Below are 56,551 nucleotides of genomic sequence, written 5' to 3'. Positions count from 1 at the left end.
GTTGACCTCGACCTTGATCGTCGAGGCCTTGTCGTCCTCGTTGGGGACCTTGAACGCGACCGTGCTGTAGCCGCCCTTGGCGGCGTTGCCGGGCTGGACGCTCACGTGCGCGAAGGCGGGGACGGCGGTGGCGAGCACGGCCGCCCCGGTGACGGCGGCGAGGGCGGTGGCGCGGCGCATGACGGTGTTCATGATGCGGAGACTCCACGGTGACGGAGGGAAGGTGACGGATGGCACGCGTGCGGCGCGCGCGACTCCGCCCTCGTACGTCGGTGGAGCGGGTCGCGTTCAGGCCGCGGGGGCGTACGCCGGCGGACCACGCCGGGCCAGGCTGTGCCGCAGCAGCGCCGTGCGCGGCACGCGGGTGGAGCCGCCGGCGCGGCTCGGGACGAGGACGGCGCGGGGCGCGGCCGGGCTGCCCGACAGCAGGAGGCGTACGAGCGCGACAGCGTGGCGCAGGGCGCCGCCCGACAGTTCGGCCAGCCCGCGGGCCGACAGGGCGACCAGCCGCCACAGCGCGGCCTCGCCGCGGCGCAGCAGCCAGCCGGCGGTCACCGCGGCGACGACGTGCCCGAGCAGCATGGGGAGGCTGTAGGAGAGCATCGTGCTCTCGGCGGCCGCGGAGGGCATGCCGGGCATCGCGGGCATGCCCACCATGTGGTCCGTCCCGGCCGCGGAGTGCGCGTGGGAGCGCAGCGCCGCCGCCCGCTCGTCGCAGAGCAGTCGCCCGGCGATCTCGGCTATCCCACCGGCACCGCAGACCCCGCCCACGTTGAACAGCACGTGCAGCACGAGTTGTCCGCCCGCGAGCCCGGTCGCGATGGCGGGCATCGAGCGCTCCCGCCCGGCGAGCGGCGCGACGACCGCGAAGACGACCAGCCAGCCCACCGCCAGCGTCCAGCCGGGCACCCCGTGCCCCGACGCCAGCATGTGCGCGCCCGCGGACAACACGACGCAGACCGCGGTGAACACTGCGGCCCGCAGCAGTCGCAGATCGGCGCCGGCGCGCACGGGGGTAGACATGACGGGCGTCATCTTCTCACCGCGCGCCCGCCTTGCGAACGGCGGGTCCCGGAACACGCCGGTCTGTGCTACGGCGTCCGGCGGCGTTCCTACACCCGCCTGAGGAGCGGCGGCATCCGCCGTATGGCTGGCATCACGTCAACGCCACGCTTACCGACCGTGTTTCGGGGCAATACGTATCGGTATGTCGAGCCGCAGCCAGGAGGCTGAGCATGAGCATCTGGTGGTCCCTCCATTTGCGGCGCGAGGCTGCGAGCGTTCCGCTCGCCCGCCGGCTCCTGCTGGGGACGATGGAGACCGCCGGGGTGGACCCCGACATCTCCTACGACCTGTCGGTCGCCCTCACCGAGGCCTGTGCCAACGCCGTTGAGCACGCCGCCCACGGCGAGTACCGGGTGACGGCCCGCATCGAGGGCGACCGCTGCCGCATCGAGGTGGCGGACTCCGGCCCGGGCTTCGCCCCGGACCTGCGCCGTACGCACCACTCCGTACGTCCGCTGGCGAAGAAGGACCAGCACGCCGAGCACGGGCGCGGGCTGTTCCTGATCGAGGCGCTGGTGGACCACGTCCATTTCCACAACCGTCCCGGGCACGGGGCGGTGGTCAGTTTCGACAAGATCCTCAAGTGGCGGGACGACTCGCTGCTCAAGGTCTCCTGACGCACGGAGGCCGGGGCCCCACGGAGGTCCGTGGGGCCCCGGCCGTCGGTCCGGGCGGCGGGGGTCAGCCCTTGAGGGCGGCCATCCAGCGCTCGACCTCGTCGGAGCGGCGCGGCAGGCCGTCGCTGAGGTTCCGGTTGCCGTCCTCGGTGACGAGGATGTCGTCCTCGATGCGGACGCCGATGCCCCGGTACTCCTCCGGCACGGTGAGGTCGTCGGCCTGGAAGTACAGGCCGGGCTCGACAGTGAGGACCACGCCCGGCTCCAGCGTTCCGTTGACGTAGGTCTCCGTGCGGGCGGCGGCGCAGTCGTGGACGTCCAGGCCCAGCATGTGGCCGGTGCCGTGGAGGGTCCAGCGGCGCTGCAGGCCGAGTTCGAGGACGCGCTCGACCGGGCCCTCGACCAGGCCCCACTCGACGAGCTTCTCGGTGAGCACGCGCTGGGCGGCGTCGTGGAAGTCGCGGTAGGCGGCGCCCGGGCGGACGGCGGCGATGCCGGCCTCCTGCGCGTCGTACACGGCGTCGTAGATCTTCCGCTGGATGTCGCTGTACGTGCCGTTCACCGGCAGCGTGCGCGTGACGTCGGCGGTGTAGAGGCTGTGGGTCTCCACGCCGGCGTCGAGCAGCAGCAGGTCGCCGGAGCGGACCGGGCCGTCGTTGCGGACCCAGTGCAGGGTGGTGGCGTGCGGGCCGGACGCGCAGATGGAGCCGTAGCCGACGTCGTTGCCCTCGACACGGGCGCGCAGGAAGAACGTTCCCTCGATGTAGCGCTCGGAGGTCGCCTCGGCCTTGTCCAGGACCCGGACGACGTCCTCGAAACCGCGCGCGGTGGAGTCGCAGGCCTTCTGCAGCTCGCCGATCTCCCACTCGTCCTTGACCAGCCGCAGCTCGGACAGGAACTCCTTCAGCTCGGCGTCGCGCTCGGCGGTGACCTTGTCGGTCAGCGCGGCCTCGATGCCGGCGTCGTAGCCGCGGACGACCCGCACCGGGCCGCCGGCCTCGCGCAGCACGTCGGCGACCTTGCGGACGTCGGCGCACGGCAGGCCCAGCAGGACCTCGCCCTCGGCCAGGCTGTGGCGGCGGCCGGTCCACAGCTCGCCCTGGCCGTCCAGCCAGAACTCGCCGTTCTCCCGGGAGGAGCGGGGGAGCAGGTAGGCGGTCGCGTCGTGAGATCCGTCACCGTTGGGCTCCAGGACCAGGACGGCGTCCTGGGTCTGGTCGCCGGTGAGGTGCACGTACTCGCTCGCGGCACGGAAGGGGTAGTCCGTGTCGTTGGCGCGGGTGCGCAGGTTGCCGGCCGGGACCACCAGCCGCTCGCCGGGGAAGCGCGCGGACAGCGCCGCGCGCCGCTTGGCGGCGTACGGTGCCTGCTCGATCGGCTGCAGGTCGCGCAGTTCGGTGTCGGCCCAGCCGGACTTCATCACCTCGGTGAGCTCGTCGGAGACGGCCGGGTACAGGCCGTTCTTCCGCTGCTTGATGGGCTCGTCGCCTTCCGGGGTCTCCGGAGCGCGGTCCTCGGCCACGTCATGCCTCCTCGCAGTAGACCACCCCATCGTAAGTGGGCGCGCGGGGAGGACCGGCGGCGGTCCCCGCCGGTGGTCAGTCGAAGCGGGCGGCGAGCAGGACGACGTCCTCGGTCGGGTGGGGGTCCTCACGGTCGCCGGGGAGCATGGCGTGCAGGACGTGCTCCACCAGCTGCGCCGGGTCGTCCCGGGCGGTCCGCGGGGCGGACGCCGCGGCCGCGTGCAGGCGGGCGAAGGCACGGTCGACGGGATCGCCGGTGCGGTGCAGCAGGCCGTCGGTGTAGAGCAGCAGGGTCTCCCCGGCCAGCGCCCGGAACTCGACGCTGGGCGCCTCCCAGCAGCTGAGCATGCCCAGCGGCGCGGACAGCGAGGTCTCCACGTACTCGACCCGGTGCCCGCCGACGATCAGCGGGGGACAGTGCCCGGCCCCGGCGACCACGACCTTCCGGGAGGCCGGCTCGGCGTAGGCGAACAGGGCCGTCGCCGACCGGGCGGGCTCGGTCAGCCGCAGCAGCAGCTCGAGGTCGGACAGGACGGCGACCGGGTCCTCGCCCTCCATCACCGCGTACGCCCGCAGGGAGGCCCGCAGCCGCCCCATCGCGGCGACCGCGCTCATGCCGCCGCCGCTCACGCCGCCGACCGACAGCCCCAGCGCGCCCTCGGGCAGCGGGAGGGCGTCGTACCAGTCGCCGCCGCCCCCCGCGGCCGGGCGGTGCCGCACCGCCAGACGGACCCCGGGGACCCGGGGCAGCCGGGTCGGCAGCAGCTCCTGGCGGAGCGTGGCGACGGTGGCGCGGCTGCGGTCGAGCTCGAGCAGCCGGGCGAGGTGCTCGGTGGCGTGGCGGCAGTACAGGCCGATGAGGTGGCGCTGGCGTTCGCCGGGTTCGGCCGGCTCGTCGTAGAACCACAGGGCCGAGCCCAGCCGGCCTGCGGAGTCCGCGGACAGCCGGAGGGCGTAACTGGCGCCGAAGCCGAGCCGCAGGGCGACCTCGCGGTGGCGCGGGCCGAGTCCGGGCTCGCGGCACAGATCGGTGTGGATCTCCTCCGCCGGCACCGCCTCGGGTGCGGCCGGCAGCGGGACGGTCTCCAGCGCGCCGAGCTCGGCCGGGCCGAGACCGAGGCCCACGACGGTGGCCGGACCGAGCCGGTCGACGGGGGAGACGGCGGCCAGTCCGCGTCGCGCACCGACCAAGGTGCCGCCGGCGCGCAGCAGTTCACGCAGCGCATCCTGCAGGGTCGCGGTCCTGGCCAGCCGCTCGGTGAGCTCGTGCAGGGTGGTCAGGTCGGAGATCCAGGAGGTCATCCGGTCCTGGGCCGCGGCGAGTTGGCCGACCGGATCCGGCGTCCCGGACTGTGCGTCCGGGTCGGCCGGATGGGATTGTTGTTCGACCGCGGGGGAGGAAGTGTGCGCCGGTGTCGGAATGGGTGGGTCGATTCCGGCCACTTTCGGTAGGCGCGCGGCGCTCATGGCCGCCGGCTTTCACGCTCTTCGTCGTGACGCGGCGACGGCTCCGCAGAGCAGCGCATTTCCGTCAATAGCATCGCAAACCCCCAAGCTCGTGCTGCGCCGCTATCAATGGATTACCTTCTACCGCCTACTCGTGGGTGTGTCCAGGATTGCGCAGGTGGAAGGGCTGGTGTCGGCGCGTCCGAGGAGATGCAGGACTATGGCCGAAAAAGGGCACCGCGTGCCACAATTAGTTGTCGACTGAAGGGGTTCGACAGCGCGTCATATCCATCGCAGCGGGTACGTAAGGGATGGGAGTTGGCGGCCGCAGGAACCCGGCGCCCTGCCAGGGCGTCATAGACGGAGACGGCCGACCCTCCCCCCATGGCGGGGTGTTGCACAGCCAGCGGGACCGCACGCAGCAGCAAACGCAAGCACACGCAGCAGTTCCCAGCACTCCGCAGGACGAACAAGCGCCAGTGTGCGCCACCCCCCGCCACGTTCCACGCTCGGCTCGAGACGTGATGCGCTGCCTCGTAAGCGGTGTGTTCCAGATTACGTTGTGTCATGGGCAGATCCCTGAGCGCCAACGGAAAGGAACGAGCGCAGATGCGCGAGATCCTCGGAAAGCGACGCAAGAGCAGTCCTGAGCTGCTGCGTGCGGCGCTCACCTGCGCCGAGCGGTGGCAATGGCCCGTGGTGCCCGGAGCCGGTACGGACGCGCGGGGCGGATGCGCCTGTCTGCGGCCCGACTGTCCGGTGCCGGGCGCCCATCCGCACGATCCGGGCCTCCTCGCGGCGACCCGCGATCCACGGATGGTCCGCTGGTGGTGGACGCGGCGGCCGGACCAGCCGCTCGTGCTCGCCACGGGCGACCGGGTCTCGGCGGTGAGCCTGCCGGCCGTCGCGGGAGCGCGGGCGCTGGGCGTCTTCGACAAGCTGGGGGTGCGCACCGGCCCGGTCGTGGCCACCCCCACGCGCTTCGCGGTCCTGGTGGAGCCGTACTCCCTGGAGGAACTGGGCGAGTTGCTCGACCGCCACGAATGGGTGCCGACCTCGCTGCGGTACCACGGTGAGGGCGGCTACCTCGTCCTGCCGCCCTCGCCGGTCGGATCCGACGGTTCCGACGGCACCGCGGGGGCGCGCTGGGTCCGGCGGCCGGTGGTGGACCCGGGCGACCGGGCGCCGTGGCTGCCCAGCGTCCGGGTGATCGTCGACACCCTGGTGCAGGCCGGCCGCACGGCGCCGGACGGCAGCCGGCTCTCGTACTGAGCGGGTCCCGGTGACGGGTCCCGCGGGAAGTGCGTGACGGTCGCCGTCCCCGTCGGTCGTCACTCGTTCGGTTAGGAGCGGGGGCCGTTGCCCTGCGAACGGGCAACGGCCCCCGCTCCATGTCCGTTTCTCCCGCTATGTTCTGTGCATGATGTGTGCGCCGAACCTGCGGATGGCCGCCCTCGCCACGGTCGTGGCGGTCGCCGCGATGCTGCCACTGACCGGCGCCAACGCCGGGCCCGTCCTCCCCGCGGTGCCCGTGGACGTCACGACGGCGCTCACGGACGACAAGCCCTTGTCAAGCGGTCCCGGTGTCTTCGACGCCCTGCCGAAGCTGGCCGGATCCGAACGCCAGACCGCATCCTGCGGTCCCCAACTCACCACCGCGGAAGGCCTGCGGGCGCAGACCTGCACCATCGACGAGGACGGCGACACCTGGGCGCGCACGTACTACAGCAACTCCACGGGCCGGCCCCTGGACGGGGTGCTGAGCCTCATGCGGCCCGACGGCGGGACGGTACAGGCGCGGTGCGTCATCACCGCGGACGCGGGGAGCGGGAGCTGCGAGACGCCGCGCGAGCCGACGGTGGCGGGGGTGGCGGAGCCGTACACGGCGATGGCGGAGATCGCCGAGCGGGGCGGGGAACGCCCGTTGCTGCGCAGCGGATCCGTGTACTGACCCGCGCATGGAAACGTCCGGTCGCTGGCGACGGGGGATGCACCAGCGACCGGACTGTTTAAACGGTAACAAGACTTCGCCCGTACGCAAATCCGGGGTACGGGTTCCGGCCCGGGTTCCGGGCCCGGCCGGCAGCGGCTGTGACCAGGATCACCCGGACGCGATCACGGCCTGAACTGCGGCTACCGGCGCGGGAGACCGGTCAGCTCAGGGTGATCTGCCGGTTGGTGAAGCCGCTGCGCGCCCGCCGCTCCTCCGCCGTCAGCGGGGTCGTCCGCTCCAGCACCTCGGCCAGCCGCTCGCCGAAGGCCGCCGCCGGCTTCTCGACCTCGTCCGCGGAGACGCCCGTCGGCAGGTCCCACACCGGGACGACCAGCCCGTGCGCCCGGAACGAGCCCACCAGCCGCGTGCCCTCGCCCAGCGACGAGGCGCCCGCGGCGTGCAGCCGGGCCAGCGCGTCCAGCAACTGCTCCTCCGGGTGCGGCATGACCCAGCGCAGGTGGTTCTTCTCCGGGGTCTCGCACCAGTACGCCGCGTCGACACCGGTCAGCCGCACGGTCGGGATCACGGCCGCGTTCGCCCGCTCCAGCGAGGCGGCGACCTCGCCGGTGGCGGACTCCGCGTCCTCCAGCCAGAACTCGAAACCGGTGTGCACCACGGGCTCGAACGCGGCGTCCAGGTCCAGCAGGTCCTGCAGCCGGGGACCCTCGGGCGCCGGGCGCTCCCCGCCCACCGGGTTGCCCGGCTCCGCCTGCAGCGCGCGCAGCAGGGTGTCGGCCAGGTCCCGGCTGATGTCCCCGGAAGCCGTGTCGTTCTGCAGGCCCAGCAGCACCGTGCCGGTGTCACGGCGCAGCCCCGGCCACGCCATCGGCAGCACGGTCGCCAGCGTGACGGACGGCACACCGTCGGGCAGCGGGTCCTTGAGCGTCAACGCGGCCGTGGCGGCGGGCACCAGCTCGCGCAGCGCCACCCAGTCGCACTCGGCCGGCAGGCCCTCGAACGGCCGTCGCACCAACTCCGTCACCGCGTGCGCCGCCTCACGGCCGTGGCACGCCTTGTAACGCCGTCCCGAGCCGCACGGGCAGGGTTCCCGGGCCCCGACGACGGGGATCTCCCCGTCGGTGATCTGCGGGCGGGCAGGGGCCTTCGTCTTCGTCGGGCGCTTCTTCGCCATGGCTCGATCTCTCCCGGTAACGGCGGTGTTCCGGCCGTGAGCCTAGCGCCACGCCGTCCGCCCTCATCGGAGGTCGCGCCCGTGGAGGCCGGGCAACTCCCCTGCGGGGGCTACGGGAGGTCGTCGAAGGGGTCCGCGAAGTCGATCGGGATGTCGAGCTGGGGCACGAGGTCGTCGCGCCGCGCGTGCCGGCTGCGCACCGCGAGCATCGCCCACACCGTGACCTCCCCGGGGGCGTCGCGCACGCCCCAGCGCAGCGACAGGTTCCGCACGATGCCGAGCCCGCGGCCGCCGCGGGCGGTGAGCGAGGGACTGGCCGGAAGCGGGCGGGTGGGCCCGCCGCCGTCGGTGACCTCCACCGTCAGCAACCCGTCCTCGTCGATCCCCCAGGCGGCCCTGATGCCGCTGCCGGCCGAGGACGGCGCGTCCTCGCCCAGCGGCCGGGCGTGCCGGCAGGAGTTGCTGAGCAGTTCCGACAGGATGAGCACCGCGTCGTCCACGACCGGCTCCGCGACCCCGTACGCGCACAGTTCCTTGCGCAGCCTGCGCCGCGCCTCGGCCACGCCCGCCGGACCATGAGGCAGGGCCATGGTCGAGGACGTCGGCACCTCCTGGGCCACCACCAACGCCACCCCCGAGACCTCCTTCACCCCACGCCACGGGATGGATGCCCTCTCGTTCTGGGCCGGAAACCGGCCAACTGCGATCTCTTGGGGCACACACAACGATCGAACAGGTTCGGAACGCGCCGGTGCACACCACCCGGGGAGGGAGGGAGTCCGTATTCCCTTCAGCAGCGCCCGAGTTGGGCCAGAACCTGTCGCGGGCGGTTGGTGATGACGGCGTCGACGCCCAGTCGCACGCAGAGTTCGACGTCCTCGGGTTCGTTCACCGTCCACACGTGGACCCGGTGCCCCGCCTCGTGCAGCCGCTCCACGTACCCCGGGTTGGAGCGCAGGATGCGGATGCCCGGCCCGGCGATCCCCACCCCGGCCGGCAGCCGGCCGTCGCGGTGCCGGGGCAGTACGTACTGCATCAGGAAGACGGTCGGCAGGTCGCGCGAGGCCATCCGTATCCGGCGCAGGGAACGGGAGGAGAAGCTCATGACACGGACCCGGGACGGCTCGCCCGGCTCGGGCCACAGCATCCCGAACCGGTCCAGCAGCTCCACCAGTCGTTCCTCGACCTGCCCCGCCCAGCGCGTGGGGTGCTTGGTCTCGATCGCCAGCTCCACCCGGCGGCCGGTGTCCGCGACCAGTTCCAGCAGCTGCTCCAGGGTCAGGACGCGGCTGAGTTCGTCCGGGTCGCCGTCGGTGCGGTCGGGGGCCTCGGCGTCGGCGTCGAGGAGGGAACGCAGCTCCGCGGACGGGCGCCGCCGTGTCCCGCCGGCCCTGCCGGCCCCTCCGGCGCCCGGCTGCGCCTTCCAGCTGCCGAAGTCCAGGGTCCTCAGGTCCGCCAGCTCCAGCGCGGAGACCGCGCCCCGCCCGTTGGAGGTGCGGTTCACCCGGCGGTCGTGCACACAGACCAGCGTGCCGTCCGCGGTGAGGCGTACGTCGCACTCCAGGGCGTCCGCGCCGTCCTCGATCGCCTTCCGGTAGGCGGCGAGCGTGTGCTCCGGGGCGTCCTCGGACGCTCCCCGGTGAGCCACGACCTGGATCGCGCGGAGATCAGTCACCGGGCTATCGTGCCATCCGCCGGGCCGGGAACGGCCGCTGCTTACGGCGGCCTGACACCCGGTGGGAAAAGCTGTGTCCATCACGACGGTCGTCGTACGTACCGTAGCCGTAACCGTACGCACGGCATACAACGCATATCCGAGGAGAACAGCCGTGAGCACCGAGAACGAGGCCGGCCCGGTCCCGGCGGCGCTGCCGACGCAGCCGCCCGCTGACGCTGGGTCCGCCGCTCCCGCTGCACCTCCCGTGCCCCCCGCCGCCCCGCCCGCCGCTCCCCCGGCCCAGGCGCAGGCGTCGGCGCCGGGCCCGGCCGCCCCCGCGGCCCCGGCGGCCCCGGCGGCCGCGGAGCCCACCGCGGTGGCGCCTCCGGCCGGTCCCCCTGCCGGACCTCCTGCCGCGCCCCAGGCCGCTCCCCCGGCCGCCCCCGCGGCACCGCCCGCCGAGGTGCACACCGCGCCCCTGCCGCCGGTCGCCCCGCCGCCCACCCAGCCGTACGGCGGTCCCGTCGGGCCCTCCGGCCCCATGGGCCCGTCCGGTCCCGTGGGCCCGGTGTGGGGCACGCCGGTGCCGGCCGCCCCCGCGCCCAAGAAGCGCGGCAACGGCGGCCTGGTCGCCGCCGTCCTGGTCGCCGCGCTCGTCGCGGGCGGCATCGGCGGCGGGGTCGGCTTCTGGGCCGCGGACCGCAACGACAGCTCCTCCTCGACCACCGTCTCCTCGGTCGGCAACCCCAAGGACCTCAGCCGCGCCGCCGACTCGGTCGCGGGCATCGCCAAGCAGGCCCTCCCCAGCGTCGTCACGATCGAGGCCACCGGCCGCCAGGAGAGCGGCACCGGCACCGGCTTCGTCTACGACAAGGAAGGCCACATCCTCACCAACAACCACGTCGTGGCCCCCGCCGCCGACGGCGGCAAGCTCACCGCCACGTTCTCCGACGGCAAGAAGTACGAGGCCGAGGTCGTCGGCCGCGCCCAGGGCTACGACGTCGCCGTCGTCAAGCTCAAGGGGGTCACCCCCGACAAGCTCACCCCGCTCGCCGTCGGCGACTCCGACAAGGTGGCCGTCGGCGACTCCACCATCGCCATCGGCGCCCCCTTCGGGCTCTCCGGCACCGTCACCACCGGCATCGTCAGCGCCCTGCACCGCCCCATCGCCTCCAGCGACGGGGAGGGGTCCAACGCCTCCTACATGAGCGCCATACAGACCGACGCCTCGATCAACCCCGGCAACTCCGGCGGCCCCCTCCTCAACTCCGAGGGCGCGGTCATCGGCATCAACTCCGCGATCCAGTCCACCGGCAGCGACGGCACCTCCCAGTCCGGCAGCGTGGGCCTGGGCTTCGCCATCCCGATCGACCAGGCCCGCCGCGTCGCCGAGGACCTGATCAAGGACGGCGAGCCCGTCTACGCCGTCATCGGCGTCCACGTCGACTCCAGCTACAGCGGCGAGGGCGCCAAGATCGCCACCGGCGCCGACGCCGTCACCTCCGGCGGCCCCGCCGACCAGGCGGGCCTGCGCTCCGGCGACGTCATCACCAAGTTCGACGACACCGTGGTCGACTCCAGCCCCACCCTCATCGGCGAGATCTGGCAGCACGAGCCCGGCGAGAAGGTCAACCTCACGTACACCCGTGACGGCCAGACCCGCACCGCCACCCTCACTCTCGGCGAACGCAAGGGCGACAGCAGCAGCTGAGCCGACCCGTTAGGCTGTCCCCGCGCCGCCCGGCCCACCAGCCGGACCCCGCGGCGCGGGGAGAGTTGCCCGAGCGGCCTAAGGGAACGGTCTTGAAAACCGTCGTGGCAGCGATGTCACCGTGGGTTCAAATCCCACACTCTCCGCACAGGTCAGCGAAGGCGCTGGTCAGAAGGGGTACCCCAAGACACGGGGGTACCCCTTCTTCCTTTCCCTGTCTCACCTCGGATCGGCCGTATCCCGGTTTTGACCAGGGCGTGTGGCCAACTTGCGGCCAAGAACCACAGCCTCAGCGGGTGAGGGCTCAGCACCTTGCCGCCGACCGCCCGACGTCCGCGGGTCAGGCTTGGGCCAGGATTTCGGCCCGCCGGCGGTCGTACTCTGCAACCGCCTGCGGTACGTCGTTAAAGTAGTCATCCCAGAACCCGGCGCGTTGCCACTCGGGGGGTGCGAGCGTGAGCCTCCCGTCATCGAGCCCGGCGACCCAGCAGGTCGGAAGGCATTCGTCGACGACGGTGAACATGGACGCGTCCCAAAGCCCGGGAGTCTCACGCCAGTCTCCGTTGTAGCCCTGCTCCGGAAGACGCAGGAGGTCCTGGTACGCAGTACTGACGACCTCCAGGACCGGATACTCCATTCCAAGTCGAATACCAGGATGATCCTGGACGATCACGCGACTACCTGGGCGGATGATCTGATGGCAGCGAACTATCACACCGGGGAGCCTAGGGGTGAGTGCCTCCAAGCTCTCAGTCCTTATGGTCGTCGCGGGTTTGCTCCGCAAACCCCTTGTCGATGAGCTCGTTCATGCGCTCTTCCTCGCCGTCCAGCACCTTCGCGTAGTAGCGCTGGAGTACAGCGATGCTCTGCCCGGCCCGCCGTGCCGTCTCGGCAAGGCTCACGCCGGAGCGCAGCCAGAAAGACACGCACGCATGCCGCAGGTCGTACGGGATGAGTGCGAGCGGCGAGGCCACCTGCGCGGGTGTGAGGGCGCACGTGCGTGCCTCTTTCCACACGGCGCCGTATTCCTGTGACCGGACGGGCCCGCCTCGGACGGCGCGGAACAGCCGGCCATCGTTGCACGTGCCGAACTGCTCGATATGCCGGCGCAGCAGAGTGACCAGGACGGGTGGGATCGGCACGCGGCGCACGGTTCGCCGGGAGCGGTGCTTGAGTCCACGTTCCTCGTACGGCTTCCCGTCGTCGGTCCAGCCAGAGCCGACCTGTGGGCGGGCGCCAGCCAGGTCCAGCCGCCCCCATCCCTGCTGGGGGAGCGTGCACTGTTCAACGCTGAGCACGGACACTTCCTCGGGCCGCATGGCGGCGTAGTACATGCATCCGAAGAATGCGGCCAGGTGCTCACCGCGGTGCCCCTGCGCGCGGACGGCGGCGAGCAGTGCGCTCGCTTGGGAGGGTGTGGCCACGCTTCGTTCGTCCAGTTCCTCTACGGGCTTTGGGAGCTCCCAGTGCACGCGGCTGAGGGGGTTACTCGGCAGCAGTTCCTTCTCAACGGCCAGTCGCAGGCAGTTGCTCAAAACGGCGCGGCGCCGGCGAATCGTGTTCGGTGCGGCTGGCGTACCGTCCTTCTTCTTGGCCAGTTCATCGAGGACCAGGCGCATGCGCTTAGCGCTGTCGAGATCGACCACGGCGGGCGTGTACTTCTCCACCCATGCCAGAGCCTGTGCCTCCGTCTCTGGGGGCGTTTCATCTCGCCGGCCCGCGTTGAACGCCCACTGGTAGAGCGCACGTCGCAGCAGTTCCGTATCCGGACGGCCCTTTCTGTCCGGGCACAGAGCGAGGGTGGCGACGGTGAGGCTTTCAGCGATGCTTGCGCGGTGCTTGGCCGCTGCCTTGGGCCACTTCATCGCGGCGTGGTCCCGGGCGTGTGTGAACCAGGAGACGCGGTTGCGCTGCCGGATCTCGGAGACCGGAAGCCCGGTCTCAGTGTCAAAGCCCTCCCCGCTCCGGGCCGCCGTCATCAGTTCCGCGCGTCGCGCGTCGGCGAGCGTCTTCGTTAGGAACGGCTCTTGGTGAACCTTGCCGTCCACGGTCCAGCGGAGCTGGAAGGGCGCGCTCTTACTGGCCCGTCGGCGGATGTTCCACACGCGAACGTCGTAGCTGTGCATTGCTTTCCTCCATGACAGAGGGGGCCCGCCGTGCGGTGGGCCCCCTCAAGGCAGGTGCGTTTCCTCAGGCGGCGTACTGCTCGCAGGACTCCAGCCAGGAGTCGAGGTCCTGGCGGCGCACGCGAAGTTGTCCGTTGGGGAGCTTGATGAGGCGGGGGCCCTGGCCGCGGGCCCGCATCCGGTAGAAGGCGGCTCGGCTCATGCCGACCTCGGTCAGCACTTCGGGGAGTTTGAGCATCTGTGGGCGCGCCATCCTGCGACTCCTGTCGAAGTTGGGGTTCGGCCTTGCTCTCAGGAATCCGCCACGTCCGCCACGCCGCCACATCGCAGGTCAGAGCCTTGATCATGTGGCGGATAGCGGTTTTGTGGCGGATAGGTGCCGCCACATCGGGCGGGTGTGGCGGCACCTGCGGGGCCGGGTCGGTCAGCTGGCGAGGGTGGGCTGTGTGGCGGTTTCCGCGGGCGTGTGGCGGATGCCGGAGGCGGTATCCGCCACGGATTCACCCCTCATGACCTGCGATGTGGCGGCGTGGCGGACGTGGCGGATTCTCCAGGGGTGGGAGGGCAGTACCGCGTCCAGGCGTCTGTGAGGTCTTCCGCGTAGTAGCCCTTGGGGAAGCCGGACGGGGTGCGGATGCCGCGCGGCTTGATGGGCTTGTTGGCGGGGGTGACGTACTGACCGAGCAGCCGGGCCAGGGTGCGGGCGTTGATCGGCTTGTCGTCCAGGTCACCCCACGGTGCGTCGTCCATGCGGAGCAGGCATTCGATGACGGCCGCGGTGGGCATGCGGTCGATGCCGCAGAACACCTTGTCGCGCAGGTCGATGAGCAGTCGGACACCGAGAGAGGCTTCGTCGTTGTCGTGGGCGGCGCTGATCAGTTCCAGGCAGGCTTCCCGGGCCCGCTTCGGCCAGGGTCCGCCGACCGCGTCGGCGACGGCGAGCAGGGGTTCCCACACGTCGGCGGGCCGGTCGGTGACGCCGTCGGGCATGTCGGGCCAGGCTCCGGCAACCTGGTCGCGGACGGTGTCGGCCCACTTGGCGAGGCGGTCACGCAGAGCATGGCCCTGCTTCTCATGGACCCGCTGGCGGTAGGACTCGACTCCCTCGTTCGGGGCGCGCTTGCGCATGCGGATGATGACGGAGCGGGTCAGCACGGTGTCGGGGAGCGAGCCAAGTCCGGCCATGGCGACCGCGCAGAACGAGTTGAAGACCTGCGCGTTCTGGTTGGAGCCCTCTCCGACGCACCGCAGCGCGCCACCGATACGGCGGTATCCGGCGTTGAGGAAGCCTCGCAGGGCCTCGTCGGCACCCGCTTTGGGGCCGAAGATGGTGTCCACTTCATCGAACAGCACGGTCGGCAGACCCTCAGCGGAGTCGACCAGCCGGTACAGGGCGTTCGCGGACGCGGACACCGTGGCGACCGGGCGGGGCGTGAGGAGTTCCACGATCTCCAGCGCCCGCGACTTTCCCGACCCCGGCTCGGGCGACAGGAACGCGATTCGAGGCGTGGTCTCGAAACAGTCGATCAGGTGTGCGTGTGCGTCCCACAGGCTGACCGCGACGTATGCGGACTCGGTGGGGAAGACGTTGAAGCGGCGGTGGAAGGCTTCCACCTCGTTCAGCAGTGCTGCGCCGTCGGTCATCGGGACTGTCCTCCGGTCGTTTTGCTGCGGGTCAGGGAGAAGAGCTGACAGGACGCCCTCACGGGCGACGACTTTCGGCGCACCACCCACCATCGGGGCGCGGCCCGTCATGGCGGGGCCGGGGCCGTCGGGGGCGGGGATGCTCTTCAGTGGAGAGCGGGTGGGGGTGGTCATGCCGTGTCCCGGCGTCGCGGGTTGTGGGCGATGGACCAGTTCAGGGCGCTGCGCAGGGTGGATCGGCACTGGGACGCCGGCAGTCCGGCTGCCTCGCCCGCTTCCTGAAGAGCCTGCTCGACCACACTTCTTGGGAGGTCGCCCCACGCGACGAACCGCCCCACGGCGCGGGCCGCCCGGAACAACGCCGCCTCACGCGAGCCCTGTTGGGACCCTGCGACGTTCCGCGTCTCGTTGGCGAGCGCAATGTCAGCGTATCGACGTGATTGCCCCGCTACGGCCACTGAGGGGGCCTGTGCGGGCTTGGGGGCCGGTTCCAGGATGCTTTGCAGCCATCGGGGCAGTGGGACGGCCACAGGGCCGCCTACGGCCTCGTAGCGCCCCGAGGGTGTTTCGGAGCCGGCGGCGACGACGTACCCGCCCCATGCGCGGGTGTCGACCAACGGCCCAACGGTGCCGGCGGTATTGGTCAGGCGGATGCCGGGCGGGGTGGTGAAGTACAGGTGCTCTCCGCCGCTTGCAGTCCGCGTCCGGTAGGTGGTGGGGACGGCCTTGCCGGCGCGCGCGCAGAGCGCTCGAAAGGTCGCCGCGCCGCTAGGCGCGTCTGCACTGCTGTTGTGCTTGGGCATGTCCAGGTCGACCACCAGCAGCCGTGAGGGGCCGGTGGCGATGCCGACGTTGAACGGGCCCTGTGACCAGGTGGCGCGGATGCGCTCGGGATCGGTGGTGGCGCGCTGCTCCCACTTCCGGTGCCCCGCCGCACAGGACCCCGTGCCGGGGCAGGTTGTTTCCCCGTGAAGGGCCGGCCGCTTGCTGCCGGGGCGGAGCGGGAACACCGCCCATCCGCGTTCGGCGGCGAATAACGCTGCGGACAGCAGCGCTGGTCGTGCGTCGTGCGTCATGCTGGGTGTCCTCCAGTTCTCTTGCTGGGTTCTGGAATTGGGGCGGGCCGCGGTCTTTGGCGAGAGGGCGGCCCGCTTCTGCACGGTGGGGTGGTTAGCGGACAGGGAGACGTAGCGCCCCTGGCCGGCGGGGGTGAAGGGGAATCGGGGGGAATCGGCGTGGGCCGGAAGCTGCTCAGGGGCGTCATGGAGGGTTTGGCCGCTGCTGTAATCGGTGGTGTTGGGGTGATGCTCATCTCCGACGCACCGTTCGCGGTTGTCCTGCCGGCCTGCGCGAAGCTAGGCGCCACTGTCGCCGTTTTCGGGGTCGGTCGAGAGTGGCTCCTCTCCTGGTTCGATCGTCGCTTTGGCCATAGGGAGCGCTCGTAGGCAGGACCGAGAGCGTTGCCCTCCACCCGTCTCAGCCGTGGAAGTGGTTGCGCTTGAACACGGCCTTGCGGATGTTCACCGTGGTCCCGCGGTCGCCCTTGTCACTGCGCAGGACTTGCGCGGCGATCCATCCGCCGAAGATGACCGCGGCCAGGATGATGAGCTGATGGACCAGGGCCGCGAGTGCGGCGATGAACGTCGTCAGCAGCACCAGCCCGCCGCACACGGCGGCGAAGCCGACACCGCCCAACGCGATGTTCACCGCGGTACGCGAGACGGCCGGCCGCGCCTCGGTGGACGCCGGTACCGGTGCGGGGGTGAGGGTGTAGCCGGTGACGACGCGGCCGTCCGGGAGGACGACGCTCGCCACGGTGGTGTCCGGCTGTATGGGCACGAGCGGGGCCGTGTACGCCTGCATCGGTACGGGCTGGTGGATGGTCACGGCCTGCTCGGTGGCCGCGGCGGGGGTGCTTTCGGGGAACATGCGGAATCCCTTCTCGGCATGGCGCAGGGAGGCGGAGGCACCCCCTGGTGGGGTGCCTCAGGAGGAGGTTTCAGGGGTGCTGACCTGCGGTCCTCCCTGACTCCCTGATGGATCATTCGTCCTGGTCAGGGGCAGGGAGGCGGGTCAGGGAGGGGTTCAGGGAGTTCTCCCTGCCTCCCTGACCCGCCCGGGGTGCGGCTCCCTCTACTCGCCCGCGGAAGCGGAACCATCCGTGTCGCGGTTGGCGAGCGCGCGGGCGAGGCGGTCGCGGCCGATGACCATGCGGCCGTCGGACTTGTAGGGCTCGGCCCCGGTCCCGTCCAGGACGCGCTTGAGGTCGATGAACGACCAGCCGCCGTAAGCGTCCGCGTTCAGCGCCGTCAGCCGCTTGAGCACGTCCTGCGTCAGCACCCGCGACGCGTCCCCGACGACGCCGGCGATGTCCACCAGCGGGTCACGGTCCTCGCCCGGCTCGATGACCCGCAGCGTGGTCACCCCGTCCCGCATCGCCTTGGCCCGGTCGGCGATCTCGGCCGCGGTGTCCGTGTCGATGTAGTGCGTGCGGACCGTGATGGACGCCTGACCTGCCGGGATGGCGATGCCATCGGAGGCGACGACGACCGTGCCCTTGTCCAGCCCCGGACGGAGCAGGTTCGGGGCGGCGCCGCCGTCGACGGCCTTGTCCCCCAGCGCCATACGGGCCTGCGACTCCGTACCGAGCGCGAGCGAGGCACGCGTGTGGGCGCCCTCCCGGACGAGCTTGGGGAGGTTCTGGTCGGTGGGGTCCTGCGTGCCCTGCCACAGCAGCACGTTCACCGCACGGCCCTGGTTGTGGATCTTCCGGGCGGCCATGAAGTACCGCGAGGTTGCCTTGGACCCGCCGTAGGGCCGCTTGTCCTCGTCCTTGAGCGGGCACATGAACGCGACCTGCGCCTCATCGACCAGCACGATGAGCGGCGGGAAGACACTGCCCGGCGGGGCGGTCAGGCGCCGCTCCATCTCGGTCACGCCGCTCTCGACCATCTCGGTCGCCTGGATCACGTGGTCATCGGTCGGGCCCTGGATCAGCACCGTGGCCAGGCCGTCGAACATGGCCCAGTCGCCCGCGCCCTTGAGGTCCGCGACCCGGAACTCAACCGACCGATCGAGTGCCAGCCACAGCGCGAGCGCCCGCAGGGCGGCTGTCTTGCCCTGGTTGGACAGGCCCGTGATGAGCAGGTGCCGCTGATACACGCTCAGGGCTGCGGCGTCGCCGCGCAGGTCTTGGCCCCACGGGGCCCGGCCCTTGGCGTAGTCGGCCCGGAGTGTCTCGTCTGTGGTGAGGGGCGACGGGCCGATCGGCTCGTCCAGCGCACCGCTGTCGGCGATCCACAGCCGGACCGTGCGCGCGGCGGTCGGGATGGTGATGAACACCTCGTGCTCGTGCCTCGTGAGGTTCTCGGCGAGCTTGCGGCGCCGGTTCTGCACCTCGATCGTGGACACCCCCGACGGGAGGGTGACGTCGACCTCCACGCCACATCCGGCGATCCGGATTGGCCCGAGCATGGAGGCGCCGGCGTCGCCCATCTCCTTGATGGCGTTCCGCAGCGCGGGCACCCCGAGGTCGCGCAGTGCCTTGACCACGATGGACGGGGTGATCGGCTCCCCCTCGCCCGACCGTACGTTGGCGGGCATCGTCCACTGCGGGGCGGCCTGCTGGTGCCGCCCGACCGCCCACAGGGCGAGCAGGGCGAGGAACGGGCCGATGTGGACCATCGGGCCCCACACCACCTGGACGATGGTGATCATCAGGTTGATGAACTTGATCACGGCCATGATCGGGGTGACGACGTCGGTGACGTCCTTGGTCGCGATGGCCATGACGATGCCGAGGGCGACCAGGCCACCGATACCGACCCCGGTCCCGACCAGGACGCCCTTGGCAGCGGCCACCGGGGAGTAGAGCAGGTCCATGCGGCGGCGGTGCCGGGCGGCGCGGAAGCGCTGACCGCGCTCCTCCCACTGCATCGCCTCATCGAACTGCCCCGCGGCCTCCGCCGCGCGCAGCATCCGCTCGTAGCGGGCCGCGGTGCGGCCCTCCCACGTACGGCGGACCACGATCCGCGTGCCCCCGAGGACGTACATGCCGTGCCGGATCACCGCACGCGCCACGGTCTTCGTGCGCTCGTGCATCGCCGCCGTCTTCACCGCGCGCCCGGACCGGACCCAACGCCGCGTGGGCCGCGGGTGTTCAGGGGCCGCTATGGGCTTGAGGTCGACCGCGGGCGCGGTGTCGGGGTCGGGGTGCTTGAACAGTCGAACGACGTTGTCACTCATGCTTCGGGGTCTCCAGACTGCCCCGCTCCCGGGGCACGCAAAGGGAAGCCCGGGACGGGGTCCCGGGCGGTGGCTTCCGGTGTTGCGGGTCAGGCAGCAGTGCCGATGAGCTGGGCGGCGCGACGTGTCCGGCGGCGTACGCCTCGATCGGGGGTTCGATAGAGTCCCGATCATGGAAGGGGCCTACCTGCGGGATGACGGCAGCTATCACGGCGAACTGCCTTGCCGGTGGTGCAAGACACGCATCAACCAGGGGGGACGCCGGAAGCCGCGTCTCTACTGCCGAACGTCACATCGCTGGAAGACCTACGGCGCATGGGTTGGCGCCGTGGTCGCTGGCCTGTTCTGACCTGAACTACTCAGTGCGCGGTTCGTCGGGGTAGGCGCAGGGCACGCACATGCCGAGCGACGTCGGGATGCAGTAACCGGCATCGGTGCGGCAGGCGGGGCAGGTACGGCGGGCGGTCATCGCTGCGGCGAGCGCGGCCCGCTTCCCGGGGGTCATCGGCCGTACGGGCTTCGCGCGGTCGACCCGGTAGAGGTAGGCGACCAGGACCCCGGTCTTCCGCCGGCGGGCTTGACGCATGAGCTGAGCGGCGACCGGCTGACCACCGGGCCGTAAGCCGCGGGCGCGTAGTTGCCGGCGGGTGGCGTAGCCGTCGGGGGCGAGGCGCCACGGGAAGGTGGGTATCCCCCACGTGGCGCCGGACGGGTCGTAGCACTTCCCGAACGCCGGCGACATCAGGCAACGACCTCAACGTCGCTGCTGTCGGTGCGCTCTGCCCGCAGGGTCTCGCGCAGCACGCGCGCCTTCGCCGGCGAGGTACGCACCGCGCGACGGATGCCCTCCGCCGTCAGGTCCTCGATCGCCCAACTTGCGGTTGCCTTACGGGCCTCGATCAGCAGTTCATCGGCCGTGCGGACCGGTCGGGGCGTACGGGCCACCTCGGGGACCCGACCGGTCGCCCCACGGGGGCGGGTCGGCTCCGCAGCCGCCACCGCGACGGGAGCCGACTCGATCGACCGGACCGGCTCGACTTCCACGGGCGGGGCCGGGGCGGGAAGCGCGACCGGAGCAGGCTCCGGCGGGGTCGACTCTTCCAGGTCAGCCGTAGACCGATTCCTGTTAGTCTCGGTCGATTCCTCCGCATTCGCGTGCGGGGTCGACTGGTGGTGCAGCACCTTGGCGACCAGGTCGGAGCCGAAGTAGATCGACCCGACCGGAAGCGAGGTCGCCAGCAGCACCAGGGCCCAGTTCGCCGGGTCCCAGTCGGCCAGCCGCCCCCAGTCGACCGACCCGCCGTGCAGCTCCGGCACCAGCCCGTGCACGTAGTTCAACAGCAGCGAAGCGACCGTGTACGTGGCCAGGACCCGCAGCGCGAAGCGGCGGTCCCGATCGGTCAGGACCAGGGTGGCGATCAGGGCCAGGGCCATCAGGCCGTCGACCACGAACGGATACAACGTCGCCGCGGTGGCGTCGGCGCCGATGGTCTCGGCGACGTCGCGCAGGGCATTCCAGGAGACCCGGAAGGCCATGCCGACGACGCCGACCAGAGCCAGCACCAGGGCGGCCCGCCCCTTGCGCTTGAGGTTCACGCGGCACCGCCCGACTGCCCGGCGGGGCTGTTGGCCAGCGCCCGCCGTGCGGCGAGCACACGCCGGCGGGCCCGACGCAGACGCCGGGCATCCACCTCGGACGGGGTGCGGTCAAGCGTCATGATCTGCGCGTCCAGCAACTCGACTTCCGCCAGGACGACGGGCATCTCACGCTCGATCGCGAACAGCTCAGCGTCCGACGGTTCACCATCGGACAGGTCGCCGGTAACAACCGGCTGACGTGCAGCGATGTACGCCATGGGTCACAGTTCCTTTCACGGAGGAACGGCCCGAACAGCACCCCCGGAGTTGGCCCTCCGGGGGTGCGCGCCGTTGAAGTCGGAAACTCCGGCTCCCCGCCACCCCGCCCGTACAGCGCAAAGCACCGGACGGGCGGAGGAGGCAACCGGCCGCAGCAGTAGAGCCGCGGAATGATCTAGACGCGCTGTACTCGCACGCAGGGAGAGCCCACGCGCGCCGCCCACTTGTTTGCAGAGGCAGGGCGGTTTTTCCTCAGCACACTGTTGAGTTCTCAAGGAGCGGACGCTTCCTTCGGATCCCTGTCACCGAACCCTCCGGGCGCTATGCAGCGGCGACACACCTTGCGTGGTGTGTATCACCTACCACTCACGCTGCCAGAAGAGTTCCGCGCCGTCAACCCGTGGATTTCGACGCAGAGCCGTGGGCCGGCCGCGCGTGGTGGTGGTTCAACTCTGCTCAGTCCATGCGGAATTCGGGAGCGTGTACTTGGGGGTGCACTCGTGCACTCCCACGTGCAAACCCTCTGCACCGTGGCCCTGACCTGCGTAGAGTGACGATGGGTCAAGCTGGGACTACGGCCGCTCTCCGGGGGTTCGATGGCAGATCAGAACGCCAGACTGGCCGCGCTCATGCAGGAAGCCGCCTTCTCCCACAAGTCCCTTGCACGCGCAGTGGTCACTGCCGCCGCACTGTCAGGCGAGGACGTCACCTGTGACCACACGTACGTGACCAGGTGGCTCAAGGGCTCCATCCCGCGCGGCAACATGCCTCAGTTCATCGCCGACGCGATCGGGCGCAAGGTGGGACGTCGTCTCACGATCGATGACGTCGGGATGGGCGACGCGGCCGTGTCCGCCGTGCAGCCGGAGTTGGGGCTTGACTTCGCGGACAGGCCGGAAAGCACGGCCAGGACCGTGGCCGACCTCTGGCGTGCCGACCTTGCCGACGCTGAGACGCTGGTTCGGGCACTGCCGGATTCTGCGGCTTGGAACACGGCGTCCCTCCGCTGGATCGTGGCTCCTCCGGACGGAGACCTGACGCGGGCGGGCAACCGGGCGGTTGGCGCGGTGGACGTGGACATGGTGCGCTCGACGGCCGATGCGTTCAGCATGCTCGATGGCAAGTTCGGCGGTGGCCATGCCCGGCGCGCGCTGATTCAGTACCTGCACACGGATGTCCGGCCGATGCTTGATGGGAAGTACTCCGACGACGTGGGCAGGCAACTGCACTCAGCCGTGGCGGAAGCGCTCCTACTCGCCGGCTGGATGTCGTACGACAGTGGACTTCACGGCATCGCTCAGCGCTACCTCATTCAGGCGCTACGCATGACGCAAGCGGCCGGTGACAGGCTTCTCGGCGGGAGCATCCTGTCCGCCATGAGCCATCAGGCGACGTTCCTGGGGCGGTACCAGGACGCTGCAACACTCGCGCGTGCCGCATATGCCGGTCCGGGTCCCGCGCTAGGGCCGACCATGGCCGCACAGTTCCGCGCGATGGAGGCGCGGGCACTGGCTCGCCTCGGGGATGAGCGGGGCTGTGACCTCGCGCTTGTGGAGGCGGAACGCAAGCTCAGCCAGCGCACGGCTAACAGTGACCCGCCGTATATCGCGTACTTCGACGAAGTGGAGCTTGCGGCCGAGATAGGCCACTGCTTCCGCGACCTGGGGCGCTCCGTCGAAGCTGCGCAGCGGGGTGGGGGCTCCATCTTCGGAGACGGCCTGAACAACCGAAGCGACTTCTTCGCGACGATGGTTCAGGCCGAGACATACATCAATCAAGGCGAGATCGGCCGTGGGTTTGATATCGCGTTGAATGCGCTGCAACTCGGCGAGGGGTTGAAGTCTGCGCGCTGTGTTCAATACGTACGGGAATTCGAGGGACGCATCACGGACGGAATGAGGCGGGCTGCGGAGTTCCGTGTATTCGAGGAACAGGCCCGCAGCTTCCGCCTCTGGCAACAGACGTGACGTTTCTAGAACGGCGCCCAGTCCCGGCGAGACCCACCCGAGCGTAGGCTTCGCACCCGCTTCTCGACTTCCTCAGCCGCACGTGGATTAGTGCTGGCATTCTGGGAAAGCCATGTGACCATCAGAAGTTCCCGGATGCTTCGCAGAACTGTGTACCCGGACCATTCCCGCACGTCGAACCCGTACCCGGCGACGAAATCGGCGTACTCGGCTTCTGTGTGCCAACCAAAGCTGTCGTAGTACATGGCAGTCTGCATGAGGTCCCATTCTCGGGGGCCTGTAACGAACCCGTCCAAGTCGATGACCTTCGGACGACCAACCGTGTCACGCAGGACGTTTCCCACGTTGAAGTCGCCATGCAGATGACCCGCTGGAAGCTCGAAGCAGAGGCGGCCGTACTCGGCCGCCAAATCGTGGGCCATGGACTGGAGGAAATTCCGGGTAGTGTCCGCAATGGCGGCACTCTTCAAACGCACCGCAACCTTTTCGAAAGGTTTAAGGAGTGGGATCGAAAAAGGCGGCGACTCCAGTTCGTGCAGCCGCCGCAGCAATACGCCCATTTCTCCCGTACTCGCGTACGTATCTCCGTCTGAAAGACCTTCCCAGAACGTAACCGGGTGGCCCTGAATGACGACCGGCTGTTCGGCCGTCGTGACAAGTCGAGCCGCCGGATATCCTTCCGCCGCGAGCCATTCCGCCACGGCCACTTCCCTCCGTACAGAAGGAAGCCGATCTGGACTCCGGCCGACCCGGGAGATGATACGGCCGCCGTCTACGCGGAACACCGCATGGTCGCCGAACCGAAGCATCTCGATTCCGTCCGGTTCCACGTTTGCGACCTCGCATGCCTTGCGCAAGATGGCGCCCGCCGCGTCGGCGTCGAACTCAGTTCGTTGGGTCGCCGTCATGCCGTCTGAGTCCCCTGCCCGACCGGCAACGCACGCACTTCCCGCCCTCGCGCCGCGCCCTTGCCGATGAGCCCTTGACCCTCCATCAGCGCGATAGCAGAGCGGACGGCAGTTCGCGACGCTCCGAACCTCTCGCACAGCTCCTTTTCCGTCGGGAAGCGGTCGCCAACCCTGACCCCGTCGACCCGCAAGAGGTCAGTCACCTTCTCGGCCAACGGCCGGCGGTCACCGCTCCCAGTAACGAACCACCCAGCGCCCTGTACCGACTCAATGACACCTTCAGCTTTGAGCGCGGCAAGCGCCCGTTCGATGGTGCTGCGGCTCACCTTGTACGCGCTCACGAGCGCAGCCTGAGACGGCAGCGCGTCTTCGATCTCACCCGTCTCGATCTTCTGGCGCAGTGACTCAGAGACTTGCAAGTACGTACCTCGCGGACTGGCCTGCGGCACGTTCTGCCTCCTTCCCGGGCTTTCCCCGCCATGATCCTCGTTTCCCTCGATGTTAGCCGCGAGGGGAGGGAAAAATGCCGGTCTCGCATTACATCTGTACTTGCGAAAGCTCCGCGTTAAGCCTCTCTACTACCTCTCCAATATGCCGAACGGTGTCCCCATCGATCGTCTCCGTCACGGAAAGACCGTGAACGATTTCAGCCCTAACGCTTTGAAGTTCTCGGATCTCACGATAGGCGCCTTCTGATAGGAGTCCTTCGGAAACCATCTTCTCAACCATCTGGCGCACACCCAAAGGTCGACTTTGTGGGACATCTTGAAAGTGCCGCGCCAAAGTCCATTCTAGGACAGAAAAGGCTAGGACGAACGCAGCTCTCAGGAGTTCTTGGTTCCCTGTGGACTCGCCGGATTCCACCAGCTCAGAGACGGTTTGCAGCCTGTCCTCAATTTCGCCCCCTTGGGCCAAGCGTGACATATGTGGGAGGATGAGGACTTCAATATCCCATCCATTAAAACCGTGAAGACGCTGGCGAATTTGCTCAATTTGGGCAATTTTGGATTGTGAACCAGCAGACCGCTGCTGAACAACCTCAAAGATGATGCCGCCGTTGGGCCCGACAGCGATGGCATCAAACTCTTCGCCCGGATTGACGATGAAACCCTCTGGCAGATGCTCGCCGCTGGTTACATTGGTGTACATTGCCCAATCGGGCGGGAGTTTCTTCGCCCGCTCACGCAGCGCCCTCACCGTTGCATCTTGCCAATCCATGGCAACTCCTCCTGCACCATAGCTGAATATACGGTCACGTAAACGAACGGATCACCATTGAGTAGGTGAGGAAGGATGATTGATGGTGGATTCTTAAATGATCCATCCAGCATGTCCCTCCTGGATGCCGAAACATCTTGGATCTGTGCGTCATCTACCAACACTTCGGGATATGTGCCGTCAATGATCCGCTTCAAGATGTTGTCGATATCCACATCTGTCGGCCCCACATGGAAATACGTTACCGATACGGACACGTCGTCCACGAGCGGAAACCCGTCCTCGGGTAGCTTCTCGGTGGCGCAAGTGCGGACATGTTCAATCCATCGCTGCTTCTTCTTTGCGTCTTTGGAGTTAACTGAGAGCGGGATGCCGGGAACCACAAATTCCCATATCATCCAATCTTTTCCCCTCCCTGGACTGCACGTCCACCGTCTGGCGTCAGCCTACGGGTTGATTCTCCCCGCCGGCAGCCGTGACCAGGGCTCAATGCAGATGGGCACGCCAGCATGGTGGAACCTGCCATCGATTCACCCGGCTCCGGCCACGCCGCACTGTGTACTTCATCGGCGTCGTCCCTCGGGTCTGAGCTGGCACTCAACATGCCGCTCGTTGTCCTGGTCTTGTCCAGTACACCGAGGGCCGTCTGCCACAGTACGTGCGCCCCGCCTGAAGTCGGTCCCCCGGAGTGCTGCGGCCAACCTGCGGCCAGGTGGCCACGGCCAGAGTCCTGTTGGCTGCCGTCGCCGCAGGTCAGGCGGCGGTTCGGTCTTGAAAGCGTGCGGTCTTGAAAACCGTCGTGGCAGCGATGTCACCGTGGGTTCAAATCCCACACTCTCCGCACTAGGCCTGCGAAGGCGCTGGACAGAAGGGGTGCCCCAAGACACGGGGGCGCCCCTTCTTCGTGCGCGATGGCCGCTGTGGATCCGGAAAACCGGATGCCGCACGCCGGACCTGGTGCGGCACCACGGCTCGGCCCTACAGTCCTTGATCATGACCTCGACAGACACCGTGTTCGAACTCGCGCTCCGCCGACGCGGTGGAGGGTTCCACTTCTACTACGGCACCCCCGGATTGGGGCTGGCGCTGCTGTGCCTGATCACTGTCGTGGCGGTCGTGATCTGGTGGCAGGTCACCAAGCGACGTGATGGTCGGTGATCGGACCGCGCTGAACTCAGGGGGTTGGCGGAACGGCTTCGGGCCCGAGTTTTGCTGCGAGCGCGAGGCCGAGCAGAACCAGGCGAGTGCGCCGGCGGGCCGGCCGGATCATCGGAGGCCGAACCTCGGTCCCGAGCAGCGGCTTTATCGGTCGCCTACGCGCTGGGGGGAAGGTCTTGAGGAACGTCCTGGCGGTGATGTCACCGTGGGCTCACGTCCCACACTCTCCGCGCCGGGCCGGCGAAGGCGCTGGACGGAAGGGGTGCCCCAAGACACGGGGGCACCCCTTCTTCATGCGGCGGGGACGGGTGAAAGCCTCGACGCCGCCGTACGCCGGGCCTGTCGGGGCCGACCGTCCGGCGAACCGCCGGTGTCGGTGACCGGGCGGCGGGGGCGGGGGTGAGAGAATACGCTTAACGGTCAAACCGGGCATGGGATCTGCTCGCGTGCCGCGGGCGGTCACCGCGCCGGTCCAGGCCGCCGTCCCGAACGGCAAGGGCTGATCACCATGACGGGTGTCGCGCTCCTGGGTCTGCTGCTGGCCTCGGCCGGTGGCCTGGCCTATGCCCGTCGACGGTTCCCGGTGGCGTTCTGGCTGTTGTTCGGGCTGCCGCTGGCCTGGGGGCGGTTCCTGTCGACCTACGGTTCCACGATGACGGCGTGCGGGCTGGCCGTACCGCCGTCGTGGGCGCGGGCGTTGGCGGGGCGGGCGGCGGGGCGCAGGGAGGTGCGGCCGGTGCCGCCGAGGATCCGGCGGGTGGGCGGCTCGCTGACCGGCATGCGGGTCCGGCTGCGGCTGCCGGGCGGGCTGGAGCCGGCCGATGTGGCCGCGGCGTCCAACCGGTTGCGCCATGCGTGGGGCGTGCACGCGGTGCACGTGGTCGAGCTCGGCCCCGGGGTGGTCGAGTTGCGGATGACCGGCTACGACGTGCTCCGCGACGTACGGATGCCGCGCCGCCTGCCGTCCGGCCCGATGGTGGTGCCGGTGGCGCTGCGGGACGACGGGACCGCCTTCGTGCGGAACTACCGGGAGATCCCGCACGCGCTCACCCTCGGGGCGAACCAGTCGGGCAAGTCGGTGTACCAGCGCAACCTGATCATGAACCTGGCCCGGTTGCCCGTGGCCCTGGTGGGGATCGACTGCAAGGGCGGGGTGGAGCAGATCCCGTACGCGTCCCGGCTGTCGGCCCTGGCGACCGACCGGGAGCAGGCGGCGGAGCTGCTGGACGCGCTGGTGGGGGAGATGGAGCACCGGTTCGCGGTGCTCAAGGAGTGCCAGCGCACGGCGCTGGACGCCCCGGACGAGGAGGTGGCCTCCGACATCTGGGGGCTGCCCGCGTACGTGCGGCCGGTGCCCGTCGTGGTGCTGGTCGACGAGGTCGCCGAACTGTTCCTCAGCACGACGAAGAAGGACGAGGAACGACGGGACCGCATGGTGGCGGACCTGATCCGGCTGGCGCAGCGGGCCCGCGCGGTCGGCATCTACCTGGAGATCTGCGGGCAGCGCTTCGGGGCGGAGCTCGGCAAGGGCGCCGCGACGCTGCGGTCCCAGCTCTCCGGTCGCGTCGTGCACCGCGTCAACAAGCAGACCGCCGAGGTGGGCCTGGGCGACATCTCGTCCGAGGCGATGGCCGCCGCGACCGCCATCGCCCCGGACCGGGTGGGGGTCGCGGTGGCGGGCGACGTCTCAGGGGGCTGGTCCCACATCCGCACCCCGCTGGTGTCGATCGCCGAGACCGCGGCCGTGTGCCGGGCCCACGCCCATCTGGTGCCCGACCTGCCGGCCCTGGACCGGTACCGCCCCTCCGCCGAGGGCGAGGAGGACGGACCGGCGGAGCCCGGGCCCTTCCCCCGGCCCCGCTCGGGCCCCGAGTGAGGACCGGTAGCCTCGCGGGGTCGTTCACCGGTGCGGAGGAGGGGATCGTGATGGCAGCAGCGGGATTTCCGCTGATCGAGCCGTACGCGACGGGGCTGCTCGACGTCGGGGACGGGCAGCGCGTCTACTGGGAGACCAGCGGCAATCCGGACGGCAAGCCGGTCCTGTGCGTGCACGGGGGTCCGGGCTCCGGGGGGAAGCGGGGCAGCAAGAAGACCTTCGATCCCGAGGCGTACCGGATCGTGCTGTTCGACCAGCGGGGGTGCGGGCAGAGCCTGCCGCACGCCTCGGACCCGGCGGTGTCGCTCGAGCACAACACGACCGAGCACCTGATCGCCGACATGGAGCGGCTGCGCGAGCACCTGGGCGTCGAGCGGTGGATGCTGTACGGCGGTTCGTGGGGCTCGACGCTGATCCTGGCGTACGCGCAGCGGTACCCGGCGCGGGTGTCGGAGATCGTGATCGTCGGGGTCACCACGACCCGGCGGGAGGAGATCGACTGGCTCTACCGCGGCGTGGCCCGGCTGGTGCCGGGGCCGTGGGAGGCGTTCCGGGACGGGGTGCCGCCCGGTGAACGGGACGGGAACCTGCCGGCCGCGTACGACCGGCTGCTGAACGGCCCGGACGCCGCGGCGCGGGAGAAGGCCGTACGCGACTGGGTCACCTGGGAGGACGCGGTCATCGCCCACGAGACCAACGGCAAGCCGGGGGCCTATGGTGACCGGCCGGACGACGACCTGGTCGCCTTCGTGCGGATCTGCGCGCACTACTTCGCCAACGGCGCCTGGCTGGAGGACGGGCAGCTGCTGCGGGACGCGCACCGGCTCGCCGGGATCCCGGGGGTGCTGATCCACGGGCGTCTTGACCTGGGCAGTCCGCTGACGACCGCGTGGGAGCTGGCGAAGGCGTGGCCCGACGCCGAGCTCCAGGTGATCGACGACTCCGGTCACACGGGCAGCCCCACCATGGGGGAGGCGGTCGTTGCGGCGGCGCGGCGCTTCGGCACGCGCTGACGCGGACGGTCACTCGCCGCGGGGCCGGTCACTTGCCGCGGGGACGGGGCGGGACGATGTCGAGCACGGCCATCATGCCCATGTCCTCGTGGTTGAGGATGTGGCAGTGCAGCACCGTCCGGCCGGTGAAGTCCGTGAAGGGGATGCGGATGACGACCCTGCCGCGGGCGGGCACGTTGACCGTGTCGAACCAGCGGTGGTCCGGGTCGCCGGCCTTCCCGTTGGTGCTCATCAGCTGGAACTGGTTGGTGTGGACGTGGAAGGAGTGCTCCTCGTCGCTGTCGTTGCGGACGGTCCACTCCTCGACGGTGCCGAGGACGGAGGTGAAGTCCACCCGGTCCGGCGCGTACGTGCGGCCGTTGACGTAGAACACGTCGCCCGCCGCGTTCTCGGTGAACACCACCGTCTTGCGGTCCGCGACCGTGGCGTGCGCCAAGTCCTCGTTGGGCGCGAAGTCCGTCGGGATCCGCGAAGGGGTCATGGGGGCGCCGCCGGTCACGACGGTGGCCAGGTCGGTGCGGGGGAACCGGTTGCCGGCCTTGCCGGTGTCGTAGGCGAGGGTCTCCAGCGTCGTGGTGCCGGGCCGGCTGCCGCCCTGCACCAGGACGTCGAACCGGGCGCCGGCGGCGACGACCAGCGTGTCCGCCGCGTAGACCCGGCGGACCGGGTAGCCGTCCTGCGCGATCACGTGGAAGCGGCTGCCCTTCAGGTGCAGGCGGTAGTAGATGTTGGCGCCGATGTTGGCCAGCCGCCACAGCTGGGTCTCGCCGGGGCGGAGGACGATCACCGGGTTCTGCTGCCCGTTGACGGTGCGGTTGGTGCGCGTCCCGATCTTCAGTTTGTGGGTCCTGATCGCGTCCCCGTGGATCTGGAAGTCCTTGAGCGCGACGACGTGCTCGGTGATCCCCCGCAGGGACGGGGGCAGGTACCGCCGCAGGCCGTCCACGAGGATGACGCCCGACTCCCCGCCCGCGACCTGGGCGGCGGACATCATGTCGGCGTGCGAGTGGTACCAGTAGGTGCCGGGCGTGATGGTGCGCGGCAGGCGGTAGGTGTAGTGGTGGCTCCGGCCGTACGTGATGGCGATGAAGATGTCGTCGGCGGGGCTGCGCGGTGAGACGTGGAGCCCGTGCACGTGGACGTTGGTGTCCTCGCGCACCCGGTTGGTCATGGTGAGGTCGATGCGGTCGCCGGGCCGTACGCGCAGCGTCGGCGGCATGTACCGCCCGTTGTAGGTGAGGGCGTACAGGCGGTGGTCGCCGACCCGGACCTTGCGGCGCTCGACGACGATGGCCGCCTTGAGGACGCCGTCGCGGCTGACCAGTTCCGGGGGGTCCTGCAGCCGTGGGCCGGGTCCCTCCGGGGGCGCCTGCCGGTCCTGCGGGGCGGGCCGGTCCGGGGCGTGGGGGTGCCCGGACGGGGTGTGCCCGGCGCAGCCGGCGAGCCAGGCGGCGGCGAGGAGCAGTGCGGCGACCAGCCGGGTGAGCGGGGTTCGGGCGCGGGACCGGGTCACGTCTCTCCCCTGGGTAAGCGGTGCGGCCGGGCGGGGACGTCCGGGCGCGGGGCGCGACGGGCAGCGGGGGTCCGTCAGCCGGAGCGTAGGAAGCGGACGGCCGCCTCCCGGCGCGCCACGCACCGGGGAGGTGCGGCATCCGCTCGAACGGCGCCGCGGTGGCCACCCGGGCGGCGGCGCCGGCGGGGAGGACCGGGTCGCCGAGGTTGGCCGAAAGTCGTGCCGTAACGATTCCGCGCCCACCGGGCCCGGGTTGTGGTGTCCGGGACGCGGCCGAGCGGGTCAGCGGCGGCGGTTGTGGAGGTTTGTCGACAGATCGTCACGCTTGCGAGCGAAAGGGATCAAGGTCCGGCTTGTCCGTCGTGGTGCTGGGCAACTCTGCTTGCGGCGACGTCGCAGAGCCTGCGGAGCGGTCGGCCGGCCGCACCGCGCACCTGGTATCCACTCCTCGGAGGGAAACACATGGCAAGCATCCGTACCGCCCGAGTCGTGTCCGCCCTGGCCGCGCTGCCGCTCGCTGCGGCGCTGTTCGCCGGCACGGCGGTGGCCGACAACGGCGCCGTGGCGGGTGGCACCTCCAACGCGACCGTGGTGAGCAACAGCGGCGGCAACGTGGGTCGCGACAACTTCGGGACGGTGACGACGACGCAGCAGGCGGCGACCGGGGCGGGGGCCTCGAACCAGAACAGCACGGCCAGCGTGGTGGGTTCGGCCTTCACCACCATCAACCAGCCGACGTTCAACATCCACTTCGGCCCCATGTGGTGAGCGGACCGGTCCGCCGCCGGGGCGGGCCGAGGGGCTGAAGGGTCGACTGCGCGACGGCAACCTCACTGCCGTCGCGCAGTCGCGTCCGGAATTGTCCACAGCCTGTGGACAACTCCTTCCGCCCAGGCGTCTTGACAGTGGCGCCGCTCCCTCGCCAATCTGACGATCAGTCAGAAACTGGGGGCGGTGGCGGCGACGATGACGACCGACGACCTGTACGAGCGGCTGGTGACGTACGAGGGGCGCCCCGCCGCCGTCGCGGGCGAGGGCAAGGACCCCGTGAACCGGCCCATGATCAGGCACTGGTGCGAGGCGCTGGGCCATCCCGTCCCGCAGGACGGCACGGCACCCGCCCCCATGCTCCAGGTGTGGACCATGCGCGGGCTCCCCGGGCCGGGGGACCCCGCCGGGGGCGGTTCCCGCGCCGGCGCCTACGACGAACTGCTCACGCTGCTCGACGAGGCCGGCTGCACCGCGGTCGTCGCCACCGACTGCGAGCAGGAATACCTGCGGCCGCTGCGTCCCGGCGAGCGGATCACCTTCGACGCGGTGATCGAGTCCGTGTCGCCGCGCAAGACCACCCGCCTCGGCAGCGGCCACTTCGTCACCACGCGCATGGACGTCCGGGCGGACGGCGAACTCGCCGGCCGCCACCGCTTCCGCATCCTCAAGTACGCCCCCGCGCGGGCGCCGGGCGAGGGGCCGCGACGGCCCCGTCCGGTCGTCAACCGGGACAACGCCGGGTACTGGGAGGGCGTCGGGCGGCACGAGTTGCTCATCCAACGCTGCTCCTCCTGCGGCACCCTGAGGCTGCCGTGGCTCCCCGGCTGCAACAGCTGCGGCTCCGACGCCTGGGACACGCTACCGGCCTGCGGGCGCGGCACCGTCTTCAGCCGCGTCGTCGTGCACCACCCGCCGTTCCCCGCCTTCGACCCGCCGTACGCGGTCGCCCTGGTCGAACTGGCCGAAGGGGTCCGCCTGCTCGGCGGCGTGGTCGGCGTGCCGTACGGGAAGGTGCGCATCGGCCTGCCGGTGACGCTCGAGTTCCGGCAGGCCGACGGGGAGCCGGCCGTGCCCGTCTTCCGCGCGGAGGTGTGAGATGACCGGACCGGGGGCGCGGGCGGGCGACGTCCTGCCGGAGCTGCGGATCCCCGTCACACGGACGCTGGTCGTCGCCGGGGCGATCGCCACCCGCGACTTCCAGGACGTGCACCACGACCCCGACGCGGCACGGGCCAAGGGCTCGCCGGACGTCTTCCTGAACATCCTCACCACGGGCGGGCTCGTCGGCCGGTACCTCGCCGGGCACTTCGGCCCCTCGGCGGTGCTCCGCTCACTGCGCGTACGGCTGGGCGCACCGGCGCACCCCGGCGACGAGCTGGTGTTCACCGGGAGCGTCACGGCGGTGCGCGGCACGGAGGCGACCGTCGAGGTCATCGGCGCGGTCGGGCGGGGGCGGCACGTCACGGGCACCGCGGTGCTGGAGGTGGGGGGCGGATGAGCGTGCGCCGGCGCGACGGCCTGGGCGGACGGGCCGCGATCGCGGGGATCGGCGCGACGGAGTTCTCCAAGGACTCCGGGCGCAGCGAACTGAAGCTCGCCGTGGAGGCCGTGCGCGCGGCGGTCGAGGACGCCGGGCTGACGCCGGACGACGTCGACGGCATGGTCACCTTCACGATGGACACCAGCCCGGAGATCACCGTCGCCCAGGCGGCCGGCATCGGCGAACTCGGCTTCTTCTCCCGGATCCACTACGGGGGCGGGGCCGCCTGCGCCACCGTGCAGCAGGCCGCGATGGCCGTCGCGACCGGCGTCGCGGACGTCGTCGTCTGCTACCGGGCCTTCAACGAGCGCTCGGGCCGCCGCTTCGGCTCCGGCGTCCAGCAGCGCGAACCCTCGGCGGAGGGCGCGGCGCTCGGCGTCAACCTGCCGTCCGGGCTGCTCACCCCCGCGTCCTGGGTCGCCATGTCGGCACAGCGCTATCTCCACACGTACGGGCTCGAACCGGAGGTTTTCGGCCATGTCGCCGTCGCCGGGCGCCGGCACGCCGCGACCAATCCGGCCGCGTACTTCCACCGCCGGCCCATCACCCTGGCCGACCACGCCGCGTCACGGTGGATCGTCGAGCCGCTGCGCCTGCTCGACTGCTGCCAGGAGACCGACGGCGGCCAGGCCCTGGTCGTCACCTCCGCCGAGCGCGCCCGCGACCTGCGGCACCCGCCTGCGGTGATCAGGGCGGCCGCCCAGGGCGCGGGGCGCGGCCAGGAGCAGATGACCGGCTACTACCGGCCGGACCAGGACCTGTGCGGGCTCCCGGAGTCGGCGGTCGTGGCCCGCCAGTTGTGGCGGACCTCCGGCCTCGGGCCGCAGGACGTCGACACCGCCGTGCTCTACGACCACTTCACCCCCTTCGTCCTGATGCAGCTGGAGGAGTACGGATTCTGCGGGCGCGGCGAGGCGGCCGCCTTCGCCGCCGACGGAGGTCTGGAACGGGACGGGAGGCTGCCCGTCAACACCCACGGCGGACAGCTCGGCGAGGCATACCTGCACGGAATGAACGGCATCGCCGAGGCGGTGCGGCAACTACGCGGCACCAGCGTCAACCAGGTCCCCGGCGCAGCCCACGTCCTCGTCACGGCCGGTACGGGGGTGCCGACCTCGGGACTGCTGCTGGGCGCGGCGGACTGAGCCGGCCCCGGCACCGGCGGCCCATCCGGGGCCGGGCGTTGCTGCGTACGGCTGACAGCGGGGCGTGGCTGCCCCGTTCGCGGGCGGCCGCCTGCGTTCACTCGACCCATGCGCGAACACAAGCCGATCATCCGACACGGGGCGATCGTGGCGATGGTGCTGGCCTGCCTCCTGGCCGGTCCCACCGCGGCCGAGGCCGTCGTGCCGCGTCCCGCCGCGCCGGTCGCCAAGCCGGCCTCGGTGACGGCTTCCACGCCGGGCGCGGTCCGTACGTACCGGCCGGCCCGGTCCGCCCGGGCGCCCGGTGACGGCGGTGACGACGACCCGTACGGCTTCGCCGACACGGGCCTCCTCGACGGCCTGGACCTCCCCTACGGCCTCGGCGGTGAGGAACGCGCCCCGTCCGGGGGCGGCCCGACCCGCGTCTACCGCGGCTACGGCTTCGACACCTGCCGCACGCCGCCGCTGTCCACGATGCGGGCCTGGCTGCGCTCCAAGTACCGCGCCATCGGCGTCTACTACGGCGGCCGCGCCCGTGCCTGCAGCACCCAGCGGCACCTCAACCGCACATGGGTGCGCTCGGTGCACCGCATGGGCTGGCGCATCCTGCCGATCTACGTCGGCTCGCAGTCGCCCTGCGTACGCGGCAGACACCTGCGCAACCACCGGATGAGCACCGACGACCCCTGGGACCAAGGCGCGAGCGAGGGCTGGGACGCCGTGCGCAGGGCCGCCGCACTCGGCTTAGAGGAGGGCAGCGCGCTCTACCTCGACATGGAGGCGTACAACGTCAAGCGGTCCCGCTGCGCCGACCAGACCCTCGACTTCATCCGGGCCTGGGACCGCGAGGTCGACGACGCCGGCTACCTGCCGGGCCTCTACAGCAGTTCGGAGTCCGGCATCCGGCACGTCGAGCGGGCCCGCCGGGAGGGGTACGACGACCTGCCGCGCGCCGTCTGGTTCGCCCGCTGGCAGGGCAAGCCCGCGGTGCGCAGCGAACCGGTCCTCGGCCGGGACGCCTGGCATCCGCACGGGCGCATCCACCAGTACTCGGGCAGCGTGCGCGAGAAGCACGGCGGCCGGCGCCTGGCGATCGACCGCAACCGGCTGGACGGGCCGGTGGCCGTCGTCGGATGACGCGGCGGGCGGCCGCGAGGACGCCGCCCCTGCGGGGCGACCCGTAGGGGCGGCGGGCGCGGCCTCAGCCCTCCGGAGGTGGGGCGGGCCCCCGCCCTACGACTTCAGGGTGACCCCGCTTCGGCACCTGCGGCGGATCCCCCGCACCCGGACCGGCTCCTAGCGTGGAGCCATGACGACGCCCGTGTGCACCAGCGCCTCGCAGGCCCAGTTCACCCGCTACGTCCGGGCCAAGGGCCCGGCGCTGCTGCGGACCGCGCGCTCGCTCACCGCCAACCCCTGCGACGCCGAGGACCTGCTGCAGACCGCCCTGACCAAGACCTACCTGGCGTGGGACCGGATAGACGACCACCGGGCGCTGGACGGTTACGTGCGCCGCACGCTGGTCAACACCCGCACCTCGCAGTGGCGCAGGCGCCGCGTCGAGGAGTACGCCACCGACGAGCTCCCCGAGCCGCACGGCCACGCCGTGACCGGCCCCGACGAGGCCGAGCGGCAGGCCCAGCGCGACGCGTTGCTGCGCGCGATCGCCCGGCTGCCGGCCCGCCAGCGGGCGATGGTCGTCCTCAGGTACTACGAGGACATGAGCGAGGTGCAGACCGCCGAGGCGCTCGGGGTGTCGGTCGGCACGGTCAAGAGCGCGGTGTCGCGCGCCCTGGGCAAACTCCGCGAGGACCCCGAATTGCGCCTGGGGTAGTGACATACCGCTCGGTATGCCAGCAGAATCTCAGCACCCACCCACCCACGCGTAGCCGCTTCAACGAGGAGGCGCCCGGTGCTGAGCACAATGCAGGATGTTCCCCTGCTGGTGTCACGGATCCTGACCCACGGCTCGACCGTGCACGGCCGGTCGCAGGTCACGACCTGGACCGGCGAAGGCGAGCCGCAGCGCCGCTCGTTCGCCGAGATCGGGGCCCGCGCCGCCCGCCTCGCGCACGCGCTGCGCGACGAGCTCGGCGTCGAACGCGACGACCGCGTCGCGACCCTGATGTGGAACAACGCGGAGCACGTCGAGGCGTACTTCGCGATCCCCTCCATGGGCGCGATCCTCCACACGCTCAACCTCCGGCTCCCCGCCGAGCAGCTGGTCTTCATCGCCAACCACGCCGCCGACCGCGTGGTCCTGGTCAACGGCACCTTGATACCGCTGCTGGCACCGCTGCTGCCGGCCATGGAGTCGGTCGAGCACGTGGTCGTCGTCGGCCCCGGCGACACCTCGCCGCTGGAGGGCTGCCGTCCCGCCCTGCACACGTACGAGTCCCTCATCCAGGGCCGCCCGGACCGCTACGACTGGCCCGAGCTGGACGAGCGTTCCGCGGCCGCCATGTGCTACACCTCCGGCACCACCGGCGACCCCAAGGGCGTGCTCTTCTCGCACCGTTCGATCTACCTGCACTCGCTGCAGGTCAACATGGCCGAGTCGATGGGCCTGACCGACGCCGACACCACCCTGGTCGTCGTGCCCCAGTTCCACGTCAACGCCTGGGGCCTGCCGCACGCCACCTTCATGACCGGCATCAACATGCTAATGCCGGACCGCTTCCTGCAGCCCGGCCCGCTCGCCGAGATGATCGAGGGCGAGCGTCCCACGCACGCCGCCGCCGTCCCCACCATCTGGCAGGGCCTGCTCGCCGAACTCGCCGCCAAGCCCCGCGACATCGGCAGCATGCGGCACGTCACCATCGGCGGCTCCGCCTGCCCGCCCTCCCTGATGGAGGCGTACGACAAGCTCGGCGTCCGCCTCCTCCACGCGTGGGGCATGACCGAGACCTCCCCGCTGGGCACCATGGCCCACCCGCCGGCCGGCCTCACCGAGGAGGAGGAGTGGCCGTACCGGATCACCCAGGGCCGCTTCCCCGCCTCCGTGGAGGCCCGGCTGGTCGGCCCGTCCGGCGAGGTGCTGCCCTGGGACGGCGAGTCCGCGGGCGAACTGGAGGTCCGCGGGCCGTGGATCGCCGCGGCCTACTACGGCGGCGCCGACGCCGAAGCGCTCCTCCCCGAGGACAAGTTCAGCCCCGACGGCTGGCTGCGCACCGGCGATGTCGGCACCATCACCCACGACGGCTACCTGACGCTGACCGACCGGGCCAAGGACGTCATCAAGTCGGGCGGTGAGTGGATCTCCTCGGTCGAGCTGGAGAACGCCATCATGGCCCATCCGGCCGTCGCCGAGGCCGCGGTGGTGGCCGTACCCGACGAGCGCTGGGGCGAGCGGCCGCTCGCCACGGTCGTCCTCAAGGACGGCACCACGGTCGGCTACGAGGAACTGCGCGCCTTCCTCGGCGAGAGCGTCGCCCGCTGGCAGCTGCCCGAGCGCTGGGCCGTCATCCCGGCGGTGCCGAAGACCTCGGTCGGCAAGTTCGACAAGAAGGTGATCCGCCGCCAGTACGCAGCGGGGGAGCTGGACGTCACCAAGCTCGTCTGACGACACGCCACGCGTACGCCGGGCCCCGGGGGCCCGGCGTACGTCGTGCGGTGGGCCCTCAGGAGCCGATCTTGCCCAGCATGTCGACGATGCGCCCCTGGACGTCCGTGCTGGTCGACCGCTCCGCGAGGAAGAGGACCGTCTCGCCGGACGCCAGCCGTGGCAGCTCCGCCGGGTCGATGTCCACCGCGGTGTAGACGACCATCGGCGTGCGTTCCAGCCTGCCGTTCGCCCGCAGCCAGTCGATGATGCCCTGGCGCCTGCGGCGGATGAGCATCAGGTCCATCACCACGAGGTTGGGGTGCATCTGCGCGGCGAGCGTCATCGCGTCCGCCTCGGACTGGGCGTGCGCGACGTGCATCCCGCGCCGTTCCAGCGTGGCGGTGAAGGCCTGGGCGATCGGCGTGTGGGCCTCGATCAGCAGCACCCGCGGCGGGTGCTGCTCGCTGTCGCGCGGGGCCAGTGCCTTGAGGAGCACGGCGGGATCGGCTCCGTACGCGGCCTCGCGGGTGGCCTGGCCGAGGCCGGCCGTGACGAGGACGGGCACCTCGGCCTGCGCCGCCGCCTGGCGCAGCGACTGCAGCGCGGTACGTGTGATGGGCCCGGTCAGCGGGTCCACGAAGAGCGCGGCGGGCGGATCGGAGACCTGGGCGTCGACCTCCTCGCGCGAGCGGACGATGACCGGGCGGTAGCCGCGGTCCGTCAGCGCCTGGCGGGTGGAGGCGTCCGGCTCCGGCCAGACCAGTAGCCGGCGCGGCTCGTCCAGCACGGCCCCGGGCTCGGGGCCGGTCTCCTCCGTGACGTCGACGGCGCCGTTGGGGCCGTCGAGCGGCTCGGGACCCTCGCTGGCCTCCGTGGGAGCGCCTATGGCGTACGCCCGGCCGGGGGTCTCCGTGCCGTTCACGGCCGCGGGTGCCACGGCCTTGGGCGCCTCGGGCTCCGCGGGGGTGGCGAGCTTGCGGCGGCGCCCGGAGCCGCTCGACGGCTGGGCGACCTGCTCGTTGATCTGCTGGGCGAAGGCGACGCCCTGGCCGAGGGTGCGCACGCTGATGGCCCGGCCCTGCGTACCGCCGTCGCTCGGCATGGGCGACGGCACGGACGACGGCTGGGGCTGCGCGGGCGCGGGTGCGGGTGCCTGGGGCGGGACCATGGGCTGCGGCTGCGGCGGCACCACGGGCTGTGGCTCCGGAGTGCGCTGCGTCTGCTCGGGGATCATCGGCGGCTCGACGGCCGGCGGTTCCGGCAGCGGCGCCGGGGCGGGCGGGGGAAGCCGCCGCGGGTCGACGATCGCCGACGGGCGCGGGGTGCTCTCCACGATGCCGCGCGGGCGCCGGGCCGAGCCCTGGGCCTCCGGCCACTCGGTCGCCGGGGTGGCCGGGACCGAAGGGGCGGCCGGCAGCGCGGGGAGCTCCGGCGTCGCCCGGGCCTCCGTGGTGGGGGCCCGTCGCGCACGGCGGCCGTTGCCCGGCGCGTCCTGCTCCGGCGTGGGGGCCGCCGGCAGCGCGGGCACCAGGCCCGGCTGCGGCTCCTGCGGGGCGCCACGTCGGGCTCGCCGGCCGGTGGGCTGCTCCTGTGCCGGGGCGGGTGCCGGAGGGAGGGCGGCCTGCGGCTGGGGCTGCGGTTGCGGCGGGGTCTGCTGCTCCTCGGGACGCCGCAGGGCACGGCGCCGCCCGGTGGGGGTCGGTGCGTCGGTGGTCGGCGCGGCGGGCAGCGCGAGCGCGGCACCGGGGGCCGGCACCGGGGTCGCCACGGGCGCGGCGGGCCGGGGCGGCTGCGGGGCCGGGACCGGCGCCTGCGGCAGGGCGGCCGGGGCGGTACCGCGCACCGGCTCGGCCGGCACCGGCATGACGGTCGTCTCCGACTCCCGCCGGGGCTCCTTGACCGCCGTCCTCGCCCCGCCCTTGCCGACCGGCACCTCCATCACGTACGCGCTGCCCTGCCCGGGCACCTCGTGCGTCTGGAGCACGCCGCCGTGCTTCTCGACGATGCCGCGCGCGATCGGCAGGTGCACCGGGTTGTCGCCCGCGTGCGGGCCGCGCACCTCGATGCGGACGGAGTCGCCGCGCTGCGCCGCCGCCACCACGATCGTGGAGTCGACGCCGCCGACCACGACCGGCACGTTGCCGGCCGCGTCGACACCCGCCACGTCCGCGATCAGGTGGGACAGCGCCTGGGACATCCGCTCGGCGTCGACGGTCGCCTCGATCGGCGGCGCGTGCACCGCGTACTGCGCCCGCCCGGGACCGATCAGCTCGACCGCCGCCTCGACGCCGGACGCCACGACCTTGTCCATCGAGGTCGTCTCGCGCTGCAGCTTCTCCTCGCCCCGGTCGAGCCGCTGGAAGGAGAGCACGCTGTCGATGAGCGTGGTGATCCGCGCGTAGCCCGCGGTGAGGTGGTGCAGGATCTGGTTGGCCTCCGGCCACAGCTGCCCGGCCGGGTCGTTGGCGAGCCCGGCCAGCTCGGCCCGCAGTTCGTCCAGCGGCCCGCGCAGGGCGTCGCCGAGCAGCGACTGCAGTTGCGCGTTGCGGGCGGCGAGCGCGTCGAAGCGCGTGCGGTCGGTGAAGGTCATCACCGCGCCGACCAGCTGGTCGCCCTCCCGTACCGGCGCCGTGATCAGGTCGACCGGCACCGAGCGCCCGTCCTTGCGCCACAGCACCTGGCCGCGGACCCGGTGCTTCAGCCCGGAGCGCAGCGTCTCGGAGAGCGGCGTCTCCTCGGCCGGCAGCGGGCTCCCGTCCGGACGGGAGTGGTGCACCAGCGGGTGCAGCTCCTGCCCGCCGAGGTCGGTGGCCCGGAAGCCCAGGATCTGCGCCGCCGAGGGGTTGACCAGGACGATCTTGCCGTCGGTGTCGACGCCGACCACGCCCTCGCTGGCGGCGCGCAGGATCATCTCGGTCTGGCGCTGCTGGCGGGCGAGTTCGGCCTCGGTGTCCAGCGTCCCGGTCAGGTCGCGGACGACCAGCATCAGCAGCTCGTCGCCGGTGTAGCTGTAGGTCTCGGCGAAGGGTGTGCGGGCGTCGTCGAGGTTCGCGCTCGTGACCTCCACCGGAATTTCACTGCCGTCGGTCCGCCGGGCGACCATCCGGGTCGGCTTGGTGCGGCCCACGTCGTCGTCGGGGCGGCGCATCGAACCCGGGATGCGACGCGCGTCGAACGCCGGCAGGAGGTCGAGCAGCCCGCGGCCCACGAGGGCCGTGCCCGGCGACTCGAAGGTCTCCAGGGCGATGGAATTGGCGTTGACGACGGTCCCGTTGGCGTTCACCAGCAGCAGCGCGTCGGGGAGCGCGTCGAGTATTGCCGCGAGGCGAGCAGCGCCTCGGGATGGCCTGCTGCTCACGAGACGCGTCCTCCCTGAAAACCGCACTTGCTGCCGCGCCACCACCCGCGAAGGGGGCATCCACCGGTGGTGGCCATCTTGCCGCCGACCGGGGGGCATGTCACTAGAGCGAGTGTACGGGCAGAGGTTGGCGGCGAGGCTCCGGATGCCCATGTCCCTTACGCGTGAGTAGTGTTCGTGGCCGAGCCGTGCGGATGTGGTGTCGGTCACCTCCGCAGGTCACGCCCCCGGGCCACCGGACCCGTCGTGGACGGCGGGTGCGGGCAGCACCGGGGCCATCCGCCGCCAGCGGGCCGTCTCGCAGCCGTTGCTGCGGTCGTAGCGGGCGTCCACGGGCCGGCCGCGCCAGCTGCCCCGCACCGTCGCCCGCTGCGGGCCGCCGTAGATCATCGTGCACATCGTGCCCTCGGGCTCGGGCCCCACCGGCCCGCCCAGCCGGTCCAGGAGCGCGCACGCCTCCGTCGCGTCCGGGTGCGTCCCGCCCGCGGGGTCGCAGCGCAGGTCGTACTCGGACAGGTGCCCGCCCCCGTCGTCCACGGTCACCCGCAGCACGTCGGGCGACTCCCCCGCCCCCGGAGGGCAGGCCAGGGCCGGTGCGGCCACCGTCAGCGGCAGGCCGAGCGCGAGCGCGGCGGTCATGGGTACACGAGCCAATCGCATGCTCCGTCCCTACCTCCCCGGCACCGTCCGCGCCCGTCAATCCACCCGATCGTGGGCGCGCCGCCCCGGCGCCCGCCGCAACGCCTTTGCCCTGGCCGCGCACGGCCGAGTAATCTGGTCAGCGATTGGTCCCAGCCCGGTGGGCTGTGCCATCATCTGCACACACCCGCTCGCGCGGGTACGTGAGGAGGCGTCGCCTAGTCCGGTCTATGGCGCCGCACTGCTAATGCGGTTTGGGCTTTACCGTCCATCGAGGGTTCAAATCCCTCCGCCTCCGCCTCACAGAAGCCCCGGCCACCCGGCCGGGGCTTCTGCCGTTCCCGGCACCCCTGCTGGACCCCGGATTCGGCGTTTCAGCAGGTCAGAGCGGGTGCGGCTAATGGATTTCACCTCACGGCGCGGGTCATGTAATGTTGTTCCCGCAACGCCGACCGGCAAGAAAACGCCGGGAAGCACAAGCACTCGTAGCTCAACGGATAGAGCATCTGACTACGGATCAGAAGGTTGCAGGTTCGAATCCTGCCGAGTGCACAGCAGGCCAGAGGCCCCCGGAGATGATCCGGGGGCCTCTCGCGTTGGGGCGTACAGCAGCGAAGTACAGCAACCGCGTCAGTCGCCGCCCATGGCGTTGGAAAGCTTGCCGAGGGCCGTCCGCACTTCCTCATCGCTTGCCGCGGCGTAGACCTCCATCGTCATCGCGATCTGCGAGTGCCTCAGGATGCGCTGAGCCACCGTGGGATGGACCCCGAGGGCGACCAGGAGCGAGCTGCACGTGTGCCGGGTGTTCCGCAGTGGGATTGCCCGGAGGCCGGCGCGGCGAACGCGCAGGGCGAACATCCGGGTCAGGTTGCCCGGCTCGATCGGGGTTCCGTGCTTCGTGGTGAAGATCGGCCCACGGCTGTCCTGCCAGAGCTCCCCAGCAGCCTTCCGGTCCCCGAGCTGCTGTGCGCGGCGCATCCGGAGCGCGTTGCGGCAGAGTTCGGGCAAGGGGAGGAAGTCGTCGGAGTCCTCGGTCTTGGTCTCCCGGTGCAGGATCTGGCGGCCGGCCCGCTGGATCTGGTGATCGACGTAGAGCTCACCCGCCTCGAAGTCCACAGACGACCACGTCAGCCCCAGGACCTCGCCACGGCGCAGCCCGAGGGACAGGACGAGCACCCAGGCCGCGAAGAGGTGGTCATCGCGAGCCGCGGCGTCGGTGAGGAATCGGCCTGCCTCGGCGACGGACCACGGTTTGATCTTCTGGCGCCGGGGCTTGGGCACCTTCACCAAGGAGGCGACGTTCTTGCTGATCTCCTCCTCTGCCATGGCATGCGTCAGAGCGGCCCGGAGAGCGTCGCGAGCTGCCTGGATCACCCGGCGGGACGGGTAGGCCCCGCAGCAATCGCCAACCGCGCAGCAACGGCGCTGGCTCGGCTTCCGCTTGGCGTCCTTGCCCTGCGCACAGCACTGGCAGACGGTCGCCAGCCTGGTCAGCCACTCGCGGACGTCCCGCACGGTCAGCTTGTCGAGCCGTTTCGACCCGAGGTGGGGAGCGATGTACAGCCGGACCGCGCCCTCGTACGAGACGTACGACAGCGGGGCGAGGTGGGGCCGCACGATCGACTCAAGCCAGTACGCGAGGAAGGCGGCCACGGTGCGGTGCCGAGTGGCCACCGGGCCCTTCTTCGCCTCGGTGTGAAGGTTGATCCACTTGTCGTGAACCTCGTCCCGAGTCTTGCCGTAGACGTACTCAATGATGTCGGGGACCGTGACGATCCCCTTTGGCAACCGGAGCACTGGAAGGTGGAGTTGCAGCTCATTTTCGGCGAGGACCCGGCATGGGCTGATCTTGACAACTTGGGACATCAGGACACCGGGCTCGACTATGAAGAGATCGGCGTTCCGAGGACTGCCGCGCTCAGAGAGATGCGTCGCTTCATCGAGTCGTACCCCCAGCTGGCCGCTATGTGGCGGGCCGAACCGACTCGCAGCGAATTGAGCCTCGAACGAGCGGGGTAGCTACCGCGCCCGGTACAGCGGCCCGGTACCGCATCTCAGTAACCGTCCCCGTCCGGCTAGAGCTACCTATCGGAAGGTGCGGTGCGACGGAGGGCCTGCATTCCCGGGCCGTCTCTGGGCCGTCCGACGGTAGCCGACGACGACAGATGACGACAGTCGCCGACGCTCCTTCCCCTGCTCAAGGGCGCTGCTCCGAACACCGTCGCAGGTGCCATCCCCCGGACGGAAGTAGAGGAAGTTCAGAGCCTTCTCAAGGAGGAACGGCCCCTGACATGTACAGATGGGCAGACCAGGGGCCGTCGGAGTCCTACTGGGCCTCGTGTGGGCCGTGATCTTCCTGAGCCATGCGCTGAAACACGGTATCGATGGCTCGACGGGCACGCTCTTAGCTGTCGGGCATCAAGTGGGCGTACACCCGCAGCGTCATCGCCGGGTCGACATGCGCAGGTCAACGGACTGCCCGACGCGCCGGAAGCTTACAGGGCCGTGATCACTCGCCCCAAAGCAGCTTCCGGTCAAAGCCGTTCCGCCGACCTTTCGCGTCAGCAACCCACCGCCCCTGGGTCACGAATGAGCAAAGCTTTAGGTGAATGATTTCTGGCTAGACGCGGTCCTGGAAGACGGTGTACCAGGGGTATGTCCCCACCACGGCGCCGTCGGCCGTCACGGCCTCCAGCGTGTAGAAGTATGTGTTCCCCTTCGTCGCCGTGGCGTCCTCCCACGTCCGGGCGTCCGCTCGGAGCAGTCCGTCGTGCTGGGGCTCGTACGCCTTGGTCGCCGGGTTCCACCGGCTCACGCGGTAGCCGGTGACCGTGGCGCAGCGGGCCGTGTCGGTGCACTGCCAGTCGACGGACGGACGAGTGGCCGTCCGGTTGTGGCCCAGGCTGCCGAGGCTCCAGTCCCGGGTGACGGTCACGGACGGCCGGACGTCGAGCTCGGTGGCCTCGACCACGGTGACCTTCGGGTCGCTCGGGTGCAGCGTGTTGCCCCAGTGGTCCTTGGCCATCACCGCGTACACGTGCGTCTCGCCGTCCGGCAGGTTGCCGCAGAGGATCGCGAGCCAGTTGCTCGTGCCGTCCGAGCAGGTGTCGGGGCCGAGCCACTTGACCGTGCCGTCGGCCTGCCGGACGCCCTTCCACACCACGTACTCGTCGATGTCGTCCTCGGGCGAGGCGGCCCAGCTCACCAGCATGCCGTCGTTGCGCGGGGTGACCTTCACGCCGGTGACCGGGCCGGGCGCCACGGTGTCGCCGGTGCGGACGACGACCGGCGCGGAGTACGCCGACTCGTTGCCGTACGGGTCCACCGCCGTGACGGCGTACGTCACGTACGTGTTCGCGGGCATGTCCACGTCGTAGCAGTTGCCGCCGTTGCTCGCCTCGTCGCTCTCCTCCGCGACGCAGGTCACCTGGGTGCGCGCGGTCGGGTCGAACGTCTTGCCGGGCGAGCGGTACACGCGGTAGTGCCCGCCGTTGTCCCAGTCCTCGTGGAAACCGTCGGGCTGGCTCCAGTGCACATTGGTGTAGCCGGGACGGGCGCCGGCGGTGACGCCGGTCGGGGACTTCGGTGGCATCCGGTCGACGCCGTCGCTGGTGACCGTCGCGTACGCCCCCGGGTTGCCGGCTGCGTCGAGGGCCCGGACCCGGTAGTACGTGTTCGTGTTCACAACGCCGCTGGTCCGGTACGACGTCGCGGTCGTCGTACCGCGCAGCTCGAACGGTCCGGCAGCCGCGGACGAGGTGTACACCTCGTACTTCGCCGTGTCGGCGACTCCCTGCCAGTTCAGGGTGTCCCACCACCCGTCGCCCGTGGCGACCGTGAGTCCGGTGGGGGCGGCCGGCCCGGTGCGGTCGACGGTCGTCGCCGTCACGTCCGGGCTGCCGGCGGACTCGCGGCCGGCCTTGTCGACGGCGCGGACCTCGTACAGGAAGGTCTGGCCGGTCGCGGGCGGAGCGTCGACGAAGGACCGGGTGGTCAGCAGGTACGTCCCGCTGACCTTGGCCCAACTGGTGGCGCTCAGCCGGCGGTACACGCGGTACCCGGCGAGGTCCATCTCTTTGTTGGCGGTCCAGCGCAGGGTGGTCTTGGCCGTCGCCCGGTCGTACGCGGCGGTGAGGCCGGTCGGGGCGAGCGGCTTGACCGTGTCGACGGCGGCCTCGGTGCGCGGGGTGTACGTGAAGGCGGCGTTGGCGACGCCGGTCCATGCGACGTAGTCCACGCGGAGCGTGTGCTTGCCGGCTGGGATGGTCAGGTCGATGGTCTTGCGGGCGGTGGTGGAAACGTTCTTCCACAGGTCGATCTTCCGCACACCGTCGACGTAGACGCGCATGCCGTCCTGCGTGGCGGCGGAGAGCCGGAAGGGGCCACCGGAGCCGAAGTCCCGGGTGAGGGACCAGCGGACGGAGAAGTTGTCCTTGGGCAGAGTAACGCCGGCCGGGTCGCCGGACCCGTAGTTCTCGCTGATGGCGGTGTCGCAGACGGTTAGCTTCGGCGTGCCACTGAAGGTGGAGTTGCCGAAGTACTGCGCCCTCCAGACGGGAGAGGTGCAGGTGACCGCCGCGGAGGCGGGGGCGGCAGTGATCAGCCCGCCGGTGGTGGCGAGCGCCGCCGTCGCGGCCAGCGCGGACAGCCGGGTACGAGTCATCACAGAGAGTGGGCCCCTTCTGGACCAAGGGAAAGCCCGTGAAACGGGCGACGCCTGTGTGACTCATGAGGCGGGGTCAGGGTTGCTCCTCCCGCTCACCATTTTTCACGGACGTTCGCCTCACACCGGCCGTACCGGTGGACGTCAATGGAAAGCGCTGACCTGACGAGATGCCGGGCAGGCAACAGGCCTCCGGAGCCGCTGCTGTACAGCAGCGAAGTACAGCAACCGCACCAACCGGCCTTGTCGGGTAGCGTCTTCCCAGGGCCGAAGCACGACCGGTATGACCTTCGCTGACCGATCTCTGCAGAGCTACGGATCAGAAGGTTGCAGGTTCGAATCCTGCCGAGTGCACAGCAGGCGAGAGGCCCCCGGGATCACCCGGGGGCCTCTCGCGTTGGGGGGTCGTTGCGGCGGCTAGGGTGTGCGCAGTCAGGACCGAGCACACACAAGGAGGGGTGGTCACGATGGCGGACATCGAGGCGGCCAAGAAGGCGTTCACGCGATTCGACGTCGATGGGGACGGGCTCATCACGGCGGGCGAGTACAAGAGCGTGATGGCGCAGCTCGGGGACTTCAACGTGACCGAGACCGTGGCGCAGAGCGTCATCAGGGCCGTCGACGCCAACGGCGACGGCAAGATCTCGTGGGACGAGTTCTGGGCGGCCCAGCAGGCCTGACGCCGGGCCGGGGGTTCAGGTCTCCTCGAGGAGGAGCTGGGGGACCTCGGTCGCGCCGCAGAGCCGCAGGGTGCGCGCGTGCAGTCGTGGGCAGTGGATGGTGACGCGGTCGGCGGGGCCGAGGGACGCCACGTGGCGGATCAGGACGGATGCGCAGCGGGCGTCGAGGAAGGCGAGCCGGGTGAGGTCGACCCGGTACGGCGGGCCGGAGGGCGCCGCGAAGGCGTGACGGACGGCCAGTTCGAAGTCGTTGCGGGTGGCGAGGTCCGCGTCGCCGCGGAGGGCGAGGGTGTCGCCGGAGCGCTCCGCGCGCAGTGATCCGTGGCGGGGGCGTACGCAGACCGGGTGGGCCGCCCTGACCCGGTCGAGGAGCGAGGCGGCGAAGCGCCGCTGGTCGTACTCGCAGATGGTGGTGAGGCCGAGGCCCGCGAGGATCGGGGTCATGGCGGTCTCGTGGCCGAGCAGGCGGTCGCGGTCCAGGCGGGGGCCGAGGGCCCAGGACATGTCGCCGGCCACGCGGAGGCCGGAGAAGCCGTGGCAGTGGGCGGTGTTCGTGAGCGCGGTCCAGGCGGCGGCGCCGTCGTAGCCGGGGACCTCGGGGGTGATGACGAGGGCGCTGTGGCGGACCGCGTCGGCGGCGCGGATCCCGTGGGCGCTGAGGCGGGTGACGGCCTCGGCCGGGGGCGTACCGGGATCGGTGAAGAGCAGGACGCGTTCGCCGCGGGCCAGGCCGATCGCGGTGAAGGCGGCGCGGATCTCCCAGCGGTCGTCCTCGTCCTGGAAGCCGAGGCAGGCGTGGTCGCCGGACGCCATGCGGTCGACCGAGACAGTACGAGGCACGGTGCCGCTGTCCATGGGGCCGAACATACGCCCGGCCCCGTGGAGCGGCCGGGCGCTGAACGCCTTTGAGCGGAGGGTTCCGTTCCTGTCGGTGGCCTGTCCCCGATTGCCTGCGGGCGGACCTTCAGTGACCGGTGGGCTTCAGCGCCGCGGCCAGCCGGCGCCACTGCTCGCGCGGCAGTCCGGACCGGTCCTCGCCCGAGGCCAGCACCTGGACGGCGACGTGGTCGGCGCCCGCGTCGAGGAAGGCGTCGATCCGCTGCCGGACCCGCTCCTCGTCGCCCCAGCCGAAGAGCGCGTCGACCAGGCGGTCGCTGCCCCCGTCGGCGAGGTCGTCCTCGGTGAAGCCCAGGCGCAGCCAGTTGCCGGTGTAGTTGGGGAGCGTCAGGTAGAACGCCAGCATCTCCCGGGCGGTCTCGCGGGCCCGTGCCGGGTCGGTCTCCAGGACGACCGTGAACTCCGGTGCCAGCAGCGGCCCCTCGCCCAGCGTGGCGCGCGCCTGAGCGGTGTGCTCGACGGTGACCAGGTAGGGGTGGGCGCCCGCCGAGCGGTCGCGCGCGAGCTCCAGCATCCGCGGGCCGAGCGCGGCGAGCACCCGCTTCCCGGCCGGCGCCCCGGCGGCGTCCAGTTCGTCGAGATAGCGGGTCATCGCGGCGTACGGGTGCTTGTACTGCTCGGCGAGGCGGGCGTGGCTGACGCCCAGCCCGAGCAGGAAGCGCCCGGGGTGGGCGGCCTCGATGCCCGCCTGGCGGGCGGCGGTGTCCTCGGCCCCGTACTGCCAGATGCTGAGGATGCCGGTCGCGACGGTGATGGAGGAGGTGGCCTCGATCAGCGGCACCGCGTGCTCGACGCCGCTGCTGCCGCCGAGCCACAGGGCCCCGTAGCCCAGCTCCTCCAGTTCGGCCGCGGTCTCGGCGAGTTCGGCCGCGCGGGCCGGGTCGGGGTCGCGCAGCCCGGCGTTCCACAGGCCGTAGCGCCCGATCGCCGGCGTCTGGCTGTCGCTCATGGGTCTTCTCCCGCCGTGAAGTCCGTTTGAAGTTCGACGTCCTTCGTACCAAAACGGGGTCCGCGGCCCGCGCATTCCCGGCCCGGCGGCGCGTCAGGGTGTCCGCCGGGACCGCCGGCAGGTCCCGCGGCAGCCTCCGCGACAGGGGATTCTCAGGGAAATCACAGGCAGCGGAAAGGGGGTTCTCAGCGGCGGCTCACAGGATGCGGGCATGACCGCGTCTCCTTCCCCCGCCGCCGACCTCACGCGTCCCGACGGCGCACCTGTCCGGGTGCTCGTCGTCGACGACGAGAACGCCCTCGCCGACCTGCTCTCCATGGCCCTGCGCTACGAGGGCTGGGACGTCCACACCGAAGGCACCGGCTCCGACGCGCTGCGCGCCGCGCGTGAGCTGCGACCGGACGCCGTGGTCCTCGACGTCATGCTGCCCGACATGGACGGCCTGGAGGTCCTGGCCCGGCTGCGCCGCGAACTGCCCGACGTGCCGGTGCTGTTCCTCACCGCCAAGGACGCCGTCGAGGACCGCATCGCGGGCCTCACCGCGGGCGGTGACGACTACGTCACCAAGCCGTTCAGCCTGGAGGAGGTCGTGGCGCGGCTGCGCGGGCTGCTCCGCCGGGCCGGGGCCGCCACCGGCCGCCAGGAGTCGCTGCTGGTCGTGGGCGACCTCGTGCTCGACGAGGACAGCCACGAGGTCAGCCGCGGCGGCCAGGGCATCCACCTCACGGCCACCGAGTTCGAGCTGCTGCGGTACCTGATGCGCAATCCGCGCCGGGTGCTGAGCAAGGCGCAGATCCTCGACCGCGTCTGGTCCTACGACTTCGGGGGCCAGGCCAACGTCGTCGAGCTCTACATCTCCTACCTGCGCAAGAAGATCGACGTGGGCCGCCCCCCGATGATCCACACCCGGCGCGGCGCCGGCTACCTGATCAAGCCGGGCGAAACGGCGTGAGCCGGGCCCGCCGGCGCCCCTCCCTGCGGACCCGGCTGGTGGTCTCCTCGGTCGCGCTCATCGCGGTCGTGTGCGCGGTCATCGGTACGGTCACGACGCTCGCCCTGCAGTCCTTCCTCTTCACGCAACTGGACAAGCAGGTCGGGGCGGTCGCAGGCCGGGCCCGGCTGGACCCGGGTTACGGCGGCGAGCAGCCGGGCGGGCCGCCGGTGGTCCCCAGGACCACCGGTACGGGGGCCGACGGCTCCGGCACCGAGTCCCTGCGCTTCATCACCGGGCCCGGCATCGCCCCCGGGACCGTGGGCGCCCGGTTCGACGCGACCGGCGCGGTGACCGCCGCCGGTGTCAGCGCGCAGCCCAGCGGCACCCAGTCCCGGCTGAAGGCCCGGCCGCTCACCGCCCCGCAGCGCGAGGCGTTCGCGGCCGTCCCCCTGGACGGCCTGCCGCACACGCTCGACGTCCCGGGACTGGGGGGCTTCCGCGTGCAGTCGGCCACCGACGGCACCGGTGGGTGGCTGCTCGTGGGACTGCCGACGACGACCGTCCGCGACACCATCGGCACCCTCGTGGTCGTCGAGGCCTGCGTCACCGCAGCGGGGCTGGCCGCCGCCGGGATGGCCGGCTTCGTCATGATCCGGCTCAGCCTCCACCCGCTGCGCCGGGTCGCCGCCACCGCCACCCGGGTCTCCGAACTCACCCTCCACCGTGGCGAGGTCGCCCTCCACGACCGCGTGCCGGACGCCGACACCGATCCGCGCACCGAGGTCGGCCAGGTCGGCGCCGCGCTCAACCGCATGCTCGACCACGTCGGCAACGCCCTGCACGCCCGCCAGGAGAGCGAGACCCGGGTCCGGCGGTTCGTCGCCGACGCCAGCCACGAACTGCGCACCCCGCTGGCCTCCATCCGGGGGTACGCCGAGCTGACCCGGCGCGGCCGGGAGGCGATCGGCCCGGACACCCGGCACGCGCTCGGCCGGATCGAGTCGGAGGCGAGCCGGATGACCACCCTGGTGGAGGACCTGTTGCTGCTCGCGCGGCTGGACGCCGGGCGTCCGCTCGGCCTGACCGGGACGGACATGTCCCCGCTGGTCGTCGACGCCGTCAGCGACGCCCGCGCGGCCGGGAGCGACCACCACTGGCTGCTGGGCCTCCCCGACGAACCCGCCGTCGTGCACGGCGACCCGGAGCGCCTGCACCAGGTGCTGACCAACCTGCTCGCCAACGCCCGCACCCACACCCCGCCCGGCAGCACCGTCGTCGCGCGCGTCGTGCCGCGCGGCCGGGAGGTGCTGGTCGAGGTCGAGGACGACGGTCCCGGCATCCCGCCCGCCCTGCTGCCGCACGTCTTCGAGCGCTTCGCGCGCGGTGACGCCTCCCGCTCCCGGGCGGCCGGCAGCACGGGCCTGGGACTCGCCATCGTCCAGGCCGTGGTGGCCGCGCACCGCGGCACGGTGTCCATCGACAGCGTGCCAGGCCGCACCGTCTTCCGCGTCCACCTGCCCGCCGCGCACTCACAGCTGCCGCTCAGCGCCGCCACAACGCCATGACAGCGTGCCGGACGAAGGTCGTCGCCATGCGAACCCAACAGCTCCCACCGACCGGCCGGCCGGCCCGGGGCCCGGAGGCCCTCCCCGCCCGTGAGCACCTGGCCGTCGCGCAGACCGAACCGGTGCTCGACGTCGTGATCCCCGTGCACAACGAGGAGAAGGACCTCGAAGGCTGCGTTCGCCGGCTCCACACGCACCTGCGGCGCACCTTCCCCTACCCGTTCCGGATCACCGTCGCCGACAACGCCAGCACCGACCGCACGCCGCTGATCGCCACGGCCCTGGAGGCCGAACTCCCCGAGGTCACCGCCTTCCGGCTGGAGCGCAAGGGCCGCGGCCACGCCCTGCGCGCGGTGTGGTCGGCCTCCGGGGCGCCGGTGCTGGCGTACATGGACGCCGACCTCTCCACCGGCCTCAACGCGCTGCTGCCGCTGGTCGCCCCGCTGATCTCCGGCCACTCCGACCTGGCGATCGGCTCCCGGCTGGCCCGCAGCTCGCGCGTCGTGCGGGGCGCCAAGCGGGAGTTCATCTCCCGCTCCTACAACGTCCTCCTGCGGACCTCGCTGGCCGCCCGCTTCTCCGACGCGCAGTGCGGCTTCAAGGCCATCCGCAAGGACGTCGCGGAACGGCTGCTGCCCCTGGTGGAGGACACCGGCTGGTTCTTCGACACCGAGATGCTCGTGCTGGCCGAACGGGCCGGGCTGCGCATCCACGAGGTGCCGGTCGACTGGGTCGACGACCCCGACTCGAGCGTGGACGTCGTCAGGACCGCCACCGACGACCTCAAGGGCGTGTGGCGGGTCGGCAGGGCACTCGCCACGGGCGCACTCCCGCTCGACCGGCTGCGCCGGCCCTTCGGCGACGACCCGCGCGACCGCGGTCTCGCCGACGTGCCGGCCGGGCTCGCCCGGCAGTTGGTCGGCTTCTGCGTCGTCGGCGGGCTGAGCACGGTCGCCTACCTGCTGCTGTACACGCTCTTCCGCACCCTCTGCGGCGCCCAGACCGCCAACGCCCTCGCCCTGCTGCTCTCGGCGGTGGGCAACACGGCCGCCAACCGGCGGCTGACCTTCGGCGTACGCGGCCGCGACAAGGCCGTGCGGCACCAGGCGCAGGGGCTGGTCGTCTTCGGCATCGGCCTGGCGCTCACCAGCGGATCGCTGGCCGCGCTGCACGTCGCCGACACCACGCCCGCGCACGGCACCGAACTCGCCGTGCTCGTCGCGGCCAACCTCGCCGCGACCGTGCTGCGTTTCCTGCTCTTCCGCGCCTGGGTCTTCCCCGACCGGACGGGCGGCACACGGCCCGTAGCGGTCGCGGATCCCACCCGGGACGCCACCGTCCCCCTGCCGACCGCGCGTCCCGGCGCGCACGACCCGAGGAGCGACCGATGACCACGTCGCGCAGCGACGAGGCCCGGGACCGGGCCGTGCCGGCTCAGCGCCCCCTCCCCCCGCCCCCGGCCCACGCACCCGCGGTCGTGAGCCGTACGCCGGTCCCGGTGGACGCCCCGCCGCCCGGCGCCGAGGGGCGCAGCCCCGTCCCGGCGGGTGCCCTGGCGCCGGTGGCACCCCCGGCGCACCACGTGCCGCAGGGCGGCGGCACCGGCCGCCCCCGCGGGACCGCCGCCCGCCTGTGGCGCGGACGGCCGCAGGACCCGCGCTGGGCGCGGCCCGCCCTGCTGGTGCTGCTCGCCCTCACGACCGTGCTCTACCTGTGGGACCTGAGCAGTTCGGGCTACGCCAACAGCTTCTACTCGGCGGCCGCGCAGGCGGGCGGCGAGAGCTGGAAGGCGTTCTTCTTCGGCTCGTCCGACGCGGCGAACTCGATCACGGTCGACAAGCCCCCGGCCGCGTTGTGGCCGATGGCGCTGTCCGTGCGGCTGTTCGGCCTGAGTTCCTGGGCGATCCTGGTGCCCGAGGCGCTGATGGGGGTCGCCGCGGTCGGCGTCCTCCATGCCGCCGTTCGCCGCCGCTCCGGGCCGGCCGCCGGCCTGATCGCCGGACTGGCCCTGGCGCTCACCCCGGTCGCGGCGCTGATGTTCCGCTTCAACAACCCCGACGCGCTGCTGTGCCTGCTGATGGTGACGGCGGTGCACTGCGTCCTGCGCGCGCTGGAGGACGCCCGTACGAAGTGGCTGGTGCTCGCCGGCGTCGCGTTCGGCCTCGGCTTCCTCACCAAGACGCTGCAGGCCTGGCTGATCCTGCCGCCGCTGGCGCTGGTGTACGCCGTCTGCGCCCCGGCGACGGTGAAGCGGCGCTTCGCGCAGCTCGGTCTCGCCGGTCTGGTGACCGCCGTGTCCGGCGGCTGGTGGGTCGCGATCGTCGAGCTGTGGCCCGCGTCCTCCCGCCCCTACGTCGGCGGTTCGCAGGACAACAGCTTCCTGTCGCTGACCTTCGGCTACAACGGCCTCGGCCGGATCACCGGCGACGAGACCGGTTCGGTCGGGGGCGGCGGCGGACCGAACGGCGGCGGACAGTGGGGCGAGACCGGCTGGGGCCGGCTGTTCGGCTCGGACATGGGCGGTCAGATCGCCTGGCTGCTGCCCGCGGCCCTCGTGCTGCTGGTCGCCGGACTCTGGCTGACCCGGCGCGCCCCGCGCACGGACACCGGCCGTTCGGCCTTCCTGGCCTGGGGCGGTGCGCTGGCCGTCACCTTCCTGACCTTCAGCTTCATGTCCGGGATCTTCCACCAGTACTACAACATCGCCCTGGCGCCCTACATCGCGGCGCTGACCGGCATGGGCGCGGTGATGCTGTGGGAGCGGCGCGCGCACCCCGCGGCCGCGGCGGTCCTCGCGGGCACGGTCGTGCTCACGGCGGTCTGGTCGTACGTCCTGCTGGGGCGCTCCGCCGACTGGTACCCCTGGGTGCGGTACGCCGTGCTGGTCACCGGGATCGCGGCGGGCGGGCTGCTGCTCGGGGCCCGGCTGCTCCGGCGGCTCGCGCCGCTCGCGGCCGCGGCCGGCCTGGTGGCGGTCCTCGGCGGGCCGCTGGCGTACACCGTGCAGACCGTCGGGACGGCGCACACCGGCTCCATCGTGACGGCGGGCCCGGCGGTGCAGGGCGGCGGCATGCGCGGCGGCTTCCCGGGCGGTACGCCGGGCGGCAACGGACGGCAGGGCCAGGGCGGGCAGGGCTTCCCCGGCGGCGGTCCCGGCGGTACGGGCGGCTTCCCCGGGGGCATGCCCGGCGGCAACGGGCAGCAGGGCCAGGGCCAGCAGGGCCAACAGGGTCAAGGCCAGGGCCAGGGCGGCCAGGGCTTCCCCGGCGGCGGTACGGGCGGCGAGAGCCGCCGCGGCGGAGCGGCGGGGGGCCTCGGCGGACTGCTGGGCGGCTCACAGGTGGCCGACGCCACCAAGGAGGCGCTGCTGGAGGACGCCGACGCGTACACCTGGGTGGCCGCCGCCATCGGCTCCCAGAACGCCGCGAGCTACCAGTTGGCCACCGGCAAGCCGGTGATGGCGATCGGCGGCTTCAACGGCAGCGATCCGTCCCCGACGCTGGAGCGGTTCAAGGAGTACGTGGCCGCCGGGAAGATCCACTACTTCATCGCCTCCGGCGGCATGGGCGGGGGCGGCGGCCGGGGCGGCAGCGGTACCTCCTCGCGGATCAGCTCGTGGGTGGAGGAGAACTTCGGCTCCACCACCCTGGGCGGAACGACCGTCTACGACCTGACCGACCCGAGCTGAACCCAGGTCGTGGGACGCGGAAGGGGGCGGCGGCCACTGGGCCGCCGCCCCCTTCGGGCGGTGGGGGCACCTCCCGGCGGTAGCCGGGGGAGCTCCTTTGACGACGGGTCCTAGTCCTTCGGGGCCAGCCGCGCCGGGAAGCCGCCCGTGGCGATCGGGCCCCAGCGTTCCGGGGTCACGCGCACCAGGGACTTGCCCTGCCTGACCATGGCGGCGCGGTACTCGTCCCAGTCCGGGTGCTCGCCCGCGATGTTGCGGTAGTACTCCACCAGCGGCTCGACCGAGTCGGGGGAGTCGATGACCTCGGCGGTGCCGTCGACCTGGACCCAGGGGCCGTCCCACTCGTCCGACAGGACGATCACCGAGGCCCGCGCGTCACGGCGGGCGTTGCGGGCCTTGGCCCGCTCGGGGTAGGTCGAGACGACCAGGCGCCCCGCGTCGTCGACCCCGCAGGCGACGGGGGAGCCCTGGGGGCGGCCGTCGGCGCGGGTGGTCAGCAGCAGGGCGCGGTGGCGCGGTCGTACGAATTCCAGCAACTGGTCGAGTTGCACGCTGGTATTGGTCGCGATGTAGGCAGCCATGACGGCAGCCTATGCTTCCCCCGGCTCGACGGCGGGGAGGGCCCTCCCCTGGACCGCCTGGATGTCGAGGGTGACCCTCAGCGTCGTCCCCATGGTGGCGATCCCGGCCCGTACGACCTGGTTCCAGTTCATCGCGAAGTCCTCGCGGCGCAGTTCGGCCGTCGCGCGGAAGGCGGCGCGCACGCCGCCCCAGGCGTCCGGCCCGGTGCCCAGGTAGGCCAGGTCGAGGTCGACGGGGCGGGTGATCCCGCGCATGGTCAGCTCCCCGTGGACGGTCCACCGGTCGCCGGCGGCCGGCTCCAGCGAGGTGCTGCGGTAGCTGACGGTGGGGTGCTCCCGCACGTCGAGGAAGTCGGCGGAGCGCAGGTGCTCGTCGCGGGTGCCGTTGCCGGTGTCGATCGACGCGGCGTCGATGACGGCCTTGACGGACGACGCGAGCGGCTGCTCCGCGACGTCGATCCGGCCCGCGAAGGTCCTGAAGCGGCCGTGCACGGTGGACAGGCCCAGGTGCTGGGCGACCGCGCCGGCCTCGGAGTGCGCCGGGTCGATCGTCCACGGTCCGGGTGGCGGCAGTTCGAGGCCGCCGGCGCGGCCCAGCAGCAGGGTCCCCAGGTCCGCCGAGCCGGAGGCGGTCACCAGCGCCGTCGCGGCGGCCGGGCGGTAGCCCACGGCCGTCACGATGACGGTGTACGCCCCGGGGGCCAGCGCGGCGGTGCGCACGGCGCCCTCGGCGTCCGCGGCCTCCCGCGCGATCTGCTGCCCGGTCATGTCGGTGACGGTCACCACGGCGTGCGGCACCGCCCAACCGTCCTTCGTCCGGATCCGCCCGCGCAGCCCGGCTCCTGCCGTCGTGTCCATGTACCTCGCTCGCCCTTCGGTGCGTTCCCCCGGCCGGGTCCGGTCGGACGGCCCGGGCCGTCCCCTGCCC

Annotated in this window: 49 protein-coding genes, 3 tRNA genes and 2 pseudogenes (1 of these 54 running past the window's edge); 24 read left to right on the top strand and 30 right to left on the bottom strand. The window is 71.5% G+C overall.

Going from position 1 to position 56,551, the window contains the following annotated elements; all coding sequences use genetic code 11:
- Together ACFV3E_RS03035 and ACFV3E_RS03030 are read right to left on the bottom strand one after the other, a co-directional pair.
- On the bottom strand, positions 1–192 hold the 5' end (the start) of the coding sequence (locus ACFV3E_RS03035; protein WP_500533085.1) for a YcnI family copper-binding membrane protein. The gene continues 573 nt to the left of window position 1, outside the view; the window shows 192 of its 765 coding nt (coding positions 1–192); the start codon lies at positions 190–192; its stop codon lies beyond the left edge, outside the window.
- A gap of 96 nt (positions 193–288) precedes the next feature.
- On the bottom strand, positions 289–1,023 hold the full coding sequence (locus ACFV3E_RS03030; protein WP_500533084.1) for a hypothetical protein: 735 nt from the start codon (positions 1,021–1,023) through the stop codon (positions 289–291).
- Between the two features lie 212 nt (positions 1,024–1,235).
- On the opposite strand from ACFV3E_RS03030, the gene ACFV3E_RS03025 reads away from it, so the two are divergent.
- Positions 1,236–1,682, top strand: coding sequence for an ATP-binding protein (locus ACFV3E_RS03025; protein WP_018558220.1), 447 nt, complete (start codon positions 1,236–1,238; stop codon positions 1,680–1,682).
- 64 nt (positions 1,683–1,746) lie between these two features.
- On the opposite strand, the gene ACFV3E_RS03020 is transcribed toward ACFV3E_RS03025, so the two are convergent.
- Positions 1,747–3,234: an aminopeptidase P family protein gene (locus ACFV3E_RS03020; RefSeq protein WP_500533083.1), complete on the bottom strand. Its 1,488-nt coding sequence runs from the start codon at positions 3,232–3,234 to the stop codon at positions 1,747–1,749.
- 46 nt (positions 3,235–3,280) lie between these two features.
- Positions 3,281–4,672: a PP2C family protein-serine/threonine phosphatase gene (locus ACFV3E_RS03015; RefSeq protein WP_500533082.1), complete on the bottom strand. Its 1,392-nt coding sequence runs from the start codon at positions 4,670–4,672 to the stop codon at positions 3,281–3,283.
- A 588-nt stretch (positions 4,673–5,260) separates the two neighbouring features.
- Between ACFV3E_RS03015 and ACFV3E_RS03010 the strand changes: the two genes are divergently transcribed.
- Both ACFV3E_RS03010 and ACFV3E_RS03005 read left to right on the top strand, forming a co-directional pair.
- Positions 5,261–5,923, top strand: a complete 663-nt coding sequence (locus tag ACFV3E_RS03010) for a bifunctional DNA primase/polymerase (protein ID WP_500331005.1) — start codon at positions 5,261–5,263, stop codon at positions 5,921–5,923.
- A 148-nt stretch (positions 5,924–6,071) separates the two neighbouring features.
- Positions 6,072–6,602, top strand: coding sequence for a hypothetical protein (locus ACFV3E_RS03005; RefSeq protein ID WP_500533081.1), 531 nt, complete (start codon positions 6,072–6,074; stop codon positions 6,600–6,602).
- Positions 6,603–6,804: 202 nt separating this feature from the next.
- Here the strand turns inward: ACFV3E_RS03005 and ACFV3E_RS03000 are convergent, their stop codons facing one another.
- The 3 genes from ACFV3E_RS03000 to ACFV3E_RS02990 form a co-directional block, all read right to left on the bottom strand.
- Positions 6,805–7,776, bottom strand: a complete 972-nt coding sequence (locus tag ACFV3E_RS03000) for a DUF5926 family protein (protein WP_500533080.1) — start codon at positions 7,774–7,776, stop codon at positions 6,805–6,807.
- 110 nt (positions 7,777–7,886) lie between these two features.
- Entirely contained in the window at positions 7,887–8,408 is a 522-nt protein-coding gene (locus ACFV3E_RS02995) for an ATP-binding protein (RefSeq protein ID WP_500533079.1), read from the bottom strand.
- A gap of 158 nt (positions 8,409–8,566) precedes the next feature.
- Complete coding sequence (locus tag ACFV3E_RS02990) at positions 8,567–9,451, bottom strand: glycerophosphodiester phosphodiesterase (RefSeq protein WP_500533077.1); 885 nt, start codon at positions 9,449–9,451, stop codon at positions 8,567–8,569.
- Positions 9,452–9,605: 154 nt separating this feature from the next.
- Between ACFV3E_RS02990 and ACFV3E_RS02985 the strand changes: the two genes are divergently transcribed.
- Positions 9,606–11,144, top strand: coding sequence for a S1C family serine protease (locus tag ACFV3E_RS02985; protein WP_500533076.1), 1,539 nt, complete (start codon positions 9,606–9,608; stop codon positions 11,142–11,144).
- A 59-nt stretch (positions 11,145–11,203) separates the two neighbouring features.
- Positions 11,204–11,290, top strand: a tRNA-Ser gene (locus ACFV3E_RS02980).
- 194 nt (positions 11,291–11,484) lie between these two features.
- On the opposite strand, the gene ACFV3E_RS02975 is transcribed toward ACFV3E_RS02980, so the two are convergent.
- The 10 genes and pseudogenes from ACFV3E_RS02975 to ACFV3E_RS02930 form a co-directional block, all read right to left on the bottom strand.
- Entirely contained in the window at positions 11,485–11,817 is a 333-nt protein-coding gene (locus tag ACFV3E_RS02975) for a hypothetical protein (RefSeq protein WP_500533075.1), read from the bottom strand.
- Positions 11,818–11,893: 76 nt separating this feature from the next.
- Positions 11,894–13,270: a tyrosine-type recombinase/integrase gene (locus tag ACFV3E_RS02970; protein WP_500533074.1), complete on the bottom strand. Its 1,377-nt coding sequence runs from the start codon at positions 13,268–13,270 to the stop codon at positions 11,894–11,896.
- 64 nt (positions 13,271–13,334) lie between these two features.
- A complete protein-coding gene (locus ACFV3E_RS02965) occupies positions 13,335–13,523 on the bottom strand; it encodes a helix-turn-helix transcriptional regulator (protein ID WP_401595392.1) in 189 nt (62 codons plus the stop codon).
- Positions 13,524–13,694: 171 nt separating this feature from the next.
- Positions 13,695–14,914: pseudogene (locus ACFV3E_RS02960) on the bottom strand (DUF3631 domain-containing protein).
- A gap of 170 nt (positions 14,915–15,084) precedes the next feature.
- On the bottom strand, positions 15,085–15,990 hold the full coding sequence (locus ACFV3E_RS02955) for a bifunctional DNA primase/polymerase (RefSeq protein WP_500533073.1): 906 nt from the start codon (positions 15,988–15,990) through the stop codon (positions 15,085–15,087).
- 400 nt (positions 15,991–16,390) lie between these two features.
- Positions 16,391–16,843 carry a hypothetical protein gene (locus ACFV3E_RS02950; protein ID WP_500533072.1) on the bottom strand — a complete coding sequence of 151 codons (453 nt, stop codon included), beginning with the start codon at positions 16,841–16,843 and terminating at the stop codon, positions 16,391–16,393.
- A gap of 204 nt (positions 16,844–17,047) precedes the next feature.
- Positions 17,048–19,159 (bottom strand): ATP-binding protein, encoded by a 2,112-nt coding sequence (locus ACFV3E_RS02945; RefSeq protein WP_500533071.1) that lies wholly within the window; start codon positions 19,157–19,159, stop codon positions 17,048–17,050.
- 355 nt (positions 19,160–19,514) lie between these two features.
- Positions 19,515–19,901, bottom strand: a complete 387-nt coding sequence (locus ACFV3E_RS02940) for an RRQRL motif-containing zinc-binding protein (protein WP_500533070.1) — start codon at positions 19,899–19,901, stop codon at positions 19,515–19,517.
- The gene (locus ACFV3E_RS02935) at positions 19,901–20,755 is read right to left on the bottom strand and encodes a DUF2637 domain-containing protein (RefSeq protein WP_500533069.1); all 855 of its coding nucleotides are present in this window, start codon (positions 20,753–20,755) and stop codon (positions 19,901–19,903) included. Before ACFV3E_RS02935 ends, ACFV3E_RS02940 begins: the two co-directional genes overlap by 1 nt.
- Positions 20,752–21,015 carry a DUF6284 family protein gene (locus ACFV3E_RS02930; RefSeq protein ID WP_500533068.1) on the bottom strand — a complete coding sequence of 88 codons (264 nt, stop codon included), beginning with the start codon at positions 21,013–21,015 and terminating at the stop codon, positions 20,752–20,754. Before ACFV3E_RS02930 ends, ACFV3E_RS02935 begins: the two co-directional genes overlap by 4 nt.
- 597 nt (positions 21,016–21,612) lie before the next feature.
- Here ACFV3E_RS02930 and ACFV3E_RS02925 point away from each other — a divergent pair.
- Positions 21,613–22,983, top strand: a complete 1,371-nt coding sequence (locus ACFV3E_RS02925) for an NsdA family TPR-like regulatory protein (RefSeq protein ID WP_500533067.1) — start codon at positions 21,613–21,615, stop codon at positions 22,981–22,983.
- Between the two features lie 5 nt (positions 22,984–22,988).
- Here the strand turns inward: ACFV3E_RS02925 and ACFV3E_RS02920 are convergent, their stop codons facing one another.
- From ACFV3E_RS02920 to ACFV3E_RS02905, 4 genes are all read right to left on the bottom strand, one after another.
- Entirely contained in the window at positions 22,989–23,891 is a 903-nt protein-coding gene (locus ACFV3E_RS02920) for a phosphotransferase enzyme family protein (RefSeq protein ID WP_500533066.1), read from the bottom strand.
- Complete coding sequence (locus tag ACFV3E_RS02915) at positions 23,888–24,340, bottom strand: GntR family transcriptional regulator (protein WP_500533065.1); 453 nt, start codon at positions 24,338–24,340, stop codon at positions 23,888–23,890. The genes ACFV3E_RS02920 and ACFV3E_RS02915 overlap by 4 nt, the downstream gene beginning before the upstream one ends.
- An 88-nt stretch (positions 24,341–24,428) precedes the next feature.
- Complete coding sequence (locus ACFV3E_RS02910) at positions 24,429–25,109, bottom strand: hypothetical protein (protein ID WP_500533064.1); 681 nt, start codon at positions 25,107–25,109, stop codon at positions 24,429–24,431.
- Positions 25,085–25,507, bottom strand: a complete 423-nt coding sequence (locus tag ACFV3E_RS02905; RefSeq protein WP_500533063.1) for a RusA family crossover junction endodeoxyribonuclease — start codon at positions 25,505–25,507, stop codon at positions 25,085–25,087. Before ACFV3E_RS02905 ends, ACFV3E_RS02910 begins: the two co-directional genes overlap by 25 nt.
- Before the next feature lie 595 nt (positions 25,508–26,102).
- On the opposite strand from ACFV3E_RS02905, the gene ACFV3E_RS02900 reads away from it, so the two are divergent.
- The 3 genes from ACFV3E_RS02900 (at position 26,103) to pip (ending at position 29,156) form a co-directional block, all read left to right on the top strand.
- Positions 26,103–26,267, top strand: coding sequence for a hypothetical protein (locus tag ACFV3E_RS02900; RefSeq protein WP_500367875.1), 165 nt, complete (start codon positions 26,103–26,105; stop codon positions 26,265–26,267).
- Between the two features lie 508 nt (positions 26,268–26,775).
- Positions 26,776–28,143: an FtsK/SpoIIIE domain-containing protein gene (locus ACFV3E_RS02895; RefSeq protein WP_500533062.1), complete on the top strand. Its 1,368-nt coding sequence runs from the start codon at positions 26,776–26,778 to the stop codon at positions 28,141–28,143.
- 50 nt (positions 28,144–28,193) lie between these two features.
- The gene (gene pip, locus ACFV3E_RS02890) at positions 28,194–29,156 is read left to right on the top strand and encodes a prolyl aminopeptidase (RefSeq protein ID WP_500533387.1); all 963 of its coding nucleotides are present in this window, start codon (positions 28,194–28,196) and stop codon (positions 29,154–29,156) included.
- A gap of 28 nt (positions 29,157–29,184) precedes the next feature.
- Here pip and ACFV3E_RS02885 read toward each other — a convergent pair whose 3' ends face one another.
- Positions 29,185–30,669, bottom strand: a complete 1,485-nt coding sequence (locus ACFV3E_RS02885; RefSeq protein WP_500533061.1) for a multicopper oxidase family protein — start codon at positions 30,667–30,669, stop codon at positions 29,185–29,187.
- Positions 30,670–31,131: 462 nt separating this feature from the next.
- On the opposite strand from ACFV3E_RS02885, the gene ACFV3E_RS02880 reads away from it, so the two are divergent.
- The 7 genes from ACFV3E_RS02880 (at position 31,132) to ACFV3E_RS02850 (ending at position 37,687) form a co-directional block, all read left to right on the top strand.
- On the top strand, positions 31,132–31,437 hold the full coding sequence (locus ACFV3E_RS02880; RefSeq protein WP_500533060.1) for a hypothetical protein: 306 nt from the start codon (positions 31,132–31,134) through the stop codon (positions 31,435–31,437).
- A 198-nt stretch (positions 31,438–31,635) separates the two neighbouring features.
- On the top strand, positions 31,636–32,535 hold the full coding sequence (locus ACFV3E_RS02875; RefSeq protein WP_500533059.1) for a Zn-ribbon domain-containing OB-fold protein: 900 nt from the start codon (positions 31,636–31,638) through the stop codon (positions 32,533–32,535).
- Position 32,536: 1 nt separating this feature from the next.
- On the top strand, positions 32,537–32,938 hold the full coding sequence (locus ACFV3E_RS02870) for a MaoC/PaaZ C-terminal domain-containing protein (protein WP_500533058.1): 402 nt from the start codon (positions 32,537–32,539) through the stop codon (positions 32,936–32,938).
- The gene (locus tag ACFV3E_RS02865; RefSeq protein ID WP_500533057.1) at positions 32,935–34,125 is read left to right on the top strand and encodes a lipid-transfer protein; all 1,191 of its coding nucleotides are present in this window, start codon (positions 32,935–32,937) and stop codon (positions 34,123–34,125) included. The genes ACFV3E_RS02870 and ACFV3E_RS02865 overlap by 4 nt, the downstream gene beginning before the upstream one ends.
- A 108-nt stretch (positions 34,126–34,233) precedes the next feature.
- Positions 34,234–35,262, top strand: a complete 1,029-nt coding sequence (locus ACFV3E_RS02860) for a DUF1906 domain-containing protein (RefSeq protein WP_500533056.1) — start codon at positions 34,234–34,236, stop codon at positions 35,260–35,262.
- Positions 35,263–35,434: 172 nt separating this feature from the next.
- Complete coding sequence (locus tag ACFV3E_RS02855) at positions 35,435–35,959, top strand: SigE family RNA polymerase sigma factor (RefSeq protein WP_500367857.1); 525 nt, start codon at positions 35,435–35,437, stop codon at positions 35,957–35,959.
- Positions 35,960–36,037: 78 nt separating this feature from the next.
- Complete coding sequence (locus ACFV3E_RS02850) at positions 36,038–37,687, top strand: long-chain fatty acid--CoA ligase (RefSeq protein ID WP_500533055.1); 1,650 nt, start codon at positions 36,038–36,040, stop codon at positions 37,685–37,687.
- Between the two features lie 58 nt (positions 37,688–37,745).
- Here the strand turns inward: ACFV3E_RS02850 and ACFV3E_RS02845 are convergent, their stop codons facing one another.
- Together ACFV3E_RS02845 and ACFV3E_RS02840 are read right to left on the bottom strand one after the other, a co-directional pair.
- Positions 37,746–41,027: a hybrid sensor histidine kinase/response regulator gene (locus ACFV3E_RS02845; protein WP_500533054.1), complete on the bottom strand. Its 3,282-nt coding sequence runs from the start codon at positions 41,025–41,027 to the stop codon at positions 37,746–37,748.
- A 219-nt stretch (positions 41,028–41,246) separates the two neighbouring features.
- Positions 41,247–41,681, bottom strand: coding sequence for an SSI family serine proteinase inhibitor (locus ACFV3E_RS02840; RefSeq protein WP_500533053.1), 435 nt, complete (start codon positions 41,679–41,681; stop codon positions 41,247–41,249).
- A gap of 192 nt (positions 41,682–41,873) precedes the next feature.
- On the opposite strand from ACFV3E_RS02840, the gene ACFV3E_RS02835 reads away from it, so the two are divergent.
- Positions 41,874–41,964, top strand: a tRNA-Ser gene (locus tag ACFV3E_RS02835).
- Positions 41,965–42,145: 181 nt separating this feature from the next.
- A tRNA-Arg gene (locus ACFV3E_RS02830) sits at positions 42,146–42,218 on the top strand.
- Positions 42,219–42,296: 78 nt separating this feature from the next.
- Here the strand turns inward: ACFV3E_RS02830 and ACFV3E_RS02825 are convergent.
- Positions 42,297–43,418 (bottom strand): annotated as a pseudogene (locus tag ACFV3E_RS02825) (tyrosine-type recombinase/integrase); the annotation flags it as partial.
- A gap of 51 nt (positions 43,419–43,469) precedes the next feature.
- Here ACFV3E_RS02825 and ACFV3E_RS02820 point away from each other — a divergent pair.
- The gene (locus tag ACFV3E_RS02820) at positions 43,470–43,685 is read left to right on the top strand and encodes a hypothetical protein (protein ID WP_500533052.1); all 216 of its coding nucleotides are present in this window, start codon (positions 43,470–43,472) and stop codon (positions 43,683–43,685) included.
- Positions 43,686–44,286: 601 nt separating this feature from the next.
- Here ACFV3E_RS02820 and ACFV3E_RS02815 read toward each other — a convergent pair.
- Positions 44,287–46,329: a PA14 domain-containing protein gene (locus tag ACFV3E_RS02815; RefSeq protein WP_500533386.1), complete on the bottom strand. Its 2,043-nt coding sequence runs from the start codon at positions 46,327–46,329 to the stop codon at positions 44,287–44,289.
- Between the two features lie 467 nt (positions 46,330–46,796).
- On the opposite strand from ACFV3E_RS02815, the gene ACFV3E_RS02810 reads away from it, so the two are divergent.
- Complete coding sequence (locus ACFV3E_RS02810; RefSeq protein ID WP_089225352.1) at positions 46,797–47,009, top strand: EF-hand domain-containing protein; 213 nt, start codon at positions 46,797–46,799, stop codon at positions 47,007–47,009.
- 15 nt (positions 47,010–47,024) lie between these two features.
- Here ACFV3E_RS02810 and ACFV3E_RS02805 read toward each other — a convergent pair whose 3' ends face one another.
- A complete protein-coding gene (locus tag ACFV3E_RS02805; protein ID WP_500533051.1) occupies positions 47,025–47,864 on the bottom strand; it encodes an MEDS domain-containing protein in 840 nt (279 codons plus the stop codon).
- 109 nt (positions 47,865–47,973) lie between these two features.
- Positions 47,974–48,855 carry an LLM class F420-dependent oxidoreductase gene (locus ACFV3E_RS02800; protein WP_500533050.1) on the bottom strand — a complete coding sequence of 294 codons (882 nt, stop codon included), beginning with the start codon at positions 48,853–48,855 and terminating at the stop codon, positions 47,974–47,976.
- A gap of 211 nt (positions 48,856–49,066) precedes the next feature.
- On the opposite strand from ACFV3E_RS02800, the gene ACFV3E_RS02795 reads away from it, so the two are divergent.
- From ACFV3E_RS02795 to ACFV3E_RS02780, 4 genes are read left to right on the top strand one after another with little or no spacing between them, the layout of a single operon-like run.
- Positions 49,067–49,807, top strand: coding sequence for a response regulator transcription factor (locus tag ACFV3E_RS02795; RefSeq protein ID WP_500533049.1), 741 nt, complete (start codon positions 49,067–49,069; stop codon positions 49,805–49,807).
- Positions 49,804–51,354 (top strand): sensor histidine kinase, encoded by a 1,551-nt coding sequence (locus ACFV3E_RS02790; RefSeq protein WP_500533048.1) that lies wholly within the window; start codon positions 49,804–49,806, stop codon positions 51,352–51,354. The genes ACFV3E_RS02795 and ACFV3E_RS02790 overlap by 4 nt, the downstream gene beginning before the upstream one ends.
- A 26-nt stretch (positions 51,355–51,380) precedes the next feature.
- Positions 51,381–52,745: a bifunctional glycosyltransferase family 2/GtrA family protein gene (locus ACFV3E_RS02785; RefSeq protein WP_500533047.1), complete on the top strand. Its 1,365-nt coding sequence runs from the start codon at positions 51,381–51,383 to the stop codon at positions 52,743–52,745.
- Entirely contained in the window at positions 52,742–55,042 is a 2,301-nt protein-coding gene (locus ACFV3E_RS02780) for an ArnT family glycosyltransferase (RefSeq protein WP_500533046.1), read from the top strand. The genes ACFV3E_RS02785 and ACFV3E_RS02780 overlap by 4 nt, the downstream gene beginning before the upstream one ends.
- A gap of 110 nt (positions 55,043–55,152) precedes the next feature.
- Here ACFV3E_RS02780 and ACFV3E_RS02775 read toward each other — a convergent pair whose 3' ends face one another.
- Both ACFV3E_RS02775 and ACFV3E_RS02770 read right to left on the bottom strand, forming a co-directional pair.
- Entirely contained in the window at positions 55,153–55,623 is a 471-nt protein-coding gene (locus tag ACFV3E_RS02775; RefSeq protein WP_499512985.1) for a PPOX class F420-dependent oxidoreductase, read from the bottom strand.
- 9 nt (positions 55,624–55,632) lie between these two features.
- Positions 55,633–56,481 carry a YceI family protein gene (locus ACFV3E_RS02770; RefSeq protein WP_500533045.1) on the bottom strand — a complete coding sequence of 283 codons (849 nt, stop codon included), beginning with the start codon at positions 56,479–56,481 and terminating at the stop codon, positions 55,633–55,635.
- Between the last annotated feature and the right edge of the window lie 70 nt (positions 56,482–56,551).

Origin of the sequence: Streptomyces sp. NPDC059718 (genome assembly GCF_042733315.1) — a bacterium.
Lineage (GTDB): Bacteria > Actinomycetota > Actinomycetes > Streptomycetales > Streptomycetaceae > Actinacidiphila.
Note: the sequence above shows the minus strand (reverse complement) of the source record. Positions and strands in the feature narration are given on the sequence as shown.

Coding starts and splice junctions, on each gene's coding strand:
- ACFV3E_RS02870 (WP_500533058.1), top strand. CDS start 32,537: ATGACCGGACCGGGGGCGCGGGCGGGCGACGTCCTGCCGGAGCTGCGG.
- ACFV3E_RS02970 (WP_500533074.1), bottom strand. CDS start 13,270: ATGCACAGCTACGACGTTCGCGTGTGGAACATCCGCCGACGGGCCAGT.
- ACFV3E_RS02895 (WP_500533062.1), top strand. CDS start 26,776: ATGACGGGTGTCGCGCTCCTGGGTCTGCTGCTGGCCTCGGCCGGTGGC.
- ACFV3E_RS03005 (WP_500533081.1), top strand. CDS start 6,072: ATGATGTGTGCGCCGAACCTGCGGATGGCCGCCCTCGCCACGGTCGTG.
- ACFV3E_RS02880 (WP_500533060.1), top strand. CDS start 31,132: ATGGCAAGCATCCGTACCGCCCGAGTCGTGTCCGCCCTGGCCGCGCTG.
- ACFV3E_RS02930 (WP_500533068.1), bottom strand. CDS start 21,015: ATGGCGTACATCGCTGCACGTCAGCCGGTTGTTACCGGCGACCTGTCC.
- ACFV3E_RS02920 (WP_500533066.1), bottom strand. CDS start 23,891: ATGACGGCGACCCAACGAACTGAGTTCGACGCCGACGCGGCGGGCGCC.
- ACFV3E_RS02855 (WP_500367857.1), top strand. CDS start 35,435: ATGACGACGCCCGTGTGCACCAGCGCCTCGCAGGCCCAGTTCACCCGC.
- ACFV3E_RS03020 (WP_500533083.1), bottom strand. CDS start 3,234: ATGGGGTGGTCTACTGCGAGGAGGCATGACGTGGCCGAGGACCGCGCT.
- ACFV3E_RS02965 (WP_401595392.1), bottom strand. CDS start 13,523: ATGGCGCGCCCACAGATGCTCAAACTCCCCGAAGTGCTGACCGAGGTC.
- ACFV3E_RS03015 (WP_500533082.1), bottom strand. CDS start 4,672: ATGAGCGCCGCGCGCCTACCGAAAGTGGCCGGAATCGACCCACCCATT.
- ACFV3E_RS02955 (WP_500533073.1), bottom strand. CDS start 15,990: ATGACGCACGACGCACGACCAGCGCTGCTGTCCGCAGCGTTATTCGCC.
- ACFV3E_RS02810 (WP_089225352.1), top strand. CDS start 46,797: ATGGCGGACATCGAGGCGGCCAAGAAGGCGTTCACGCGATTCGACGTC.
- ACFV3E_RS02780 (WP_500533046.1), top strand. CDS start 52,742: ATGACCACGTCGCGCAGCGACGAGGCCCGGGACCGGGCCGTGCCGGCT.
- ACFV3E_RS02900 (WP_500367875.1), top strand. CDS start 26,103: ATGACCTCGACAGACACCGTGTTCGAACTCGCGCTCCGCCGACGCGGT.
- ACFV3E_RS02860 (WP_500533056.1), top strand. CDS start 34,234: ATGCGCGAACACAAGCCGATCATCCGACACGGGGCGATCGTGGCGATG.
- ACFV3E_RS02940 (WP_500533070.1), bottom strand. CDS start 19,901: ATGTCGCCGGCGTTCGGGAAGTGCTACGACCCGTCCGGCGCCACGTGG.
- ACFV3E_RS02910 (WP_500533064.1), bottom strand. CDS start 25,109: ATGGATTGGCAAGATGCAACGGTGAGGGCGCTGCGTGAGCGGGCGAAG.
- ACFV3E_RS02815 (WP_500533386.1), bottom strand. CDS start 46,329: ATGACTCGTACCCGGCTGTCCGCGCTGGCCGCGACGGCGGCGCTCGCC.
- ACFV3E_RS02770 (WP_500533045.1), bottom strand. CDS start 56,481: ATGGACACGACGGCAGGAGCCGGGCTGCGCGGGCGGATCCGGACGAAG.
- ACFV3E_RS03000 (WP_500533080.1), bottom strand. CDS start 7,776: ATGGCGAAGAAGCGCCCGACGAAGACGAAGGCCCCTGCCCGCCCGCAG.
- ACFV3E_RS02945 (WP_500533071.1), bottom strand. CDS start 19,159: ATGAGTGACAACGTCGTTCGACTGTTCAAGCACCCCGACCCCGACACC.
- ACFV3E_RS02865 (WP_500533057.1), top strand. CDS start 32,935: ATGAGCGTGCGCCGGCGCGACGGCCTGGGCGGACGGGCCGCGATCGCG.
- ACFV3E_RS03025 (WP_018558220.1), top strand. CDS start 1,236: ATGAGCATCTGGTGGTCCCTCCATTTGCGGCGCGAGGCTGCGAGCGTT.
- ACFV3E_RS02905 (WP_500533063.1), bottom strand. CDS start 25,507: ATGATATGGGAATTTGTGGTTCCCGGCATCCCGCTCTCAGTTAACTCC.
- ACFV3E_RS02800 (WP_500533050.1), bottom strand. CDS start 48,855: ATGAGCGACAGCCAGACGCCGGCGATCGGGCGCTACGGCCTGTGGAAC.
- ACFV3E_RS03010 (WP_500331005.1), top strand. CDS start 5,261: ATGCGCGAGATCCTCGGAAAGCGACGCAAGAGCAGTCCTGAGCTGCTG.
- ACFV3E_RS02875 (WP_500533059.1), top strand. CDS start 31,636: ATGACGACCGACGACCTGTACGAGCGGCTGGTGACGTACGAGGGGCGC.
- pip (WP_500533387.1), top strand. CDS start 28,194: ATGGCAGCAGCGGGATTTCCGCTGATCGAGCCGTACGCGACGGGGCTG.
- ACFV3E_RS02795 (WP_500533049.1), top strand. CDS start 49,067: ATGACCGCGTCTCCTTCCCCCGCCGCCGACCTCACGCGTCCCGACGGC.
- ACFV3E_RS02805 (WP_500533051.1), bottom strand. CDS start 47,864: ATGGACAGCGGCACCGTGCCTCGTACTGTCTCGGTCGACCGCATGGCG.
- ACFV3E_RS02950 (WP_500533072.1), bottom strand. CDS start 16,843: ATGTTCCCCGAAAGCACCCCCGCCGCGGCCACCGAGCAGGCCGTGACC.
- ACFV3E_RS02925 (WP_500533067.1), top strand. CDS start 21,613: ATGGCAGATCAGAACGCCAGACTGGCCGCGCTCATGCAGGAAGCCGCC.
- ACFV3E_RS02775 (WP_499512985.1), bottom strand. CDS start 55,623: ATGGCTGCCTACATCGCGACCAATACCAGCGTGCAACTCGACCAGTTG.
- ACFV3E_RS03030 (WP_500533084.1), bottom strand. CDS start 1,023: ATGTCTACCCCCGTGCGCGCCGGCGCCGATCTGCGACTGCTGCGGGCC.
- ACFV3E_RS02785 (WP_500533047.1), top strand. CDS start 51,381: ATGCGAACCCAACAGCTCCCACCGACCGGCCGGCCGGCCCGGGGCCCG.